We start from the raw sequence: 56883 nt of genomic DNA, 5'->3' as shown, positions 1-56883 counted from the left end.
GGTTTCGCCGTCGAGGTGCTGGGCGTGGCGAAGGGGCTGATCGCCGAGGGCCTGGTGCCGGGCGACCGCATCGCCGTCATGGCGCGGACCGTCTACGAGTGGACGGTCCTCGACTTCGCCGCATGGGCCGCGGGCCTGGTCGTGGTCCCGATCTACCCGACCTCCTCCCTCTTCCAGACCCGCTGGATCCTCCAGGACTCCGGCGCGGTGGCGCTGGTGACGGAGACGGCGGCCCAGGCGGCGGCCCTCGGCCCGGAGCTCGACCGCCTCCCCGACCTGCGCCACCTCTGGGTCATCGAGAAGGCCCACGTCGAGCGCCTGGCGGAGCGCGGCGAGCAGGTGCCGGACCAGGAGGTCGCCGTACGACGGGGAATGCTGGGCCCCGACACCCTCGCCACCGTCGTCTACACCTCCGGCACCACCGGTCGCCCCAAGGGCTGCGCGATCACGCACGGCAACTTCCTGGCCGAGGTCGACAACGCGATCGAGCTCCTCTACCCCGTCTTCCGCGCGCGGCACAGCGAGGAGGCGTCGATCCTGCACTTCCTGCCCATGTCGCACATCTTCGGCCGCATGGTCGCCGTCGCCTGCGTCCGCGCCCGCGTCCGCCTGGGCCACGCCCCGAGCCTGAAGTCGGACGAACTCCTCCCCGACCTCGCGAGCTTCAAGCCCACCTGCCTGATCGCCATCCCGTACATGCTGGAGAAGATCTACAACGTGGCCCGCGCCAGGGCCGAGGCCGGCGGCCGGGTGACGGCCTTCGACCGCGCGGCGGGCGTGGCGCGACGGTACGGCGAGGCGCGGGAGGCCCGGCACGCGGGCACGGGCTCCGGCCCGAGCGCGGCCCTGAAAGCGGCCCGCACGTTCTACGACCCCCTGGTCTACCGCCGTATCCGCAACGCCATGGGCGGCAGGGTCCGTTACATGATCTGCGGCGGCTCCCCGCTCGGCCGCGGCCTCTCCGCGTTCTACGCGGGCGCGGGCATCGAGATATACGAGGGCTACGGCCTGACCGAGACGACCGGCGCGGCGACGGTCACCCCGCCGCTCAAACCCCGCCTGGGCACGGTCGGTTGGCCGCTCCCCGGCACGAAGGTCCGCATAGCGGCCGACGGCGAGATCCTGCTGGCCGGTGACCACGTCCTGCGCGGCTACTGGGAGCCGAACGCGGGCGGGGTGGTCCCGGCGACGGTCGACGGCTGGCTCGCCACGGGCGACCTCGGCCACCTGGACGACGAGGGCTATCTCCACATCACCGGCCGCAAGAAGGAGATGCTGATCACCGCGGGCGGCAAGAGCGTGGCCCCGGCACCGCTGGAGAACTGGCTCCGCGCCCACCCTCTGATCTCCCAGGTCATGGTGGTGGGAGACGCCCGCCCCTACATAGGCGCCCTCATCACCCTCGACATGGAGGGCGTGAGCCACTGGCGCCGCATGAACGACAAGCATCCGGTCCCGGCGGAACTCCTCCTGGACGACCCGGACTTGAGGGCGGTGCTGCAACGAGCGGTGGACGAGGCGAACAAGCTGGTGTCGAGGCCGGAGTCGATCCGCCGCTTCACGGTCCTCCCGGTGGACTTCACGGAGGAGGCGGGCCACTTGACCCCGTCGATGAAGCTGAAGAGGGAGGCGATCGCGGAGGAGTTCGGGGACCAGATAGAGCGGCTGTACGGCTCACAGTGAAGCCGCAGACAAACCACCGGACCATCCCCGAAAACGCACCAACTCCTCACTCCCGGCCCGTACGATTCCCGGTCTAACCCGCGGTAACCCCCAGCCGCCCCACCGCCGGTGAACGTCTCGGTACGAACTGCACGTATCTGTACAGCAGAGCGGAACCGAGCTGCACGCACGCCCCAGGAGCTGCCATGTCCGTGCCCGTGCCCTATCCGTCCGCGTCCGACTACGACGGCGTCCCCCAGCTGGTGGAGCCCGAGATCCGGCGGCTGGACGGCGAAGTGCGCGAGGTCTCGGTCCCGCCGCTCGTCCCGCCCGCCACCCACGGCTCGCTGGCCGACCTGCCGTTCGACAACGCGGACACGGCCCCGGACGCACGCGTGCTCAGCCGCCGTACCGAGGACGGGGACTGGACGGACGTCTCGGCGGCGGAGTTCGCCGCCCAGGTCCGCGCCCTCGCCAAGGGCCTGATCTCGGAGGGCCTGGTCGCCGGCGACCGTATCGCCGTCATGGCCCGCACGATCTACGAGTGGACGCTCCTCGACTTCGCCGCGTGGGCCGCGGGCCTGGTCACCGTCCCCATCTACCCCACCTCCTCCGTCTACCAGACCCGCTGGATCCTCCAGGACTCCGGCGCGGTGGCGCTGGTGACGGAGACGGCGTCCCAAGCGGCGGCGCTGGGGCCGGAGTTGAGCCACCTGCCCGATCTGCGGCACATGTGGATCGTCGAGAAGGGGCACCTGGACCGGCTCACCGAGCTCGGGCAGAACGTGCCCGACCAGGAGGTCGAGGTGCGGCGCGGCATGCTCGTGCCGGACACGCTCGCCACGATCATCTACACCTCGGGCACCACCGGCCGCCCCAAGGGCTGTGTCCTCACCCACGGCAACTTCCTGGCGGAGGTCGACAACGCGATCGAGCTCCTCTACCCCATCTTCAAGTCGAAGGCGGACGACCCCTCCACCCTGCTCTTCCTGCCCATGTCCCACGTCTTCGGCCGCATGGTGGCGATCGCGTGCGTCCGCGCCCGGGTCCGCCTCGGGCACGCACCGAGCCTTCAGGCGGAGGACCTGCTGGCGGACCTGGCCGCCTTCCGGCCGACGTTTCTGCTGGTCATCCCGTACATGCTGGAGAAGGTGTACAACAACGCCCGGGCCAAGGCGGAGGGCGGCGGCCGGGTGTCCGTGTTCGACCGCGCCGCGAAGACCGCCGTGCGCTGGGCGGAGGCGACGGAGGCCCGGCACGCCGGCACGGGCTCCGGCCCGAGCGCGGCCCTGAAGGCGGCCCGCACCTTCTACGACCCCCTCGTCTACCGCCGTATCCGCAACGCGATGGGCGGCAGGATCCGCCACATCATCAGCGGCGGCTCCCCGCTCGGCCGCCGCCTGGCCGCCTTCTACGCGGGGGCGGGCATGGAGATATACGAGGGGTACGGCCTGACCGAGTCCACCGCCGCGGCCACGGTCACCCCACCCCTCAAGTCCCGTCTGGACACGGTCGGCTGGCCGCTGCCCGGCACCCGGGTCCGGATCGCGGCGGACGGGGAGATCCTGCTCAGCGGCGGGCAGGTGTTCCGCGGCTACTGGGACCCGCACGGCGGCGGGGTGATCCCGTCCTCGGCCGACGGCTGGTTCCCCACGGGCGACCTCGGCCGCCTCGACGACCAGGGCTATCTGACCATCACCGGCCGCAAGAAGGAGATCCTGATCACGGCGGGCGGCAAGAACATGGCCCCGGCCCCGCTGGAGAACTGGCTCCGCCAGCACCCGCTCATCTCCCAGGTCATGGTCGTCGGCGACCGCCGCCCCTTCATCGCGGCCCTCGTCACCCTCGACCTGGACGGCATCAGCCACTGGCGCCGGATGAACGGCAGGCATCCCGTCCCGGCCGAACTCCTCGTGGACGACGAGGACTTGAGGGCGGTACTGCAACGGGCCGTGGACGAGGCGAACAAGCTGGTGTCGCGTCCCGAGTCGATCCGCCGCTTCGCGATCCTGCCCCGCGACTTCACCGAGGCCGAGGGCCACCTGACCCCGTCGATGAAGCTCCGCCGGGAGACCGTCCTGCGGGACTTCTCCGCGGAGGTCGAGAGCCTGTACGAGCGGTGAGCCGCCGCTGCTTGTGAAGCTTTGGTGGTTCCGGGTTACATCGCATCGAAACGTTTGCGTTTCGCTGTCTTGGGTGTCTAGGTTAGCGGTACGAAACCGTTTCGGACTGATACGGGTCCGGGCACCCCAAGCCCCATGAGGGGAGCACCAACGTGGAAGTCATCCCGGCCGCCACCACCGCCCAGGCCGGGCCGCCCGGTCACACGCAAGCCCCGTCGAAGCACCGCTGGTGGGCGCTGGCCGTGATCGGCCTCGCCCAGCTCATGGTCGTTCTCGACGCCACGATCGTGAACATCGCGCTGCCATCCGCACAGCAGGACCTGGGCTTCGACAACAACGGCCGGCAGTGGATCGTCACCGCCTACTCCCTGGCCTTCGGCAGTCTGCTGCTGCTCGGCGGCCGGCTCGCCGACCTCTTCGGCCGCAAGACGACGTTCATCGTCGGCATCGTCGGCTTCGCCGCCGCCTCCGCGCTCGGCGGCGCCGCCAACGGCTTCACCATGCTGGTCGTCGCGCGCGCGGTGCAGGGCCTGTTCGGCGCCCTGCTCGCACCGGCGGCGCTCTCCCTGCTGACGACGACCTTCACCGAACCCAGGGAACGCGCCAGGGCGTTCGGGATATTCGGCGCCATCGCCGGTTCCGGCGCGGCCGTCGGCCTGGTCCTCGGCGGTCTGCTCACCGAGTACCTGGACTGGCGCTGGACGCTGTACGTCAACGACGTCATCGCGGTTCCCGCGCTGATCGGCGCCGTCGTCCTCCTCGGCCGCTCCCTCCCGGCCGAGCGGCCCAAGCTGGACATCCTCGGAGTCGTCCTGGTCTCCGGCGGCCTCTTCGGCGTCGTCTACGGCTTCGCCAACGCGGAGACGCACGACTGGGACAACTGGATGACCTGGGGCTTCCTGGCCGCGGGCGCCGTGTTCCTGGTGGCGTTCTTCCTCTGGCAGACCCGCGCGAAGCACCCGGTGCTGCCGCTGCGCGTCCTGGCCGACCGCGACCGCGCCGCCGCCCTGTCGACCATCCTCATCTCGTCCGCCGGCATGTTCGGCGTCTTCCTCTTCCTGACCTACTACCTCCAGGGGACGCTGGGCTACTCGCCGGTCAAGAACGGCGTGGCCTTCCTGCCGATGGTGGCCGCGCTGATGGTCCTGGCGCAGCTGTCCACCAACGTGCTGGTACCGAGGATCGGCCCCAAGATCGTCGTACCCACCGGCATGCTGCTCGCCGTCGGCGGCATGATCTGGCTGACCCGCCTCGACCTGGACAGCGGTTACGCGGCCCATGTGCTGGGTCCGCTGCTGCTGCTCGGCGCCGGGCTCGGCATGTCGATGCCCGCGGCGATGAGCTACGCCACCCTGGGTGTGCAGGCGAGCGACCAGGGCGTGGCCTCGGCGGCACTCAACACCACCCAGCAGGTGGGCGGTTCGATCAGTACGGCCCTGCTCAACACCCTGGCCGCCACCGCCGCCACCAACTACGCGAAGGACCACCTGTCGGATCCGCTGGTCAAGGCGAACGCGGCGCTGCACAGCTACGAGGTCGCCTACTGGTGGTCGGCCGGCTTCTTCGCCTTCGCCGTGATCGTCACGGCACTGCTCTTCCGCGCGAAGAGGAGCGCGGGCGAGCCGGCGGAGGCGGCCGAGGTGGCCGAGGTGACCAGGGCGGGCGAGCCGACCGGGCCGAAGGCCGCTGCCCCGGCCACCCTGCCGGCGGCCGCCGCCGGTACGGCCGTCCTGCGCGGACAGGTGCGCGACGGTACGGGCGCACCCGTACCCCGCACCGCGATCACCCTGCTGGACAACTCGGGCCGTCAGCTGGCCCGCGCCCTCTCCGGCGAGGACGGTTCGTACGCCGTGGACACCGCCGAGCGCGGCAGCCTGGTGCTCATCGGCTCTGCGCCCGGTCACCAGCCACAGGTCGTGACGCTGACCCTCAACGGCGCGCCCGTCTCCCACGACCTGGTGATCCTGCCCAGCCCGGGCGGCCTGGCCGGGACGGTGCGCGGCGGCGACGGCGAGGCGCTGCCCGGCGCGCTGGTGGTGGCCACGGACGAGCGCGGTGACGTGACCGCCTCCACCACCACGGTGATGGACGGCGGCTACCGGATCGACGAGCTGCTGCCCGGCGACTACACGCTCAGCGTGAGCGCGCCCGGTCACCGCCCGGCCGCCGTGCCGGTCACCGTGACGACCGAGACCGCCCGCTGCGACATCGGGATGTCCGTCGCGGCGACGCTGCGGGGCACGGTGCACACCCCGGACGGGCGGGCGCTGGACGACGCCCGGGTCACGCTGATCGACGCCGCCGGCAACGTCGTGGGGACGCGCACCACGAGCGTCGACGGCGGCTACGCCTTCACGGACCTCGCCGGCGAGCAGTACACGGTGATCGCCAGCGGCTACCCGCCGGTGGCCACGCAGGTCACGCTGGACGGCGGCCGGGACGGCGTCGACATCCTGCTGGGCCACAAGGAGTCGTAACCCCACGAGCCCCCATGCGGCAGCGTCCGTCACCCGGTCCTCCCGGGCGGCGGACGCTGTCGTATGCGCGTCGTGAACTGTCAGGCCACCGGCGGCAGTTGCTCCCCCTGCACGGCCTGGATGTCGAGCTCCACGCGCAGGGTGGCGCCGATGGCCGCGATGCCCGCCCGGACGACCTGGTTGTAGTTCATGGCGAAGTCCTCGCGCCGCAGTTCGGTGGTGGCGCGGAAGGACGCCCGCACGCCGCCCCACGGGTCGGGGCCGGTGCCCAGGTAGGAGAGGTCCAGATCGACGGGCCGGGCCACGCCGTGCAGGGCGAGTTCGCCGTGCACGGTCCAGCGGGCCTCGCCGGCCGGGCTGATGCCCGTGCTGCGGAAGGTGATCTTCGGGTGGACGTCCACGTCGAGGAAGTCCGCGGAGCGCAGGTGCCCGTCGCGCATCCCGTTGCCGGTGTCGATGGAGGAGGCCTCGATGACGGCCTCCACGCTGGACGCCAACGGATTCTCCGCGACCTCGATACGCCCCCCGAACTCCTTGAACCGGCCGTGCACACTGGTCAACCCGAGGTGCTGGGCGACCGCGCTCACCGTGGAGTGCGCCGGGTCGATCGTCCACGGCCCGGGCGGCGGCAGCTCCATGCCCCCGGCGCGGGCCAGCACGAGCGAGCCGAGGTCGGCGCCGCCGGAGGCGGTCACGATGGCGGTGGAGGCGACGGGGGCGTAGCCGACGGCGGTGACGATCACGGTGTACGTCCCCGGCGCCAGCGCGTCGGTCACCACCGCGCCCTCCGGCGAGGCCTCCTGGCGCAGCGTCTGCCGGCCCGCCACGTCGGTGACGGTCAGCACGGCGTGCGGGACCGCCCAGCCGTCCTTGGTCCGGAGCCGGGCCCGCAGCCCGCCCGCTCGGGTGGTGGTCATGGTCGCTGCCTCTCGACGTGCCGAGCACCGGAAACGCCACCGCCAAGGTGAACGATACGGTTTCGTACAACCAGCCTACGCCTCAGCGGTCCAGCCCGAAACCGGCCTCCGCGCCTGCCTGACGGATGTACCACTCGGTGGACAGCAGCCGGGCCCGTTCGCCCGGCGTCAGCGCCGCGAGCCGTCCCGGCAGCGCTCCCCGCGCCACCTCGCTGCGGTGCGCCATGACGGCATCGGCCTTCCGCTCCACCCACGGCCCGACGTCGACGACCGTCGTGACCCACGCGTCCGGCACACTGAACATCGCCCGGCCCGGCCGCGACAGCACGCTGCCCAACTCCCGCGCGGCGGAGTCGGGATGGGTGGCGAGATACAGAGCGCTCGGCTCCCACGCGTCCCCGGCCTCCGGGTACAGTCGCCTCCACCCCGCCGCCTGTACGGCGAGCACGGTCACCCGGTGGGTGTGGACGTGGTCGGGATGGCCGCTGAGATTGCCGTACGCGTCATGCGTGACGACGATGTCGGGCCGGAACTCCCGGATGTGCGCGACCAGTTGCCCCACGACCTCGTCGAGCGGCGCGTCGAGGAGCCGGGCCGCACCCGGCGCCGACTCCGGCACGCGGGCGTCGGCGTACCCGAGCATGCGCGGCTCCCCGGCCCCGAGAATCCGCAACGCCTCCGCCAACTCCACGGCACGTCCGGTGCCTTCGGCCCAGGTCGCCGTCACGACCGCGGTCCGCGCCCCCGATCCGGCGTGCCGGGCGAGCAGACCGCCCGCGATCAGGGATTCGTCGTCGGGGTGGGCGAAGACCGCGAGGAGGCGGGGGAGGGGGAGATCGGGCATGGCGACGAGCTTCTCAGTAACACAGGAGCAGCGTCTCCGTGCACCCGATGTCCCGACCGCTGCCGGCTCACGAGTTCACCGCGCGCCGCCGCGTGCAGGGTGATCAGAAGCGGCTCCCCACTGCCACGGGCTCCCCGCTGTCACAGCCTCCCGCTCTCACGCCCCGAACCGCTCCGGGCGGAAGTCCGCGAGCATCTCGTCCCTCCTCCCGGTGAGGATCTCCGAGGCCAGCAGTCGGCCGAGCACCGGCCCGAGCGTGATGCCGCTGTGGGAGACGGCCTCGTAGTAGCCGGGCACGGAAGGCACGGCTCCCACCGAGGGGAAACCGTCGGCGGGGATGGGCCGTTCGGCCACCCGGGTCCGTGCGATACGGCACTCGCCGAGCTCCGGAACCACCTGCCGAGCCGCCTCCTGGAGCAGCCGCGCGAGCTCCGCCGCCTCCGCCCCCGTGTCGATCAGCGCGTCGATCTCACGGCTGTGGAGCACCACCGACCCGTCCCCGTCCGGGCGGATCTCGACGTGCGGCGCGTGCATGGCCCGGCGGATCGGCACCTCGGCACAGGCGATCCGGGTGACCACGCCGGGCTCCCGGCGCATCGGCAACTGCCGTGCGACGAGCCCGGCGACCAGGGAGGCCCCGGGCCCCGCCGCGTTCACGACCGCGTCGACGTCGAGACGGCTCCCGTCCGCCAGGGTCACCGTCCGGACGGTCCCGTCGCCGCCGATGCCGATGTCGCGCACGGCCGTACCGAACCGCCTTTCGGCACCGGACTCGACGGCCCGCCCGACCAGACGGCCGACGAGCTGCCGCCCGTGCACCCAGGCCTCGGCGGGATAGAACAGCACCGGAGCGCTGTCGGGCACCGCGAGAGCGGGTTCGAGGTCACGGCGTACCTCGGCTCCCGTGCGCACCTCGACGCGGTAGCCCCAGGCGGCGAGCAGCTCGGCCGTCTCCAGGAACCTCGCCTCCGCCGCGGGGTCGCCGGCCCAGCGCAGATGGCCGGTGGGATGCCACCACGAGTCCGGCCCGACGGCGTCCGCGAGCTCGCGGTACGCCGTCATGCCCGCGACGTTGAGGTCGAAGTAGGACCTGCGCCGGGTCTTGTTGCTCGCGTTGACCCACGAGAAGGACCAGTTGGTGACCCCCTCGCCCGGCTGCCCCGCGTCGACGAGGACCACGTCGGCTCCGCGCCGCGCCAGGTTCCAGCCCACGCAGGCCCCGAGCACACCCACGCCGACGACGGCCACCCGTAAGGACCCCGACGAGTGACGCCCGCTCAGCATCGCCGTACGTCCTGCGTCAGCACCCCCTGCTCGGTCGCGAGCGAATGGTCGTAGCAGACCCCGTCGCCCCGCAGCCGGTACCGCTCACCCGTGGTCGCCACCGCCTGCCGGTCCTCCCGGGCCACACCCAGCGTGAAGTTCGCGTCGCCGTTGTACGTGTCGTCCATCCGCACTCCACCTAGCCGCGCGTGGTCCCCGATGGCCATGACGACCCGCAGCCGGTTGGCGGCGTCGATCGTGGCGCGTCCGTCGAGGGTGTAGGTGCGGTCGGTGCGGGTGGCACGGCCGTTGACGGTGACCTTCTGGTCGTCGGTCCAACTGCCCTTCAGGTCATCGGTGTTCTCGTCGGGCGTCCACTGGTGGTCGATGGACGTACCCAGCGTCCGCTCCACCGTGGTCGTCACCCGCCCGTGGGAGGTGTTGACATACCCGGAGACGGAGAGCCGGTCGCTGCCGGTGGTGGTGAGCGTGCGCAGGTCACCGTCCTGGTAGCTGTTGCTCACGGCGGGCTCCGCGCTCTCGTACGACGTCACCGCGCCCGTGACGACCGACCGGTGCGCGTCCTGCCACACGAGGATGTTCGTCGGCGCGCTCCACCCGGTCTGCCCGGCCGGCACACCCAGCACGGACACGTCCACCGTGTGCGCCTTGCCGTCGTTCAACTCCCCGGCGAACGGCGTGAGATCGAACCGCAGCGGCCGTACGTCGAAGGCGGTGGGGGACGGAATCACCGACCAGAGGTACGGCGACCAGCCACCGGTCCACACGTTCGGATACGGCGACGCGATCCCGGCCACCTTCCCGTCGATCTTCACCTCCACCTCCCGGTACGGGCCGTCGTCCCCGCCCTTGCAGGAGTACGACGCCGACGAGGTGACCGCCGTGTACCAGAACTCCTCGCACCCGCCGCCCGATCCGGTCGCGTACACCTCGGCGAGGATGCGCTCGGAGTTGCGGGGCGTGGTGAGGGAGGCGCCGGTGGTGACGCTGTCGCCGTCGCTGAGCGGGATGACCTGGTCGGGGGCGTCGGGGGTGCGGCCGTGCTGGGGCGCGTAGAAGGTGAGCGTCACCTTGACGTTCAGCACGCCGGTGTAGGTGTCGTTGACAACGTTGCCTATGAGCATGTCCACGGACTGCGTGCTGCTCAGCGTCTTCGCGTACTGCGTGACGTCCTTCTCGACGGACCAGTCGATCCCGTCCTGCGAGGGCTCCGGGGTGGAGGTCCGGAAGACCTGCACGCCGCCGATGTCCAGATACCCGAGGCGGTCGTACTGCCGCCCCTTCACGTTCCCGTCCATCCGCAGCACGACCTTCGACCAACGGCCGGGCGCCCCGCACCCCGTGGGCGGCGTGTATGTCCCCGTGTACGGAGTGAAGTCCTTGAACTGCGCCTCGGCGACCGTGACCGAGCAGGACTTGGTGTGCGGCTTGGCTATGGGCGGGGCGGCGGTGACGGGGTCGTGGTAATCGGTGCCGAAGACGGGCGGAACGGTCTGTGCCGATGCGGGACCCAGGGCCAGGCCGAGGGAGGTGAGGGCGGCGGCCAGGACGGTGACCGTCCGTCTCACACACGTCAGAGGTCTAGTCATGTCTCAGTGATGTCCTGCGGTGAACAAATACGCAAGCGTACTTGGCACAACCATTACCCGACGCGGAGAGTCTCCTTGCTACCACATAGTGATCACCGCAGGAGACGCACGAGATGTTCACCCGCACCCCCCTTCGCCTGGTGCTCGCCTCGGCTACGGCCGTGTGCCTGACCGGCGGCGCGCTCACCCTCTCCGTGAGCGCCGCGAGCGCGGCCACCCCGGCGAAGTACGCCGACGACTTCAACGGGGACGGCTACCGCGACTTCGTCGCCTCCGAACTCGGCGGTGGTTCGGTCACCGTGACCTACGGGACGGCCACCGGACCCGGCACCACGAGCAAGACGTTCACGCAGGCCACCGCGGGCATACCGGGAACCCCCGGGGACGCGGGAGGCTACAGCGACGGCTTCGGCGAGGATCTCGCCACCGCCGACCTCAACCGTGACGGCTACGCCGACCTCGCCGTCGCCGACCGCACGGAGAAGGTCGCCGGCAAGGCCGATTCGGGTGCGGTGACCATCCTCTGGGGCTCGAAGTCCGGCCTCTCCGGCACCAACGCCGTCCGCCTCAAGGTGAACTCCGCCAAGTACCAGGCCTTCGGCAGCGAGATCGAGACCGGCGACTTCAACGGCGACGGCAAGACCGACCTGGCGGTCGCCAACGGCTTGGACACCGTGTACATCTACCGCGGCGGCTTCGCCAAGTCCGGTACGACGGGTAAGGTCACCAAGCACTCCCCGGCCGTGAACAGCGACTACGTCCTCGAGTTCACCGGCCTGGTCGCGGGCAAGGTCACCAAGGACAAGGCGACCGACCTGTACGTCCTCGGCCAGGGCTACCACAACGACAAGATGACCCAGGACGCCTGGTTCCTGCGCGGCGGCTCCACGATCAAGTCCGGCAAGGCCACGGTCCTCAACGGCTCGTCGCCCGACTACAGTCCGACCGGCGTCGTCGCGGACTTCGACAAGGACGGCTACGGCGACCTCGCGGTCAGCGACACGGCGCACAACAGCGGCGCGGGCTCGGTCGTCGTCTGGCGCGGCGGCAGCACCGGCCCGACCACGAAGTACCGCCTCACCCAGGCGACTTCGGGCGTGGCCACGGCCGCCACGAAGCACGACTCCTTCGGCTACGACCTCTCCGCGGGCGACACCAACGGCGACGGCTACCCGGACCTCGCGGTCAGCGCGGTCGAGGAGAAGATCGGCTCGGTGAAGACCGCGGGCGGTGTCCACGTCCTGCGGGGCGGCAAGTCCGGCCTCACCGGCAAGAACTCCCAGTGGTTCAGCCGCGGCACGGCCGGCGTCCCCGGCGACCCGACCGAGGGAGAGATGCTCGGCCTCCTGGTCCGCCTGCGCGACATCGACCGCGACGGCGACAAGGACCTGCTGGTGGGCTCCAACTACGCCTGGGACACCGCGAGCCTCCTCCTCCCGGGCACGAAGTCGGGCATCACGGCGTCCGGGGCGCAGGACCTGACCGTGGGAGTCCCGTTCCCCCAGTAGCAGCTGAAGCGACACGCCTCGCCCGCTACGGTTTCGTCCATGGCGGGGGACACGAACGAGGTCGCGGCGGGCGGGGAGCGCTCGGTGGGGGCGGGCGGGAACGTCGGGGCGGCCGCGACCGGGGACCACAGCACGGCGACGTACATCGAGAACCAGTACGTGCAACAGGCCTCGCCCGCCGCCGAGTTGACCTCGGAGCAGACCGCCGAGGCGCTACGGCGGTACGCCGTCCGGATCCGCGAGACGTACGGCCGGCTGGACCTGGAGGTGCTGATCCCCACGGAGGAAGGGGAGCACCCGCCGGTCGGCCTGGACGAGGTGTTCGTCGCACCGACGGTACGGGCGGACCCGCCGCCGGTGGAGCTGCCGCGGGACATCCGGCAGCGGCTGGTCGACGCGGGGGAGTGGCCGTCGAGTCTGCCGCCGGGGCTGGAGCTGGAGGCGCTGGAACGCGCCCGGCAGGCCTATGCGGAGCGTCCCGCGAGGGACGTCCTGGAGGTACTGGCCGATCCGTCCGAGTCCCGCGTCGTCCTGCTCGGCGACCCCGGTGCGGGCAAGTCGACGCTGTCCCGCCACCTCGCCCTCACGCTCACCCGGGGAGTGCCGCCGGGCGACACGCTGGAACCGCTGGCCGGCCGGGTGCCTCTCGTCGTGGAACTGCGCGAGTACGCGGCGGGGGAGTGGCGAGAGCGGACCTTCGAGGACTTCTTCAAGCATCTGCACGGTACGAAAGGAATGGCGCCGCCTTTTCCCGTCCTGGAACGGCTCCTGGCGGAGGGGCGCGCCGTGGTCGTCTTCGACGGCCTGGACGAGCTGTTCGACCCGGCCGCGCGGGAGCAGGTGAGCCACCGGATCGCGGACTTCGCCGGACGGTACGGGGCGCTCGGCGTGTGCGTCGTGGTGACCTCCCGGCTCATCGGCTACCGGCGCGGAGTACTGGAGCGCTCCGGCTTCGGGCACTACATGATCCAGGACCTGAGCAGGGAGCAGATCGAGAGCTTCGCCCGTCAGTGGTACGACACCGCGTACCCGCACGACGAGCAGCGGGCCGCACAGCTGTTCCGACGTCTCGTCGAAGCCCTCTCCCGTTCCCGCCCGGTCGCCGAACTCGCCGGCAATCCACTGCTGTTGACGATCCTCGCCATCGTCGGCCGGCGACGCGAACTGCCCCGCGACCGTCAGGGCGTCTACCGGCACGCGGTCGCCGTACTGATCGCGCACTGGGACGAACACGCCAAGCACCTGCGTGCCCGGACGGACGTCGAGGCCCTCTCGTTCCTCGGTGACGAGGACCGCCACGAGCTGCTGCGCCTCGTCGCCCGCCAGATGCAGGACGGTGAGGGAGGCATCGCGGGCAACCACATCCACGAGGACGTGCTGCTGGCCACCTTCAAGAAGTACCTGTGTGAGCAGTACGAACTGCCGACCGCGCAGGCGATGTCGGCGGCCCGCACGATGGCCCGCCAGTTCCGCGAGCGGAACTTCATCCTCAGCCACTATGGAGCGGGGGTGTACGGATTCGTCCACCGGGCGTTCCTGGAGTACCTCGCGGCCGAGGACATCGAACTGCGCTACACCCGCTATCGGGAATGGACCCCGGACGGACTGGTCGAGCAGGTCTTCGCGGCGCACGCGGAGGACCCGGCGTGGCACGAGGTGCTGTTGCTGCTGATCGGGCGGATCGGGGAAACAGAGGCCGCGGCGGCGATCGACCTGCTGCTGCGGATGCACAGCCGACGACCCGAACCGTCCTGGCAGGTCCCGCTGTTGGCCTTGGCGGTGCGTGCCCTGTCGGAAGTACGCAGGATCGGCAGGCTGGCGGGGCAGAGTCAGGGGGTGGTGAACGCGATCATCCGGTGCCTGGAGACAGCCGATTCGGAGTACGGCCTCATCGACTCGACGGATCACATCCTCTCGGCGCTGAGATCGTTCCCGCCTCAGTGGAGCGGCCACCGGCTGCTGCAGCGCTGGTTCCATCTGCGAGGACAGTTCAATCCGTGGCACGGGCGGTCGGAGCTGGCCGCCGCGTCGTACCGGGAGCCAAGGGTGCCACTGGCCCTGGCCGTACATGCCCAGCACACCCCTGTGCGCCTGAGCCTTCTCAACATGCTGGCCACGCAGTGTGGTTCGGAGCCGCTGGTCCAGGAGTGTCTCAGGGACCGCGCGCTGTCGGACCCCGACGACAAGGTGCGTGCCCGAGCGTTGCTGGAGCTGTCGAAGGTGGCCGGAGCCGCACCGGAGGTGATGGCTCTGATCAGGGAACGGTCTGTCGCGGACACCGCGTTGGAGGTGCGTGCACCGGCCTTGTCCCTGCGCGAGGACGACGAGGCCGAAGCGCTGTGGGCGCCCGTCATGCAACTGGCTCCGGAGCAGGCGCAGGCCGTGACCCTCCTGGCCCAGTACCGGGGGACCCACTCCGAGGTCCGGGACCTGCTGTGCCGGCTGGTCGTGGAAGGCTCGGAATACGCCGTGCGCGCCGCGGCGCTACGTGGTCTGGGCCTCACCTCCGGGCCTGACGAGGAACAGCTGCAGGAACTGATCCGGTGGAGGGCGCTGGAGGACCCCCTCGGTTTTCTCAGGCGGGAGGCACTGGATCTGCTCGCGGACGGGCCCGAGAAAACGGAGCTCCTTCTCGACCGTGCGGTGAACGACGTGGACTGGACCGTCAGACTGGGCGCCTTGCAGACTCTCCGCTACGCGCACCCGGACGCCCCCGTCACGGAGCATCTGGCACGGCGTCAAGCCGTCGAGGACAAAGAACCGTTCGTGCGTGGGGCCGCATGCACCGACCTCGTCGAGGTGGCGGGTGAACAGGACGGTACGTGGGAGTTCCTCCGCGAGCGTGCCGCGCGGGAAACCAATCCCTACGCACGCAGACACGCTCTCGCCGGCCTGGTCAAGCTGCGGCCGGACGACCCCGAGACCTGGGCGGAAGCCTGGAACTTCGTCACCGGGGAGTCCGACGGGATCGCCCGCGCGCCGGTCCTTCAAGCGATGGCCGAGTTCGGGGACCGTTCCGACGCATGGACCCTGACCTTGGACCGGCTGAGAAACGATCCCGAGACGGAAGTACGGATCACGGCACTCCGCCTTCTCAGGTTCCAGGAGGACGACGAGGCCGGCCTGCGGCGCGCCACGCTGCGGGAGCGTGCCATCGACGAGGCGGACAGGCCGGTCAGGAAGCTGGCCCTCGCTCTACTGGCCACGGGCGACCAGGAGGAACCGCTGATCAGGGAGTTCGCCACAGATCCCGCCCCCGAGATCCGGGTCGAAGCCCTGCTCTGGTGGGCCGTGTGCGACACCGACGACAGCGTCGTCGAGCCCCTGCGCCAGGCGCTCACCACCGACCTCGACCCCGCCGTACGCGTCGCCGCCGTCCAGTGCCTCGCCTTCGGCTGGCCGGCCCACCCGGCGACGATTCCGTTGCTGCGGGAGCGGGCCGAGGCGGACGAAGACGAAGGCGTACGCGTGGAGTCCGCCCGCGCCCTGGCGGCAGCGGAAGCGCTAGCGCCCCTCGCCGACCAACTCCCCTGAGAGGAAGGCCCTGAACCCACCGATGCCCGGTGTCTCAGATGCCGCGCGGCAGTTTGTAGCTGCGCCTGCTCCAGGACCGGGACATGGCCAGCAGGACGGTCAGTTCGCCCAGGATCAGCAGGACTACGACGCCCTTCAGCGCCACGTCCCACGTCAGCTCTTCACGTGAGTCGTATCCCCAGCGGTCACCAGCGAACACGACGGAACCCTTCCGCGTCCGCTCGGCCCCCGCGTCCACGTCCCCCTCGCCGGTACGACCGTCGGAGAAACGCCAGGTCGCGGGGCAGGTATACAGCGGCGCGCCCTTGGAGGGCCGAGTGGAACACTGCCGCACGCTCAGCACCTCGGCCCGTTCCCCCGTGACCAGCCGCTCGGCTTGCGGATACAGCCACAGGGCCACGCCGACGAGCGCGCCCAGACTCACGACGACCAGCAGCCGGAACCACGTCCGCCGCCGCTTCCGCGTCCCGGGGCGTTCGAGCATCCCCGTCGGATCCGGGCCCTCCCTCACGTCACTTGGAAACGCTGGTGAGGAAGGCGGCCCAGGTGGAGGGGGAGAGGGTGAGGTGCGGGCCGGTACCGGTGGGCTGCTTGGAGTCGCGGAGGTGGATGGTGGTCGGGGTGACGGCGACTTCGAGGCATTCGCCGCCCTCGCCGCTGCTGTAGCTGGACTTGAACCAGGCGAGCTGCTCGGTGTTCATAGCTCCTCCAGCTTCCGCTCGATCAACTTCCGGGTCTCCGAAGGGGAGAGTGCCATCGCCCGCATGATCCCATAGCGGTCCGCGATCTTCCGTACCTCTTCCAGATCAGTGAGCAGCCGGGGGTACCCCTGGGACTCCGTGTACGCCACCTGCCCGCGTCCCTTGGGCGTCAGCAGGTTGAACGCGCTGTCCAGGCTGGGGTGTTCCTCCACCCGCGTCGGCATCACCTGGATCTCGACGTTCTGCATCTGGCCCACGTGCAGCATGCGCCGCAGCTGCTCCGCGTGCACACTCCGTCCCCCGATGGGCCGGTCCAGCAGGACCTCTTCGAGGACGTAGCTCACGATCGGAGCCGGGTCACGGTCGAAGACCTGTTGCCGGGAGAGCCTGTCCGCCACTCGCCTCTCGATCGTCTCCTGGTCGAGGAAGGGCCGACGTTTCACGAAGACGGCCAGGGCGTGATCCGCGGTCTGCAACAGGCCGGGCACACCGCTGTTGGCATAGAAGTGCAGCTCAACCGCCTCCGCCTCCAACCCCGCATAGCTCCGGTACCACTCCGGATGCCGAGTCCGCGACCGCGTCATCGCCTCCTCGACATCCGGAATCACCTCCAGCAACAGCCCCCCGGCATCCAGCAGTTCGTCGGCCTGCTTCAACACCTCCGGTCGAATGATCCGCACCCCGCGCTCCATCGCCGAGATCGCGTCGGGCCCGTACCCCACCAGCTTCCCGAACTCCTTCTGCGTAAGTCCCTTCCGCTCGCGCAGGAACTTGAGCATCTTGCCGAGCGCGACGAACAACGCCGTCGTCCCCTCGGCCTCCGCGGGCGTCTCCGGCCTCCGCTCACCCACGCGCCTCACCCCTCCCACCCGACAAACCGACACCGAACCCTTCGCACCCGTACAGCTACCGAGAGTCGCCGGGTTGCTCCTGGTCAGAGTAGGGACAACCCACCACGCTCAGTCACGTGAACGCCGAAATCTCCACCCCCACCGACGAACTGACCCAGCGTCTGAGCGCGACCCCACGCGGCGCCCGCCTCGCCCGTAGACTCACCGCCGCCCAGCTCACGGACTGGGGCTACCCCCACGGCTCCGACGCGAACGACACCGCCCAGCACCTCGTCGCCGAGCTCGCCGCCAACGCCGTCACCCACGGCCGCGTCCCCGGCCGGGACTTCGAGCTGCGGCTGCTGCTCCTCCCGGGGAACACTCTCCGTATCGAGGTCAGTGATCCGCGCGGCGACCGCCGGCTCCGTTTCGTCACCGAGCCGGAGAGCGAGCACGGGCGAGGGCTCGTCCTCGTCTCTCTCCTCGCCGCCACCTGGGGCGTCAGCGACCGCCCCGTCGGCAAGACCGTCTGGGCCGAACTCCCGCTCAGGGAGCCGGAGTCGATCTCCTCCGCCGGCTCTCCACCACCGTGTCCGCGAACGCCCGCGCCGGCGGACTGAGAGCGTCCCAACGCCGTACCGCCCACCCGACGGGGAGGGGACGGAGAAGGGGTACGGGGATCAGCCGCAACGCCCCTTCCCCCGGCACCGCAAGCCCCGGCAGCGCCGGCACCACCGCCCGCCCCACCCCCAGCTCCGCCAGCAGCAGCGCCGTGTCCCAGTCGGCCACGCTCGTGTCGTACCCGAAGCCGACCCCCAACTCCGCGCAGGCGGAGTCCAGATGGGCGGCGGACGCGGAGTTCGGGGGCAGGCGTATCAGGCGTACGCCGGTCAGCTCGGCCGCGTCCACGGAGGCGCGGTCGGCCAGGGGGTCGTCGGCGCGGACCGCCAGTACCCACGGCAACTCCACCACCGGGCGCTGCTCGATGCCACGGACCGGCGGGCCCAGCGTGATCCACGCCAGGTCCAGCGCCCCGTCCGCCAGCGCGTCGAAGCTCCCGCGGCCCGAACTGACCGTGCGGAACTCGAGGTTGACGTTCGGATGCCGGTGCCGGAACGCCACCACCGCGTCCGACATGAAGTGCCGTACCGTCGTCGCGCCCGTCGCCACGCGGACGTGCCCGCTCTCGCCCTCGACGAGATCGCGCAACTGCCTTACGGCGAGGTCGAGTCCGGAGATCCCTTCGGCCGCCGCGGCCTCAAGCAGACGTCCCGCCTGGGTGGGTACTACTCCGCGTGCCTGACGCTCCAGCAGTGCCACGCCCGTCTCGCGCTCCAGGCGCTTCACGTGCTGGCTCACCGCCGACTGTGTACAACCCAGGTCCCGGGCCACCGCGCTGAGGCTCCCGGCCCGGCACACCGCCACGAATACGCGCAGGTCATCGAGGGTCATGAGATCCAAGCTAACACTTGGGGCCCGCCACAAATCCCAAGGATTGACTCTGCTGACCCGCCCGTACGACGATCCTCGCAGGGCCCAAAGGGCGGCAACCCGCTCCGCGTCCCCAGCCGGATCCGGACCGGCCGGGGGGAGGGAGCGGGTGCCGACCCAGACGTCGAAGGGAAGCCGCCGTGCAGCGGACACCTGTCACCCACCAAGCCACAGCCCTCATGCGGGACTTGGGCGCCGATCAGCAGTCGCATCCCGGCGGGACGCTGCTCGCGCATCTCGACCGGGTGCGCGCCCGGCTCGCCGGCTGGGGCGCCCGGCCCGCGCTGCAACTCGCGGGCCTGACCCATGCCGCGTACGGCACCGACGGCTTCCCCACCGCGCTGCTCTCCCTCGACCGGCGCGCCGAACTGGCCGCCGTGATCGGCCCGGAAGCCGAGGAGATCGTCTACTTCTACGCGAGCTGCGACCGCCGGGCCAGCTACCCCGACTTCGCCACTCCCGGCGGCTACTTCCGCGACCGCTTCACGGGCCGCGCCCTCACCCCGCCCACCCACCTCCGCCAGGACTTCGCCGAGCTCACCGCCGCCAACGAGCTCGATCTCGCCTACCGCAACCGGGACTTCCGTACCCAGTGGGGGCCCGAACTCCTCGCCCTGTTCACCCGTTTCCAGCCGCTGCTGAGCGAGGCCGCCTGGCGCGACTGCCTCGCCGTCCTGGGCTCGGCCCGGCGGCACAACGGTTCCTGACGTCCGGAGGCCGGGCTCGCGGCACCACTCTTGACGTCCGGAGGCCGGCTCGCGGCACGGCTCTTGACTTCCCAAGACCCCCGCGCCACATTCCCCTCCCCACACCTGCCGAAAATCCGCATCACCCCGCACCTCCGCACCTCCGCACCTGAGCAACTCACCCCATCCCTCGTCCGGTTGGAGCGACCTGCCATGGCCACGAGCGCGGAACCCGCGAGACCCACCCACCTTCCCGGCGGACGTCCCAGCCGACGCCAAGTGCTCGGCACCACGGCCGCCACCGGCCTCGCCCTCGCGGCCGGGACCCGCGGGGCGGCCGCCGCCGACCTCCCCCTCCTCGGCACGTACGACGTCGTCGTCATCGGGTCCGGCGCGGCCGGGATGACCGCGGCCCTCACGGCGGCCAAGCGGGGGCTCAGCACCGTCGTACTCGAAAAGGCGCCGACCTTCGGCGGGTCCGCGGCCCGTTCCGGTGCCGGGATCTGGATCCCCAACAACCCGGTGATCCTCGCCGCCGGCGTCCCGGACACCCCGGCCAAGGCGGCCGCCTATCTCGCCGCCGTCGTCGGCTCGGACGTCCCCGCCGCCCGGCAGCAGGCCTTCCTCGCCCACGGCCCCGCCATGATCTCCTTCGTCATGGCGAACAGCCCCCTCCGCTTCCGCTGGATGGAGGGCTACAGCGACTACTACCCCGAGCTCGCCGGCGGCCTCCCGAACGGCCGCTCCATCGAACCCGACCAGCTCGACGGCAAGCTCCTGGGCGCCGAGCTCGCCCACCTCAACCCGCCGTACATGCAGGTTCCGACGGGGATGGTCGTCTTCAGCGCCGACTACAAGTGGCTCGCCCTCGCCGCGGTGAGCGTCAAGGGCGCCGCCGTCGCCGCCGAGTGCCTGGCGCGCGGCACGAAGGCGGCGGCGCTGGGGCAGACGCCGCTGACCATGGGGCAGTCGCTGGCCGCCGGGCTGCGGAAGGGGCTGCTGGACGCGGGGGTTCCGGTCTGGCTCAACACCCCGCTCACCGATCTGTACGTCGAGAACGGCAAGGTGACCGGGGCCGTCGTGACGCGCGACGGCGCCTCCGGCCTGGTCCGCGCCCGCCGGGCCGTCGTCGTCGGCTCCGGCGGCTTCGAGCACAACGCGGCCATGCGGGCCCAGTACCAGCAGCAGCCCATCGGGACGGACTGGACGGTCGGCGCGAAGGAGAACACGGGCGACGGCATCCGGGCGGGGCAGGCGGCGGGTGCCGCGCTCGGCCTGATGGAGGACGCCTGGTGGGGCCCGGCCATCCCGCTCCCCGACCAGCCGTACTTCTGCCTCGCCGAACGCACCCTCCCCGGCGGCCTCCTCATCAACCAGGCCGGCGCCCGCTTCGTCAACGAGGCCGCGCCCTACAGCGACGTCGTCCACACCATGTACGAGCGCAACCCCACCGCCCCCGACATCCCGGCCTGGCTGATCGTCGACCAGAACTACCGCAACCGGTACCTCTTCAAGGACGTCGCCCCGACCTTCGTACTCCCGGACGACTGGTACACGTCCGGCGCCGCGTACAAGGCATGGACCCTGGACGCCCTGGCCACGGCGGTAGGCGTCTCCTCGGCCGCCCTCCGCGCCACGGTCAACCGCTTCAACTCCCTCGCCCTGACAGGCACGGACACCGACTTCCACCGCGGCGACAGCGCCTACGACCACTACTACACGGACCCCTCCGTCCTCCCCGACTCCTGCCTCGCCCCCCTCTGGCTGCCCCCGTACTACGCCTTCCGTATCGTCCCCGGCGACCTCGGCACGAAGGGCGGCATGATCACGGACGCGCGGGCCCGGGTACTGCGGCCCGACGGCACGGTGATCTCCGGCCTGTACGCCGCCGGGAACGCCAGCTCGGCGGTGATGGGCCACAGCTACGCGGGCGCGGGCTCGACGATCGGCCCGGCGATGACGTTCGGCTATATCGCGGCGCTGGACATCGCGGGGGCGCTCTAGTCCTTGCGCACGATCAGGGCCGCCTGCGGGGTCGGCTCCGTGCCCCGGGGCTCGCGCAGGGTGCGTGAGACGGGCGCGAAACCGGCCGCCCGGAGCAGCTCCGCCATCTGTTCCGGGCGGCGGCGCAGGAAGTCCAGCGTCACCGGGTGCCCGAAGGGCTGTTCATGGCGGCGGGGCACGTCGCCGACCTGGAAGGCGAGCAGGAGGTGGCCGCCGGGCACGAGCACACGGTGGAACTCGGCGAACAGGGAAGGGAGTTCGTCCACCGGGGTGTGGATGGAGGAGTACCAGGAGACCACCCCGGCGAGGGCCTCGTCCGCGAGGTCCAGCGCCAGCATCGACCCACGCTCGAACCGCAGCTCCGGATGCTCGCGGCGGGCGATGGCGAGCATCGACTCCGAGAGGTCGAGCCCGAACACGTCCAGCCCGAGGGAGGCGAGAAACCGCGTCACACGGCCGGGACCGCACCCCAGATCGGCCACGGCCCCGCCCTTGCCCACGAGTTCGGCGAACCCGGCGAGCACGGCCCGGTCCAGCGGGGACTCGGCGAGCGGATCCAGGAAGAGCTGGGCGTAGTCCTCGGCGATGGCGTCGTAGAAGATCCGAGTACTGGTCACGAACTCTGCGTCGGTCATGCCCGCGGACCCTAGCCGCCCCCACTGACAGTCAGGCCACCCCCACCGCCCGCAGCACCGCCGCCGTCCCCGCCGCCCCGAGGACCACCGCCACGAACGGCGCCCGCCGCCACGCCAGTACGCCTCCCACCAGCACCCCGGCCGGCCGCGCCCACCCCGCGAACCCCCCGCCCTCGGTCAGCGCCCCGGTCGCCAGCAGCGCGGCCAGCAGGACGATCGCGCCCGCCGACAGCAACTCCTGCGCCCGGGGCGGGATTTCGACCCGCCCGTGCAGCACCGGTCCCACCAGCCGGAAGGCGTACGTGCCAACCGCCAGCGCGAGCATCATGACGACCGTCGGGTTCATGCCGGGTCCTTCCGGGTGTGGAGGGCGAGGCCGCACAGGGCCAGCAGCACCGGCACGCCCGCCGGGACGGCAGGCGTGAGAGCGAGGGCGATCGCCGCGCCGAGCAGAGCGCATCGTCGTATGCGCGCGTCTTCACGGAGAGTCGGCAGTACGAGTGCCACGAGCACCGCCGGGAACGCCGCGTCCAGGCCGTACGTCGCCGTGTCGCCGAGCGCGTTCCCGGCGAGCGCGCCCAGCAGGACGCCCACGTTCCAGACGGTGAACAGGCCGAGCCCGGAGACCCAGAAGGCGGCCCGGCGTCGTACGGGATCAGGCTGGGCGAGTGCGAAGGCGGTCGTCTCGTCGGTCACCAGGTGGGCGCCGAGGGCGCGGGCCCAGCGGCCCCGGCCGATGACGTCCGCGACGGCGAGGCTGAAGGCCGCCGTGCGGGTGTTGAGGAGCAGGCCGGTCGCGGCCGCCGCCAGCGGGCCGCCCCCGGCGAGCAGCACGCCGACCGCGCTGAACTGGGCCGAGCCCGCGTACACGATCAGGGACATGGTCACCGGCACCCACACCGGAAGACCGCCGGCCACGGCGATCGCGCCGAAGGAGACGCCGACGACACCGCCCGCGAGCCAGAGCAGCGAGGCGTCGCGGATCAGCTCCCCGCGCCAGGATGTTCGTTCTGCCGTACGCATGTTCTCTACAATGGACAGCAGTGGAAGTGTTCGTCAAGGTGAACGATCGTACCGATGGAGCGAACGACATGACCGACAGCCCGTCCCGCCTCCCCCTGGAGTGGATCGCCGCCTCCCTCAAGCGGGAGCGGGCCCGCGCCGGGCTGTCGCTGTCCGAGCTGGCCAAGCGGGCCGGGATCGCGAAGTCGACGCTGTCGCAGCTGGAGGCCGGGGCCGGGAATCCGAGCGTGGAGACGCTGTGGGCGCTGGGTGTGGCGCTGGGCGTGCCGTTCAGTGTTCTGGTGGAGCCGCCCGCGCCGTCCGTGCAGGTCATCCGGGCGGGACAGGGGCCGAGCGTGGCGTCCGAGAAGGCCGAGTACGCGGCCACGCTGCTGAGTGCCAGCCCGCCCGGGGCGCGCCGGGACATCTACCACCTGCGGGCCGAGCCGGGCGCGGTACGGGAATCGGAACCGCACATTCCGGGGACCGTCGAGCACCTGATCGTCGGGACCGGGCGGGTGAAGGCCGGGCCGGCGGGGGAGACGGTGGAGCTGGAGCCCGGGGACTACATGACGTACCGCGGGGATGTGCCGCACTCGTACGAGGCGCTGGCGCCCGGGACGACGTTCGTGCTGGTCATGCAGCACGTGTAGCGCGGGGAAAGGCAGGAGCCCCGACACCTTGCGGCGCGGGGCTCCTTGGGTACTGCTATCTGTTCCGGATCAAAGCACCAGGCTCCGAGACCGAATGATCAGACTGATCGGACTGATCAGACGGGGGTGACGTTCTCCGCCTGCGGGCCCTTCGGGCCCTGGGTCACGTCGAAGGAGACCTGCTGGTTCTCCTCCAGCGAACGGAAGCCGCTCGCGTTGATCGCGGAGTAGTGAACGAAGACGTCGGGGCCGCCGCCTTCCTGGGCGATGAAGCCAAAGCCCTTTTCGGCGTTGAACCACTTCACGGTTCCGGTAGCCATAAGCCCTCCTTGGGCCCAAAGGGTTGCCCTGCTCCAGAACCCTGCAAGTGTGAAAACTAAAGTCCCGCACAACTGCATACGTCTGAAAACGACTAGAGCCCGCGGTTACATGCTCCGCAGGCTCTGTACTGCAAGGGAAACCAAACTGCAACTTGCGGCGAGCCTAGCACGCAGGCAGCCGAAAGCAATAGAGGCCAAGATCACGTCACTCGGACGTTTGAAGATCCCGTAGGCGGTTGACGGGAGAGGCCGGTGGGGCATCGGTGACTCCGGCGGCCCACCCTGGAGCCTGCACCGTACCTCATAGGGTCTAGCCTCGCGATGTGGACAATTCTCGCACCCGGCCGCGCGTCGGCCACATCCAGTTCCTGAACTGCCTGCCCCTGTACTGGGGGCTCGCGAGAACGGGCACGCTCCTCGACTTCGAGCTGACGAAGGACACCCCGGAGAAGCTCAGCGAGCAGCTGGTGCGCGGAGACCTCGACATCGGGCCCATCACCCTCGTCGAGTTCCTCCGCAACGCGGACGACCTGGTCGCCTTCCCCGACATCGCCGTCGGCTGCGACGGCCCGGTCATGTCCTGCGTGATCGTCTCGCAGGTCCCGCTGGACGAGTTGGACGGCGCGAGGGTCGCCCTCGGCTCGACGTCCCGCACGTCGGTCCGCCTGGCCCAGCTCCTCCTCGCCGAGCGGTACGGCGTCCAGCCGGACTACTACACCTGCCCGCCCGACCTCAGCCTGATGATGCAGGAGGCGGAGGCGGCGGTGCTCATCGGGGACGCCGCACTGCGCGCCAACCTCCTCGACGGCCCGCGGTTCGGCCTTGAGGTGCACGACCTCGGCACGCTGTGGAAGGAGTGGACCGGGCTGCCCTTCGTGTTCGCGGTCTGGGCGGCGCGCCGCGACTACGCCGACCGCGAGCCGGCCATCACCCGCCAGGTCCACCAGGCCTTCCTCGACTCCCGCAACCTCTCCCTGGAAGAGGTCGGCAAGGTCGCCGAGCAGGCGGCCCGCTGGGAGGACTTCGACGAGCAGGTCCTGGAGCAGTACTTCACCACCCTCGACTTCCGCTTCGGCGGCCCCCAACTGGCGGCGGTCGCCGAGTTCGCCCGCCGAGTCGGCCCGACGACCGGCTTCCCGGCGGACGTGAAGGTCGACCTGCTCCAGCCGTAACCACCAACAGTGAGTTGGCTGTGGAACGGCGCACTACCCTTTTCACGTCGTGTACGGGGGAGGGGTGGACGCCATGCAGCCGCTGGGAGCCGACGAGCCCACCGTCGTGGGGCCCTACCGGCTGCTCGGCCGACTGGGCTCCGGCGGGATGGGCCGCGTCTACCTGGGCCGCAGTGCCGGGGGCCGCACGGTCGCGGTGAAGATCGTGCACCCGCACTTCGCGCTGGACGAGGAGTTCCGGGCCCGTTTCCGCCGGGAGGTGGAGGCGGCGCGGCGGGTGGGCGGGGCATGGACGGCGCCGGTCCTGGACGCGGACCCGGAGGCGGCGGTCCCGTGGGTCGCGACGGCGTACGCGGCGGGCCCGTCGCTGGCAGCGGCCGTGGCGGACCGCGGCCCGCTTCCCACTCATTCGGTACGGGCGCTGGGCGCGGGCCTCGCGGAGGCGCTGGCCGCGGTGCACGAACTGGGCCTCGTCCACCGGGACGTGAAGCCGTCCAACGTCCTGCTCACCCTCGACGGCCCCCTCCTGATCGACTTCGGCATCGCCCGCGCGACGGACGGCACGGCGTCGCTCACGTCGACCGGCGTCTCGATCGGCTCGCCGGGCTACATGTCTCCGGAGCAGATCCTCGGCAAGGGTGCGACGGGGGCGGCGGACGTCTTCTCACTCGGCGCGGTACTCGCGTACGCGGCGACCGGTGAACCCCCCTTCCCCGGCGACTCCTCGGCCGCCCTCCTCTACAAGGTCGTCCACGAACAGCCCGAACTCGGTTCGCTGAGCGGCGAGTTGCGCGAGGTGGTGGAGACCTGCCTGACGAAGGACCCGACCGACCGGCCTCTGCCCGCCGAAGTGGCCCGCCGCCTCGCTCCCGAGGGCGCGGCCCGACTGGTGACCGGCGGGTGGCTGCCGGGGGCGCTGGTGGAACAGGTGAGCCGAAGCGCCGTACAGCTGCTGAACCTTGAGGTACGGGAGGCGCCGTCGGGGCCGGTGGGGTTCAGCAGTCCTTCGGTGGGGGGTGGGGTTGCGGTCGGGTCGGAGGGGCGGGTGACGGCTGGGGGCCCTGGGTCGGCGGGGCAGGCGACGGCTGGGGGTTCGGGGGCGGCCGGGCAGGTGACTGCCGGTGGGCAGGGGGCCGGGGAGGCGACAGTTGGGCAAGGGGCTGGAGAGGCGGCGGCCGTTGGGCAGGGGGCGGTTGGGGCGTTCGGGCCGGCGCCGGTGATGCCGGGGGCTGCGACCGGTGTGCCGTCCGCGCCGCCGCCTGCGTTTCCTCCCGCGCCTCCGCCCGAAATTCCTCCCGCACTTCCATCCGCGCCGCCGACCTCATTTCCTCCCACACCTTCGTCCACGCCTACGCCGGGCTCCCCGGTCGGTTCGCCGTCCGTCTCCGTGACGGAACCCCGGGATGCGGTGCCCGGGGAGCAGCGGCCGGGGAAGTTGTCGGTGTCCGTGGCGGCTTCGTCGGGGCCGGGGGACGGCGGGCGCGGGCGGCGGCTGAGCTGCACGGTGGCGTTGGCGGTCGCGGGGGCGTTGGCCGCGGTGACCGTGGGGTCGGTGTTCGTGTTCGATCTGCTGCCGGGCGGTGGGGACGACAGCTCGGCGAGCAGCGATTCGGGGGCCGGGGCGTACTCGTCGGCGCCGAGTCCGAGGCCGAGTTCGAGTTCTTCCGCGGGGGCTTCTTCGAGTGCTTCCGGTACGGCGACGCCGAGCGGGGTGGCGAGTGATGTGCCGGGGCTGCCGGGTGTCGTACCGGCCGCGTACATCGGCACTTGGGAGGGCGAGGGGCTTGCCCTCAACGGGGCCCTGCCCATGGGCACGTTCCGGTTGACCGTGCATCAGGCGGCCGTGGGGCAGGAGTTGGGGCGGATGCGGCAGACCGATCAGATCGGCGGGGTCTGCGATGACGTACTGACGCTGAAGAAGGTGACGAAGACGGAGCTTGTGACGACGTCGGTGGGCGCCGAGTCCAACCACGCGGGCTGCGACCCGGCGCCGCACACGGTCCGGCTGTCGCTGGCGGGGGACGACTTGAAGTACGCGGCGGAGAGCGAGGCGGAGGGGAATCCGACGGCGCGGTTGTCGCGGGTCAAGTAGGGCGAGGGGGTGGGGCGGTGTCGGTGCCGCCCCACTTCGCCCCTACTCCGACTTGTGTCCGCCACCTCCGTGGTCGTGGTCGTGCGGGGGGCAGTCGTCGCCCGGGGGATCGGCGGGGGTCGAGGGCGCGGGTGACGGGTCGTCGGTGCCCTCGGGGGGAGCGGTCGGGGTTCCCGGATCCTGGTCCTGATCGCCGCCGGTGGTGGGGGGAGTGGGCTCGGCGGGAGCGGGGTCGCTCGGAACGGGGTTGCTGGGAGCGGGGTCACTAGGCGCGGGATCGGTGGGCGCGGGGTCGCTGGGCGTGGGGTCCTCAGGAGTCGGCTCGGTGGGCGTCGGCTCGGTAGGCGTCGGCTTCCCAGGTGCGGGATCGCTCGGGGTCGGCTCCCCGGGCGTCGGCTTGGTCGGTTCCGGATCGCTCGGCGCGGGCTGCGCGGGCGTCGGCTCGCTGGGCGTGGGTTCAGTCGGGGTCGGCTCCCCGGGCGTCGGCTTGGTGGGCTCCGGCTCGCTCGGCGCAGGCTCGGTCGGGGTCGGCTCCCCGGGCGCCGGTTCGCTCGGCGTCGGCTTCTCGTCCGACGGCGTACCCGGCGACGTACTACCCCCGCCCCCGCCGGCATCCGAACCCCCGCCCGCGGACTCCGAGCCCCCGCCAGCCGCCGCCACTGTGACCGTCGGCTGACCAGCCCCCGCGCCCAACTCCCCATCCACCGCAGGCTTATCCGCCGGCATCCCCTCCGAAGGCGCAGCCACCGGCGCCTCCGCGACCGGCACTTGGGCAACCGGCCCGTCGGCGACAGGCGTCCGCTGGGTCGGTATCGACCCCGCCCCGCCCGGCCCCAGCAGGAGCAGCACGGCGACCGCCCCGGCCACAACCGTCCCCGCAGCCACCGCAACCGGCGCCTTGGCCCCACTGACCGCCGCTTGCCGCACCCCGTGCAACAACCCGACCCCACCGTGCCCACCCGCAGCGACTCCGCCCGGAGCACCACCCACACCGGCCACCGCGCCCGCGCCCCCGCCCGCCGCACCTGCCGATGCCGCCGCGCCCGCGCTTGCCGATCCGGCCGCGCCCGCAGACGACCCCGCACCCGCAGTCGCGCCGGCCCCAGCAGCTCCGCCCGCCGCGCCCGCGCCCGCCGCCCCCGCCACAAACCCCAGCAGAAACTTCCCCGTTCCCCCCAACGCCAGTACCACCAGCGCCGGCCCCACCAGCGCCGGCAACCGGTCGTTCGCCGTCATCAGGGCCGCCAAGCGGGCCCGGCAGTCCGCGCAGGCGTCCGCGTGGGCGAGGAGGCGTTCGGACTGGCGGGGTGTTGCCGCGCCGCGGACGTATGCGGGCATGCGTGCCCAGTGCACCTGGCACGCCGGGTCCTCCGGTGCTCCCGTCTGCGCGCGCAGGAACGCCTGTCGCATTCCCTCCCGCGCCCGGTGCAGCAGTACCGCCGTCGCGCCTTCCTTCGTCCCCAGCTGCGGGCCGATCGCCGCCAAGGGCTGCCCCTCCGCCTCCGACAGCCACAGCGCCTTCACCCACCGCTCCGGCAACTGCCCCAGCACCCGCACCACCAGGTCCACGGACGACACCTGCTCGGCCGGGTCGTCCGCGTGTGCCTGCCGGCCGACCCGTATCTGCTCGTCGGCCTGCGGATCCTGCGGGGTCTCCCGTACGGATGTGCCCGCCGCCGTCGCCAGGTGCCGCACCGTCGTCATCAAGTACGCCGGCACGTTCTCTATCTCGTGCCCCGTCGCCAGCCGCCGCCACACCCGGAAGTGCGCCTCCGCGACGATGTCCTCCGCGGTCCACGCGTTGCGCGTCAGCGAGCGGGCGTACGCGACGAGCCGCGGCTGCTGCTCCTCGTAGATCCGGGCGTACTCGGCCGTGGCGGTGGAGGCGTGGGACGCCGGTGCGGAAACTGCAGTGGAACCGTCGGACATGGCGGAACGCTCCAGTTGCGGCCTGCTGAGGCGGGAAAGGGTTTGTCAGCGTAGATGGCAAAACTTTCAACCAAAGTTGCGGACCGAGGTTAATGTGTCGCACGTCACATAAATTGATTTCCGTCACGGCGTAATGCAGGGGCCGCAACGGACTCGTAGAAGTGCACGCACCAACCCCGACACCGGAGCCCCTCATGCCCGTCACACTCGAACAGCCCACCGGCGCCCGCCTGCTCACCCCCGACCACGAGGAACTCGCGGTCCCCGTCACCCTCCGCTACACCTCCGGCGACCCGCTGGCCGTCCACTTCGTCTTCCCGGCCTGGATCTCCCTCGACGACGAGGAGGTCACCTGGACCTTCGCCCGCACCCTCCTGGAGGAGGGCCTCGGTACCCCGGCCGGCCTCGGCACCGTGCACGTCCGCCCCTGCGGCCCCGCCCGCACGGCCGTCGAGTTCCGCGCCCGCGAGGGCGTCGCGGTGATCCTCTTCGAGACGGCCGCCCTGCACCGCTTCCTCGTCCGCTCCTACGAGGTGACGGAACCCGGCGCCGAACCCGTGGAACCGGCCCTCGACCGCGGCCTCGCCGCCATGCTCGACGGTGTCTGACCGGGCTGGCTACCGTGGCCGTCACGGATCACGGCAGTGCGCGGACCGAAGGTTGGGGGAACACCGGCGTGGACACGGGGGTGTTGGTCGCGATCGCCGCGCTGTGGGGTGCGGCGGTGGGCTCGTTGCTGCCTAGGGCCGCGTATCGGTTCTCCGTACCGGCGGGGGACACCTGGCGGGACTCCTGCCCCCAACAGCACGCGATCGGCGGGTGGATCGGGTGGGCGCGATGCGCCGACTGTTCCCCACGGCGAGTGAGTGGTTACGGGCCCAGCGCTCCCGCCCTCGTCATCGCCACCGCCCTCGTCTGCGCCCTCCTCGCCGCCGCCACCGGAGCCCGGCCCGAACTCGGCGTCTGGCTGCTGCTCGCGCCCGTCGGCGTGCTGCTGACCGTCGTCGACTTCCGGGTGCAGCGGCTGCCCGACGTACTGACCCTGCCGCTGGCCGGCGCCGCGCTCGCGCTGCTCGGCGCCGTCACCCTCGTACCGGAGCACGCGGGGGACTGGCCGACCGCGCTGTACGCCGCCGCCGCGCTCGGCGCCGGCTTCTTCCTGCTGTTCCTCATCAACCCCGGTGGCATGGGCTTCGGCGATGTGAAGCTGGCGGTCGGGCTGGGGGCCGTGCTCGGGTGGTACGGGTGGGCGACGGTGACGCTGGGGACGTTCGCCGCGTTTCTGCTCGGGGCGGTTTACGGGGGTGTCCTGGTGCTTGTGCGGCGGGCCGGGCGGAAGACGACGATCCCCTTCGGGCCCTTCCTGATCTCCGGGGCCTTCCTCGGGCTGCTGATCGGCGCGTTCGCGGCCTGACGTCGGGGCTGTCGGAGGGCTGGCGTAGGCTGGCCGAGACCGCCCAACCCTTGACGAAAGGCACGCCCCGGTGAGCGAGAAGGCCGACCTTACGTCTCTTAATGTCACAGCCGTCCTCGACCGTGCCGCCGAGGGTGGGCGCATCACCCCGCAGGAGGCGCTCGACCTCTACCGCGACGCCCCGCTGCACGCGCTGGGCGCTGCCGCCGACGCCGTGCGCCGCCGCAGGTACGCGGGCACCGAGCACATCGCGACGTACATCATCGAGCGCAACATCAACTACACGAACGTCTGCGTGACGGCGTGCAAGTTCTGCGCCTTCTACGCGCCGCCGAAGGACAAGGACAAGGGCTGGACACGGGATCTCGACGACATCCTGCGCCGCTGCGCGGAGACGGTCGAACTGGGCGGCACCCAGATCATGTTCCAGGGCGGCCACCACCCCGACTACGGCGTCGAGTACTACGAGAAGCACTTCGCCGCGATCAAGCAGGCCTACCCGCAGCTGGTCATCCACTCCCTCGGCGCCTCCGAGGTCGAGCACATGGCCCGCATCTCCAAGGTGTCGGTCGACGAGGCGATCCAGCGGATCCACGCGGCCGGCCTCGACTCCTTCGCGGGCGCCGGCGCCGAGCTGCTGCCCGAGCGGCCGCGCAAGGCGATCGCGCCGCTGAAGGAGTCCGGTGAGCGCTGGCTGGAGATCATGGAGACGGCGCACCGGCTGGGCGTCGAGTCGACCTCCACGATGCTGATGGGCACGGGCGAGACGAACGCCGAGCGCATCGAGCACCTGCGGATGATCCGTGACGTCCAGGACCGGACGGGCGGCTTCCGGGCCTTCATCCCGTACCTCTACCAGCCGATGAACAACCACCTGAAGGGCCGCACACAGGCCACGATCATCGAGTACCTGCGGATGATCGCGATCGCCCGGATCTTCATGGACAACATCGCCCACATCCAGGGCTCCTGGCTGACCACCGGCCAGGACGCGGGCCAGCTGACGCTGCACTACGGCGCGGACGACCTGGGCTCGGTGATGCTGGAGGAGAACGTCGTCTCGGCGGCCGGTGCCAAGCACCGCTCCAACCTCCAGGAAATGATCGACATGATCCGTACGGCGGGCCGCACCCCGGCCCAGCGCTCCACGACGTACGAGCACCTGGTCGTGCACGACGACCCGGCGGACGACCCGGTCGACGAGCGCGTGATGTCCCACATCTCGTCCACGGCGATCGAGGGCGGCACGGCCCACCCCGAGCTGAAGCTGCTCGCTTCCAACTGACCGACCTGTGCTGACGATTCACACGGCGGCGGAACTCCGGCATGACTGGGAGAGCGCCGAGCCGCCGCTGAAGGACGGCGCGGTGGCGGTGGAGGGCAGCCGGATCGCGGCGGTGGGGACGCTGGCGGAGATCGAGGAGCGCTTCCCGGGTGCACGGGTGCGGAGTTGGCCGGGCGTGCTCGGTCCGGGCCGCGTGCACGAGGGCTCCCTCCCGGACGCCCCGAGCCCACGCGAACGTATCCACGAGGTCCTGAAGTCGGGTGCGGTGGCGGTGATGGCGGAGCACGCCGACACACCCGAACTCCGCGCGGCGGCCGCCAGAAACGAGGTCGCGGTGCTCTCGGCTCCCCGGCGACCGACCATCGAAGAGCACGCCCGAGCAGACCTGGCAGTGCTGGACGGCACGGGCGAGTGCATCGCAACGGTCTGCGCCGGCCGCCTGGTACACAGGCGTCGCTGAAAGCGTTTCTAGGGGCGCGGGGAACTGCGCGACCAGCCACGAACCACCCGCAGCGACCCACTCAGCCCGCAAACGCCTCCCCGAACGCCCCTGAACTCTGCGTTACCCCACTGCAGTTGGTCGCCGCGTCGTCATCCCCGTCGCTCCCCTCCTCGCACTGCTGATCCCGGAACGTCGACCACATCGACACCCACGCGATCTCCTTCTCCTCCGCGAACGCCCGTACCTGCGCCGCGTCCGAGAGCGTGAAGGTCTCCCCGTCCACGTCGTTCACGCCGATCATCGAGGTGAGCGCCATCCCCTGCCAGGCCCCCTCGTCGGACAGCCCGAACACCTTCTTCAGCTGGGTGTGCGCGGCCTTCGCCGAGGTGAGCGCGTAGTCGCCCATGTCCCCGCTGTAGGACTCGCCGTAGTTCATGGTCATGAGATTCACCGTGGAGACCTGCACGTCGTACTTGTTGGCGGACTCCAGCAACGCCAGACTGTCCGAGTCCAGCCCCGACGGCATGACGGGCAGCGTGAAGGTCACCGACAGGTCGCTCCGCTCCTTCTGCAGCAGCGCGATCGCCTGCGACCGCAGCGCCACGGAGTCCGAGTCGGTCAGCTGGTCCCCTTCGATGTCGAAGTCGGCCTGAGTCGAGCCCGCCGCGTCAAGTGCCTTGCCGTACGCGGCAGCCAGCGCCGTCGCGCTGCCGCACGTCGACGCCAGCTCCTTCCCGGACGCCCCGCCGAAGGACACCCGCACGCTCCCGCCGTCGGCCTTGAGCTGCGAGATCCGGGACTTCACCGAGGAGTCAACCAGCGAGTCCTCACCGTTCCACTTGGGCGTGCACGCACTCCCGTCCGCGATCACGAAGGCCAGGTTGTACGTCGCCGGCGACCCCGCCGAGTCGTTGTCGGAGGCCTCCGTCGCGCTCACGTACGGCGCGTACGACGTGGCCGAGCCGGCCGCGGCGGCCGTGGCGGCGTCGTCCGCGGCGGCCGACTCCGACGGTGACGAACTCGTCCGTGCCGAGGGCTCCGCTCCTGCTGAGCAGCCGGTCGTGGCCAGGGCAAACAGACAAGTGAACCCGGCCGCCGGCTTCAGGAAACCCCGCATTGCTCATGCACCCGCTCTCGTGATTTCTGTCTCAGCTTCGAAACAAAGCCTTATTCCAAAGGAGAACGTCTCACACGAGGCCGCTGTTCAGCTTGTCGGGCAATGCACAGGAAATACATGGGAGGGATGGTGTGAATCGGGCCAACAGGGCGGAATAAATGAGACATAAGGTCCGTCTCGCCCTGCCCTGACCTGCGCAGCTGTTCACAGAAACTCTCAGCGGAAAGACAGGTCAGGGCGTTTCTCATATGCGCCTCACAAGAAGGCTGGTTTCGATCACATAAAGCCTGCCTAATGTCTGGGGAATGCATTCCGAGCCTGCCATCGAAATCAGCGCGACCGGCCGCGGTCGCCGCCGCAAACGCGGCAACGGGTCCGCCGAGGGACCCGTCTTCGTTGACAACTCCGGGCGCCGCTCCAAGCTGCTGCGCCGGATCGGCCTCTTCGTCGGCTTCCTGTGTCTCGGGTACGCCGTCATCCTGGGCCTGGCCTTCATGGGCATCGGCACGTCCATCAACCCGTCCTCGCTGCTGCCCTTCGGCGGCAACGGCCAGGCGGGCCCCGGCGGCACCGGCACCGGCCCCGGCGGCCTGCGGCAGCAGGGCGGCGTCGGCTACCAGGTCGGCGGCCGGCCCAGCGATCTGCCGAGCACGCTGCCCTCCGGCACCCCGACCCCGTCCGCCTCCGCGAGCGCGGCCAACTGACGGGAATCCAGAGCCACATGACCACGACGACCTCGACGCGCGGCCGCCGCCGTGCCCCCACCCGTATGGAGCGGGCGGCCGGCAAGGCCGCGGCGCTGCAGAAACCGCGTGTCATCCTCGCCCTGCTGCTCCTGCTCGCGCTGACCAGCATCATGCTGCTCGACGGCTATCTGCGCGCCGAGGTCGGCGGCGACCAGCGGGTGCGCGACGGGGCCAGCTCCAGCAAGGTGCCGGACAAGATCCTCAACGGCGGCCCGATCATCACCTACCGCGCCGGCCAGGCCACGACCCTGTCCGTCCCGGCCAAGACCATCGCGCTGACCTTCGACGACGGCCCGAACCCGACGTACACGCCGCAGGTCCTGAAGATCCTGCAGAAGTACGACGTGCCGGCCACGTTCTTCCTGGTCGGCTCGATGGTCTCGCGCTATCCGGGCATCGTGAAGGACATGGTCGATCAGGGCAACGAGGTGGGCATCCACACCTTCACCCACGTCGACCTCTCCTACCAGAGCGACGCCCGCATCCGGCGCGAGATGACCCAGACCCAGCTCGCGCTGGCGGGCGCGGCCGGCATCACGACGACCTTGTTCCGGGCGCCGTACTCCTCGGAGACGGACGCCATCGACAACTACAGCTGGCCCGTCTACCAGAAGCTCGGCAAGGACGGCTACACCAGCGTCTTCGTCGACACCGACAGCGACGACTGGAAGAAGCCGGGCGTCTCGAAGATCGTCAGCTGGGCCACGCCGAAGGCGAACAAGGGAGCCGCGGTCCTCATGCACGACGCCGGCGGCGACCGCGAGCAGACGGTCAAGGCGCTGCCCGAGTACATCGAGAAGATGAAGGCGAAGGGCTACACCTTCACCACCATCAGCGGGGTCATCGAGAAGGACAACGCGAGCACGCGCCCGGCGGGGACACAGCAGACCGGTGCCACCGCCGCCCCCGGGACGACGGGGACAGGGGGTGCCGCGGGCGCCACGGGAGAGCAGTCCGCCGGCAGCCTCAACGGGCAGGCGAACGGCACCGGTTCGAACCCGTCCCGCCTCCAGGCCGCCCACCGCACCGCAACCGGCGCGACCCTCTACGAGGGCAAGGCGCTCATCGTCGCGGTCGCCGTCGCCGAATGGACCGTGCCCGCCCTGTCGGTCGGCCTGGTCGTCGTCGGCGTGGCCGTCATGGGGCGGTTCGGGATGATGCTGATCCTCGCCCGGCGCCACTACAGACAGCGCAACAAACGCCGGTTCAGCTGGGGGCCGACGGTCACCCGCCCGGTGAGCGTGATCGTGCCGGCGTACAACGAGAAGGAGTGCATCGCCAACACCCTCGAGTCGCTGTCGAAGAGCACGCACCCGATCGAGGTCATCGTGGTCGACGACGGCTCGACCGACGGCACCTCGGAGATCGCCCGCAACGCGGCCCACGAGCTCGGCATGACCAACGTCCGCGTCATCCGTCAGGAGAACGCGGGCAAGCCGGCCGCCCTCAACAACGGTGTGCGCAGCGCCAGTTACGACATCGTCGTGATGATGGACGGCGACACGGTCTTCGAGCCGGACACGGTACGACACCTCGTGCAGCCCTTCGCCGACCCCGAGGTCGGCGCGGTCGCCGGCAACGCCAAGGTCGGCAACCGCAACACCGTCATCGGCGCCTGGCAGCACATCGAGTACGTGATGGGCTTCAACCTGGACCGCCGTATGTACGACCTGCTGCGCTGCATGCCGACCATCCCCGGCGCGATCGGCGCGTTCCGCCGCGAGGCGGTGCTGCAGGTCGGCGGGATGAGCGAGGACACGCTCGCCGAGGACACGGACATCACCATCGCCATGCACCGGGCGGGCTGGCGGGTCGTCTACCAGGAGCACGCGCGCGCGTGGACGGAGGCGCCGGGTTCGCTCAAGCAGCTGTGGTCGCAGCGCTACCGCTGGTCCTACGGGACGATGCAGGCCCTCTGGAAGCACCGCAAGTCCCTGACGGACAAGGGCCCTTCGGGCCGCTTCGGCCGGGTCGGCATGCCGCTCGTGGTCATCTTCCAGATCGTCACGCCGGTCTTCGCACCGCTGATCGACGTCTTCACGGTCTACTCGATGATCTTCGTGGACTTCCAGGCCGCGCTGTACGCCTGGCTGGCGGTCCTCGGCATCCAGCTCTTCTGCGCGGCCTACGCCTTCCGCCTGGACCGCGAGAAGTACCGCTACCTCCTGATGATGCCCCTCCAGCAACTGGCCTACCGCCAGATGATGTACCTGGTCCTCATCCACTCCTGCATCACAGCCCTCACAGGCGGCCGCCTCCGCTGGCAGAAACTCAAGCGCACGGGCGAGGTCGGCACTCCGGCGGGGGCGAGCTGATGAGCTGGGGACAGGAGCAGCAGGGCTACGGCGGTTACGGCGGCCACGGCTACGGGCAGCAGCCGGCCCAGGGCTACGAGGGGTACGGGCAGCCGCAGTACGGCCAGCAGCAGTACGTGCAGCAGCCGTATCCGCAGCAGTACGTCGACTACGGGCCGCCTGCGCCCGCCGAGGAGACGGCGCCGCTGCCCGCGGTCGAGCCGGAGCCGGTGGCAGCGGTTGTCACGGAGGAGCGGGCCGAGGAGCCGGTGCGGGAAGCGGCCGCGCCCAAGCCGGCCGGCCGCGACCGGTACTTCGACACCCTGCGGGCCGTCGCCCTGATCCGCGTCGTCACGTACCACACCTTCGGGTGGGCCTGGTGCGGCATGGTGTTCCCCTCCATGGGGATCATGTTCGGGCTGGCCGGCACCCTGATGGCCAAGTCGCTGGAGCGCCCGGCGTTCAAGGTGGTCAGGTCCCGCCTGCGCAGGCTGCTGCCGCCGTTCTGGTTCTGGGGCTTCTTCGTGGTCCTCGCGATGCTGATCCACGACTGGATGCCGGGCTGGGAGATCGTCTACTGGGTGGTGCCGCTCGGTGATCCGCCGGGCAACGCGTGGGGCATGCAGGCCTGGGAGATCCTCTGGTACCTGCGGACGTACCTGTGGTTCGTGCTGCTCTCGCCGGCCCTGCTGTGGGTCTTCCGCAAGGCACCGATCCCGGTCCTGCTCCTGTCCCTCGCCCCGATCCTCGTCCTGAACTTCGTCTGGTCAGGGCCGGACAACCGCTTCGGCAGCGCCCTGTGGGACCTGTCGACGTACCTCTTCTGCTGGATCCTCGGCTTCGCCCACCGCGACGGCGTACTGCAGAGGCTGAAGCCGGCCCTGGTCGTCGTCCTCTCGCTCGCCGCGATCGGTTACGGCGGCTGGTACGCCTTCACGCACCAGGGCGAGGTCGGCACCTACGACCTCGACGAGATCCCGCTCGCCCAGGCCTTCTGGTCGGCCGGTTTCGTGATGCTGCTGATGTGGGCCAAGGCGTACTTCCGGATCGACTTCGCCTGGCTCACCCGCTTCCGGCGCCTGGACCGCACGGTCACGATCTTCAACGCGCGCGCGGTGACGATCTACCTCTGGCACGAGATCGCGCTGGTGCTCGCCGTCCCGCTGATCGACCAGTTCTGGAACGTCCCCGCGTTCGAGAAGTGGCTGCCGCTGGAGAGCCAGTGGTTCATGTTCGGCATCGGCTGGATCCTGATCGCCGTGTTCATCCTGCTGTGCGGCTGGGTCGAGGACGTGGCCGCGAAGAAGAAGCCCAAGCTTCTTCCCCGATGACATGCTGCAAGAATGGCGAGCGTGACCCGCGCTTCCCTGAACAAGCAGCCGCACGAAGTCGCCTCGATGTTCGACGACGTGGCGGAACGGTACGACCTGACGAACGACGTGCTGTCGCTCGGCCAGGACCGGGCGTGGCGCAAGGAGGTGGCCCGGGCGGTCGACGCCCGGCCCGCGCAGAAGATCCTGGACCTGGCGGCCGGTACGGCGACCTCGTCCCTGCCGTTCGCGCGCACGGGCGCGTACGTCGTCCCCTGCGACTTCTCGCTCGGCATGCTCCAGGTCGGCAAGCGCAAGCACCCCTGGCTGCCGCTGACCGCGGGCGACGCGACGAAGCTGCCGTTCAAGGACGACACCTTCGACGCCGTCACGATCTCCTTCGGGCTGCGCAACGTGCAGGACTTCGACGCGGGCCTGCGCGAGATGTACCGGGTGACCAGGCCCGGCGGACGGGTCGTGATCTGCGAGTTCTCGCACCCGACCTGGGCGCCCTTCCGCACGGTCTACACCGAGTACCTGATGCGCGCCCTGCCGCCGGTCGCCCGCGCGGTCTCCTCCAACCCCGACGCGTACGTCTACCTCGCCGAGTCCATCCGGGCCTGGCCCGACCAGCCCGCGCTGGCCGAGCGGCTGCGGAAGGCCGGCTGGTCGAAGGTGGCGTGGCGCAATCTCACGGGCGGGGTCGTGGCCCTGCACCGCGGCTTCAAGCAGGCCTGAGCGTCAGCTCGTCGCCCGGCTCGTCGATCTCGCGCTGCAGCCCGCCGCCCGAGGGCCGGGGAAGCCGGGGCTCGCGGACGCCTCCGCCGCCCTCTCCCTCACCGAAGTCGAACCACACGTAGATCACGGAGTCCCGGGGCACCTCGGCATTGGGCTGCGGGTACTGCCGTACGACGTAGTCGACCATCGTCTGTTGGAAGTGCAGGCCGGGCCGGTCCGGCGCGTTGAGGAAGAGGCCGGTCGCCTCTGCCGTCCTGCGCGCGTCCATGGCCATGAGACCTACGAGCCGTGGTACGCGCACTTCGGGCGTTTTGGGTGTTATTCGCACAGATGTCACCCCCAGCGGTACTGGCAGGGTAACCGCACGGGGGTGCCGACCGGAAGCGCCAAGTGTCTTTCTGTAGCAGTCGGTTACTTTGGGTTACATTCTGTGTTCTTTATTTGGTGATCAGGGGGGCGATCACAGGTCGAGGCGGTACTGGTGCGCCCGCTGCCCGTACCTCGGCTCCGTGAAGACGTGTTCGAGCCGCATGCCCAGCCGCTCCGTCACCGCGATCGAGCGCGCGTTGCCGGACAGCACCATCGCCACCACGCTCTCCACCCCGGCCGCCCTGAGCCGCTCCAGGGTCATCTGCGCGGCCGCGGTCGCGTACCCCTTGCCCCAGTACTCCCGGCCGAGCCGCCAGCCGATCTCGATCTCGCCCGTCGGGCCCCAGTCCTGCGGCCACGGCTGGGCGCCCGTGAACCCGATGACCTGCCCGGCGTCGTCCACCATGGTCCACAGGCAGAAGCCCCGCTCGGCGTCGTGCCGGCGCTGGCGGGCGGTGAGCTCCTCGTAGACGGAGAGGTCCCTGGCCTTGCCGCCGTGGAACTCCATGACCTCGGGGTCGTCGAAGACCCGGTGCCAGGCGATCGCGTCCTCGTCGGTGGGGACGCGCAGCCGTACTACGGGGAGAGCTCGGTTCACGGGGCAGCCCTTCAGCCGGGTGATCAATTCTGCTGAATAGACTGCCCATGTCCAGTGCCGGTCGGCACGCGGATTCCGAACTTGATTCCGAACTTGATTCCGAGCCTGGGGAGATCCCGTCGTGACCGAGCCCCTCTCCGAGAACACCGCCGATGTGATCGTCGTCGGCGCGGGGCCAGCCGGCTCCACCACCGCCTACTACCTCGCCAAGGCCGGACTCGACGTACTCCTGCTGGAGAAGACCGAGTTCCCGCGCGAGAAGGTCTGCGGCGACGGACTCACCCCGCGCGCCACCAAGCAGCTCGTGGCCATGGGCATCGACGTCTCCGAGGAGGCCGGCTGGCTGCGCAACAAGGGCCTGCGCATCATCGGCGGCGGCGTCCGCCTCCAGCTCGACTGGCCGGATCTCGCCTCCTACCCGGACTACGGCCTCGTCCGCAAGCGCGACGACTTCGACGAGCAGCTCGCCCGGCAGGCCCAGAAGGCGGGCGCGCGGCTGTACGAGCGCTGCAACGTGGGCGCCCCGATCATCGACGACCGCACCGGCCGCATCACCGGCGTGCACGCCAAGCTCGGCGAGGAGAAGCGCGAGGTCACCTTCCACGCGCCGCTCGTGGTCGCCGCCGACGGCAACTCCACGCGGCTGTCGCTGGCGATGGGCCTGCACCGCCGCGAGGACCGCCCGATGGGCGTGGCCGTACGGACGTACTTCACCAGCCCCCGTCACGAGGACGACTACCTGGAGTCCTGGCTGGAGCTGTGGGACCGCCGCGGCGCCCAGGACCGTCTCCTGCCCGGCTACGGCTGGATCTTCGGCATGGGCGACGGCACGTCGAACGTCGGCCTCGGTGTCCTGAACACCTCCGACTCCTTCAAGGAGCTGGACTGGCGCGAGGTGCTGAAGGCCTGGTGCGCGTCCATGCCGGCGGACTGGGGCTACACCCCGGAGAACATGACCGGACCGATCCGCGGCGCCGCCCTCCCCATGGCCTTCAACCGCCAGCCGCACTACACGCGCGGGCTGCTGCTCGTCGGCGACGCCGGCGGCCTGGTGAACCCCTTCAACGGCGAGGGCATCGCCTACGCCATGGAGTCCGGCCAGATCGCCGCCGACGTCATCGTCCAGGCCCACGCCCGCCCGACCCCCGCGAGCCGCGAACTCGCCCTCCAGCGCTACCCGCGCGTCCTCAAGGACACCTACGGCGGCTACTACACGCTGGGCCGCGCCTTCGTGAAGCTCATCGGCAACCCGAAGGTCATGAAGATCGCGGCCCAGAGGGGTCTGACCCACCCGCTGCTGATGAAGTTCACCCTGAAGATGCTCGCCAACCTCACCGACCCGACGGGCGGCGACGCGATGGACCGCATCATCAACGGGCTGAGCAAGGTGGCGCCGAAGGCGTAGCCGACGGGGGGCGTACGGGTCGCGTATGGGGTGCGTCAGGATTCGGGCCGGGGGCTCAAGTGCCCCTGGCCCGCGTCCCGGTGGCGTCGCACACTGGCAGCAGTGGCCCAGGCGGCTCTCGCCACGGATCTACGGATCTACGGATCGCAGGTGCGGCACCATGAAGAACCCGGCAGCTCTCGCCCCCCTCGTCCTAGTCGTGACGGCTCTCGTCGTCGGAACCGTGTACGCCCGGCGTCGCGGTTACGGCGTCGGCGGGGAGACCGTCGTCCGCTGCCGTGACGGGCACGTCTACACGACGATCTGGATCCCCGGCGCGTCCTTCAAGTCCCTCCGCCTCGGCTGGTACCGCTGGCAGTACTGCCCGGTCGGCCGGCACTGGAGCTCGGCCGTGCCCGTGCGGGACGACGAACTGACGCCTCAGGAACGCGCGTCGGCCGAGGCGCACCACGACACGCGCGTGCCCTGACCCCGGCGCTCCGGGCCCGACCGGCGCCCGGCGTCCCGCACGGCCCGTCAGCCGCGGCTCAGCTCGGCCGTCCTGGCCTCCCGGCGCGCGAACACCTCGTCGCGCCGGTCCGCCACCTGGCGCAGCGCGTCCTTGCGCTCCCGCTTGGAGAGCCGGTCCAGATACACGTGCCCGTTCACATGGTCCGTCTCGTGGGCCAGGCAGCGCGCGAAGTAGCCCGTGCCCTCGATGACGAGCGGCTCCCCGTCCTTGTCCAGCCCCCGCACCACGGCCCGGTCCGGGCGCGGTACGTCCATGATGGCACCGGGCACCGACAGGCACCCCTCGCTCTCGTCGAGCAGCCGCCGGCGGGCCGGATCGAGGCCGTCGAGGACCGGGTTGACGATGTGCCCGACGTGCCGGACCCCGTCGTCGTCCCGGCAGTCGTAGACGAACAGCCGCAGATCGACGCCGACCTGGTTCGCCGCGAGCCCGGCCCCTTCGGCGACGTACATCGTCAGGAACATGTCGTCGATGAGCGCGGCGAGGTCGGGCCCGAACTCGGTGACGTCCCGGCACGGCTTGTGCAGGACCTCTTCGCCGACCTCGGTGACGCGCCGCACCTTTCCGCGCCGGGCCTCGGGCGCGAGCCGGGGGTACGAGTCGGAGGGGCGGCCTTGTACGAACACGCTGGGCATGTGTGTGTCTCCTTGTGATGGTGAGGATGCTGTGGGTGACAGGGAAACGGGCTTCCGGCCGTCGGAACCCCTCCCTACCCTCCCGGAGTCATGACAACAGAACACGCCGAGCAGCCGCAGGAGAACACCGGCCGGCAGCCGCAGGGGAACCTTGGCCGGCAGTCGCAGGAGAACACCGGCCACACCCGCAGACGCTTTCTCGCCGGCGCCGGGGGAGCGGCAGGGGCCGTCGCGGGGTCAGGTGCCTTCGCCGGGACCGGTGCCCTCGCGGGCGCCCTCGCCTTATTGCCCGCCGGCACCGCCAGCGCGGCCCCCGCCGGCAAACGCGTCGCCGTCCTCGGCGGCGGCGTCTCCGGCCTCAGCGCCGCCCACGAACTCGCCGAACGCGGCTACGCCGTCACCGTCTACGAGTACTACGACGTCCTCGGCGGCAAGGCCCGCTCGATGGACGTCCCGGGAACGGCCGCCGACGGCCGCAAACCCCTCCCCGGCGAGCACGGCTTCCGCTTCTTCCCCGGCTTCTACCGGAACCTCCCCGACACCATGCGCCGCATCCCCTTCCCCGGGAACCCGGGCGGCGTCCGCGGCAACCTCCGCAACGCCACCGAGGAGTTGTTCTCCCGCGGCTCCGACCGCGCCGACCTCCACGTCCCCCTCCGCCGGGCCACCACCCCGCCCGCCCCCGGCGACATCACCCCCACCTGGATCCGCGACCAGATCCTCGCCGCCCTCGACCTGGCCGGCCGCCTCCCCGCCCACGAGGCCGCCTACTACGCCGACCGGCTCCTGGTCCACATCACCAGCTGCGACGCCCGCCGCGAGGACCAGTGGGAGAAGACCTCCTGGTGGGACTTCATCCGCGCCGAGGAGATGAGCGAGGAGTACCAGCGGCTCCTCGGCATCGGCCAGACCCGCAACCTCGTCGCCACCCGCGCCGAGGTGGCCTCCACGCGCACGGTCGGCCGCGTCATCATCGAGGCCCTCATCCTGTGGGGCCTGCTCGGCCGCGGCCTGGACGGACCCGACGCCGACATCGACCGCGTCCTCAACGCTCCCACCAGCGAGGCCTGGATCGACCCCTGGGAGACCCACCTGCGCTCCCAGGGCGTCGAGTTCGTGACCGGGACCCAGGTGCAGGAGGTCCTGTACGAGGGCGGCCGGGTTATTGGCGTACGCGTCGCCGCACGCGACGGCGGCCAGGAGCGCGTCGTCACCGCCGACCACTACGTCTCCGCGCTCCCGGTCGAGCACGCGCGCGTGACATGGGGCCCGGCCCTGCGCGCCGCCGACCCGCAGCTCGCCCGGTGCGACGCGCTGCGGACGGACTGGATGACCGGCGTGATGTTCTACCTGCGCACGCCCACCCCCGTCGTGCACGGCCACATCAACTGCGTCGACTCACCCTGGGCGGTCACCGGGATCGGACAGGCCCAGTTCTGGGACGTACGGGACTTCTCCCGCGACTACGGCGACGGCCGGGCGCACGACTGTCTGTCCGCGATCATCTCGGAGTGGGACAAGCCCGGCATCCTGTACGGCAAGACGGCCAAGGAGTGCACCAAGGACGAGATCGTCGCCGAGCTGTGGGCCCAGCTGAAGGACGGCCTCAACGACTCCGGCAAGACGGTCCTCACCGACGACGACCGCCTGGGCTGGTTCATGGACCCGGCCGTGACGGGCCTGGGCGGCCCCGACCCGCAGAACCGCGAGCAGCTCCTCATCCATCCCACGGGCACGCTCTACAACCGGCCTTCGGCCCGCACCGCGGTCCCGAACTTCTTCCTCGCCGGCGACTATGTCCGCACGGACGTCGACCTCGCGACGATGGAAGGCGCCAACGAGTCGGCACGACGTGCCGTCAACGCCCTGCTCGACGCGGACAATTCGGACGCCGGGCGCTGCGAGATCGTGGAGCTGTACCGGCCGCCGGAGATGGAGCCCCTGAAGCGGGTCGACGAACTCCGCTACAAGCTGGGCCTGCCCAACACCTTCGACCTGGGATAGCCGCCGGGGTTCGACGGAGGAGGGTGTGACTGAGGAGGGTGCAACGGAGGGCCGCTGCCCCCGAGCGGCTGCGGCCCTTCCGTGTGTTCTCGGTCGTTCCCTTGTGTCGCGCGGGTCAGAGCACCCGCACCGCGCCGGTCGGCGGGTCGTAGGAGAGCGGCTTCTCGACCACACCGGTCGACGGGTTCTGCGCGCCGACGAACATGCCGTCGCCGACGTACACCGCCACGTGGTACGCGCTGCCCGCGCTGCCCCAGTACAGGATGTCGCCCGGCTGCAGGTTGCTCAGCGAGACCTGGGTGCCGGCCGTCGACTGGTCCTGCGAGACGCGCGGCAGGCTGATGCCGATCTGCTTGAAGGCGGTCTGCACAAGACCCGAGCAGTCCCATGAGTTGGGGCCGGTGCCACCGGAGACGTAGGCGTCGCCGATCTGAGCCTTCACGAAGGCGATGACGGCCGCGGCCGAACCCGTGGCCGTCGACGAGCTCGTCGAGGCGCTGGAGGTCGTGGAGGCGGCCAGGGTGGTCCGCTCGGCGCTGCGGGAGGCGGCCTGCTCGGCCGCGGCCTTGCGGGCGGCCTCGGCCTTCTTCTTGGCCTCCGCCTTCTTCTTCGCCTCCGCGAGGTCCGACTTGGCCTGCTTCGCGGCCTTCGCGGCGGCCGCGTCACGCTCGGCCTGCAGCTCGTAGTTCGCGGCCGCCTGCTGCGTGGCGTCCGCGGACTGGGCGACCTGAGCGGCCAGATCGGCCGTCAGGGTGGGCAGTTGCAGGGTCTGCGTCGTCTCGGCGGCACTCGCCGAGGCCGATGCGCCCGCCGCCGCCATGCTGAGAACGCCACCGGCAACTCCGGCACGCACGGCGATGTTCGTCGTCGCGCTGCGGCGGGGTTTCCGGTGGCTGCGTATGTGAGCGGTGTGGGACATGAGAACAACCGGTATCAGGGGCTCCTCCATACCTTCAAGAAACGTGTGCTGCGCCACACTTGTTCAATCAGCCCCTCCAATCCCGGGCGTGGCACTCCTTATTGACGCCGTAACGGACATTGCGGACCCGGCTCATCAGGGCCGTGATCACGCTGTTTCGACGGTACGTCCGAATTGCCCGCCGCCTACCACCGGTTGGGACGGTTGGCCAAGCCCCGCTCTCAGAGGCCTCTCATCAATGTGGCGGAGGTCACGCAACGGTCACGGGATCGCCCGCGTCACGCGCGTAGATCACGAGCGCATTGCGGCGGGGTCGCGAGCGGGTCGCGGCCGGCCCCGCTCGTGAACGCGTGCACGCGTCCACATCGCGCCCCGGCTCTCACCTTGATGTGTGAATGCGGTCCCCTATCAAGGCGTCACGTCCAGCGCCAATTTGCATGCAAGAGAAGTCTCTTGATATTGAGACGCCCCTCCCGAACTGCGCCGACAAGCGGAAATGTCACCTCTGGTGATCACTCGGACGCTTCCAGTGCGAAGATCACCGCTCATCCGACTTCATGATCCTTCGTCAGGTGGTGGAGATCACAAAGCTTGTGCAATACCCCGTGTCGCAGATCACAGAGTGGCGGGCATAAGATGCGAGGCAGTTGGGCTTGTGACCTGCTTCACATGTTCTCGATCTTCGTTGGGACGAGCGGAGGTTAGAGCGGCGTATGAGGCCGGTGTGAGTCCGATGCCATCGCCAGCAGTCAGTGCCGACTGAGAGGAGCGAGGAGCGGTGAACGCCTATGCGCCCATCCTCGTACTGGGAGCCCTCGGGGCAGGCTTTGCGATCTTCTCCGTGGTCATGGCCACGCTGATCGGGCCGAAGCGGTACAACCGCGCCAAGCTCGAGGCCTACGAGTGCGGTATCGAGCCGACCCCCACGCCGGCCGGCGGCGGGCGCTTCCCCATCAAGTACTACCTGACGGCGATGCTCTTCATCGTCTTCGACATCGAGATCGTCTTCCTCTACCCCTGGGCCGTCACCTTCGACGCCCTGGGGATCTTCGGGCTCGTGGAGATGCTGCTCTTCGTGCTCACCGTCTTCGTCGCGTACGCGTACGTATGGCGGCGCGGCGGCCTGGAATGGGACTGAGGGGCCTTTAACGACATGGGACTCGAAGAAAAGCTGCCGAGCGGATTCCTGCTGACCACCGTCGAGCAGGCCGCGGGCTGGGTACGCAAGGCGTCCGTCTTCCCGGCCACCTTCGGCCTGGCCTGCTGCGCCATCGAGATGATGACGACGGGCGCCGGACGCTACGACCTGGCCCGCTTCGGCATGGAGGTCTTCCGCGGCTCACCCCGCCAGGCCGACCTCATGATCGTCGCCGGCCGGGTCAGCCAGAAGATGGCGCCGGTGCTGCGGCAGGTCTACGACCAGATGCCGAACCCGAAGTGGGTGATCTCCATGGGGGTCTGCGCCTCCTCGGGCGGCATGTTCAACAACTACGCGATCGTGCAGGGCGTCGACCACATCGTCCCGGTCGACATCTATCTCCCGGGCTGCCCGCCACGGCCCGAGATGCTCATGGACGCCATCCTCAAGCTCCACCAGAAGATCCAGACCTCCAAGCTCGGCGTGAACGCCGAGGAGGCCGCCCGCGAGGCCGAGGAAGCGGCGCTCAAGGCCCTGCCCACGATCGAGATGAAGGGGCTGCTGCGGTGAGCGACGCGAACGGCACCGGCGCCGGCGGGTCCAACGGGGTCAACCCCGAGAAGGACCTCGGCGCCTCCAACCTCCCCGGCCAGCGCGGCGAGGGCGGCGAGGAGATCCGCGTCCAGCGCGGCATGTTCGGCGCCAACAACGGCGGCGACACCTCCGGCTACGGCGGCCTGGTCCGCTCGATCCGCCTCCCGGGACCCGCGGCCCGCCCCTACGGCGGCTGGTTCGACGAGGTCGCCGACGAGCTGGAAGGCGCCCTGGAGGAGCAAGGACTTCTCCCCGACAACGCCATCGAGAAGACGGTCGTCGACCGCGGCGAACTCACCTTCCACGTCGAGCGCGAGCACCTGCTGCGCGTCGCCCGCACCCTGCGCGACGACCCGGCCCTGCGCTTCGAGCTGTGCACCGGCGTCAGCGGCGTCCACTACCTCCACGACAAGGGCCGCGAGCTGCACGCCGTCTACCACCTGCGCTCGATCACCCACAACCGGCTGATCCGCCTGGAAGTCAGCGCTCCGGACGCCGACCCGCACATCCCGTCCCTGGTCTCCGTCTATCCGACCAACGACTGGCACGAGCGCGAGACCTACGACTTCTTCGGGATCGTCTTCGACGGTCACCCGGCCCTGACCCGGATCATGATGCCGGACGACTGGCAGGGCCACCCGCAGCGCAAGGACTACCCGCTCGGCGGCATCCCCGTCGAGTACAAGGGCGCCCAGATCCCGGCTCCGGACCAGCGGAGGTCGTACTCGTGAGCACTTCGCAAGCCTCTCCTCGCGAGACCACGGAAGGCACCGTATACACGGTCACCGGTGGCGACTGGGACGAGGTCGTCCAGACCGCGGCCAAGGCCGACGACGAACGCATCGTCGTCAACATGGGCCCCCAGCACCCCTCCACCCACGGGGTGCTCCGCCTGATCCTGGAGATCGACGGCGAGACGGTCACCGAGGCCCGCTGCGGCATCGGCTACCTGCACACCGGCATCGAGAAGAACCTCGAGTTCCGCACGTGGACACAGGGCACCACGTTCGTGACGCGCATGGACTACCTGACGTCCTTCTTCAACGAGACCGCCTACTGTCTCGCCGTCGAGAAGCTCCTCGGCATCGAGGACGAGATCCCCGACCGCGCCACTCTCATCCGCGTGCTCCTGATGGAGCTCAACCGGCTCTCCTCCCACCTGGTGTGCATCGCCACCGGCGGCATGGAGCTCGGCGCCACCACGATCATGATCTACGGATTCCGTGATCGTGAAATGATTCTCGACATCTACGAGCTCATCACGGGCCTCCGGATGAACCACGCGTACATCCGCCCCGGCGGACTCGCGCAGGATCTGCCGCCCGGCGCGGTGGACCACATCCGCGAGTTCGTGAAGAAGATGAAGAAGAACCTCCCGGAGTACGACAAGCTCGCCACCGGGAACCCCATCTTCAAGGCCCGTATGCAGGACGTCGGCTACCTCGACCTGGCCGGCTGCATGGCCCTCGGCGCCACCGGCCCGATCCTGCGCTCCACCGGCCTGCCGCACGACCTGCGCAAGGCCCAGCCCTACTGCGGCTACGAGACCTTCGACTTCGACGTCCCGACCGCCGACACCTGCGACTCCTACGGCCGCTTCCTCATCCGCCTTGAGGAGATGCGCCAGTCGCTCAGGATCGTCGAGCAGTGCCTGGACCGGCTGCAGCCCGGCCCGGTCATGGTCGCCGACAAGAAGATCGCCTGGCCCGCCCAGCTCGCCCTGGGACCGGACGGGCTCGGCAACTCCCTCGACCACATCAAGAAGATCATGGGTACCTCCATGGAGGCCCTGATCCACCACTTCAAGCTGGTCACCGAGGGCTTCCGCGTCCCGCCGGGCCAGGCGTACGCGGCCGTCGAGTCACCCAAGGGCGAACTCGGCGTGCACGCCGTGTCCGACGGCGGCACCCGCCCCTTCCGGGTCCACTTCCGCGACCCGTCCTTCACCAACCTGCAGGCCATGGCGGCGATGTGCGAGGGCGGCCAGGTCGCCGACGTCATCGTCGCCGTCGCGTCCATCGACCCCGTGATGGGAGGCGTCGACCGGTGACCACCAGTTCCTCTGGCGTCAGCCTGGGCATGCCCGAACTGCCCGCGCCCGCCTACCCGGACGACGTCCGAGCCCGCCTTGAAGCGGACGCGCGCGAGGTGATCGCCCGCTACCCCGACTCGCGGTCCGCGCTCCTGCCGTTGCTGCACCTCGTGCAGGCGGAGGAAGGGCATGTCACGCGCACCGGGATGCAGTTCTGCGCGGACGTGCTGGAGCTGACCACGGCCGAGGTCACCGCCGTCGCGACCTTCTACACGATGTACCGGCGCAGGCCGAGCGGTGACTACCAGGTGGGCGTCTGCACCAACACGCTGTGCGCTGTGATGGGCGGCGACGCGATCTTCGAGGAGCTCCAGGAGCACCTCGGCGTCGGCAACGGCGAGACCACCGAGGACGGCAAGGTCACCCTGGAGCACATCGAGTGCAACGCGGCCTGCGACTTCGCGCCGGTGGTGATGGTCAACTGGGAGTTCTTCGACAACCAGTCCCCGGCCAGCGCCAAGCGCCTCGTCGACGACCTGCGCGCGGGACGGCCCGTGGAGCCCACGCGCGGGGCGCGCCTGTGCACCTTCAAGGAGACCGCGCGGATCCTGGCCGGCTTCCCCGACGAGCGGCCCGGGGCCGTCGAGGAGGGCGGCAGTGCGGGACCGGCGTCACTGGTGGGCCTTCGCCTGGCAAGGGGAGAGGCCGCACCCGCGCGCGTGGTCCATCCGCGTGGCGGTCCGCAGGACGAGCCGCAGGACAGGGCAGTGCACGACCCGTCGCCGACCGAGCACCTGAGTTCACACGATGCGCCACAGGACACGTCGGCCTCCGACCCAGCCCACCCGGCAGGGCCTGCCGCCGAGGAGGGGGAGTGATGACCTTGGCACCCGAACTCAAGAACAACAGCCCCGAGAAGCTGCTCGCACCCGTGCTGTCGGCCTTCTGGGACGAGGACAGGTCCTGGACTCTGGACGTCTACCGGAGGCACGAGGGCTACGAGGGGCTTCGCAAGGCGCTGGCCATGTCGCCGGACGACCTGATCGCGTACGTCAAGGACTCCGGTCTGCGCGGCCGCGGTGGCGCGGGATTCCCGACGGGAATGAAATGGCAGTTCATTCCCCAGGGTGATGGAAAGCCACACTATCTAGTTGTCAACGCCGACGAGTCGGAGCCGGGGACGTGCAAGGACATCCCGCTCCTGTTCGCGAACCCGCATAGCCTCATCGAGGGCATTGTCATCGCGTGTTATGCCATCAGGTCGTCGCATGCCTTCATCTATCTGCGTGGTGAAGTCGTCCCCGTATTGCGGCGGTTGCACGAGGCCGTGCGCGAGGCCTACGCGGCGGGCTACCTCGGCGAGAACATCCTGGGCAGCGGCCTGAATCTCGAACTCACCGTGCACGCCGGCGCCGGCGCGTACATCTGCGGTGAGGAGACCGCACTGCTCGACTCGCTCGAAGGCCGCCGTGGTCAACCGCGGCTCCGTCCCCCCTTTCCTGCGGTGGCGGGCCTCTATGCGTGCCCGACTGTTGTGAACAACGTCGAGTCGATCGCCTCGGTTCCCGCAATTCTGAATCGGGGCAAGGAATGGTTCCGGTCGATGGGCAGCGAGAAGTCCCCGGGCTTCACGCTCTACTCGCTCAGCGGCCACGTCGCCAGCCCCGGCCAGTACGAGGCCCCGCTCGGCATCACGCTCCGCCAGCTGCTGGAGATGAGCGGCGGCATGCGGCCGGGCCACCGCCTCAAGTTCTGGACGCCGGGCGGCTCCTCGACGCCGATGTTCACCGACGAGCACCTCGACGTACCCCTCGACTACGAGGGAGTGGGCGCCGCGGGTTCCATGCTCGGCACCAAGGCTCTCCAGTGCTTCGACGAGACGACCTGCGTGGTCCGCGCCGTCACCCGCTGGACCGAGTTCTACGCCCACGAGTCCTGCGGCAAGTGCACACCGTGCCGTGAAGGGACGTACTGGCTCGTGCAGTTGCTGCGCGACATCGAGGCCGGCAAGGGCGTCATGAGCGACCTCGACAAGCTGAACGACATCGCCGACAACATCAACGGCAAGTCGTTCTGCGCCCTCGGCGACGGCGCCGCCTCGCCGATCTTCTCCTCGCTCAAGTACTTCCGCGAGGAGTACGAGCAGCACATCACCGGCCGGGGCTGCCCCTTCGACCCGGCGAAGTCGACGGCCTGGGCCGACCGCCCGGAGGTGAACGCATGACCGTGACCACCAGCGCTCCCTCAGGCGGGGGAGAGGCGGCGGTCCCGCCGGAGGATCTCGTCTCGCTGACGATCGACGGCGCCGAGATCAGCGTGCCCAAGGGCACCCTGGTCATCCGGGCCGCCGAGCAGCTCGGCATCGAGATCCCGCGCTTCTGCGACCACCCGCTCCTCGACCCGGCCGGCGCCTGCCGCCAGTGCATCGTCGAGGTCGAGGGCCAGCGCAAGCCGATGGCGTCCTGCACCATCACGTGCACGGACGGCATGGTCGTGAAGACCCACCTCACCTCACCGGTCGCCGAGAAGGCCCAGCACGGTGTGATGGAGCTGCTGCTCATCAACCACCCGCTGGACTGTCCGGTCTGCGACAAGGGCGGCGAGTGCCCCCTGCAGAACCAGGCCATGTCGCACGGCCAGGCGGAGTCGCGCTTCGAAGGCAAGAAGCGGACGTACGAGAAGCCCGTCCCGATCTCCACGCAGGTGCTGCTCGACCGCGAGCGGTGCGTGCTGTGCGCCCGCTGCACCCGGTTCTCCAACCAGGTCGCGGGCGACCCGATGATCGAACTCCTGGAGCGCGGCGCACTCCAGCAGGTCGGCACCGGCGAGGGCGACCCCTTCGAGTCGTACTTCTCCGGCAACACCATCCAGATCTGCCCGGTCGGCGCGCTGACCTCGGCGGCGTACCGATTCCGCTCCCGCCCCTTCGACCTGGTGTCCTCGCCCAGCGTGTGCGAGCACTGCTCCGGCGGCTGTGCCACCCGCACCGACCACCGGCGCGGCAAGGTCATGCGGCGCCTCGCGGCCAACGACCCCGAGGTCAACGAGGAGTGGATCTGCGACAAGGGCCGCTTCGGGTTCCGGTACGCCCAGCAGCGCGACCGCCTGCAGACACCCCTGGTGCGCAACGCCGAGGGTGACCTGGAGCCGGCCTCCTGGCCGGAGGCACTGCAGATCGCCGCTCAGGGGCTGCTCGCTTCTCGCGGCCGCACCGGCGTCCTGACCGGCGGCCGTCTCACCGTCGAGGACGCCTACGCGTACAGCAAGTTCGCGCGCGTGGCCCTCGACACCAACGACATCGACTTCCGCGCGCGCGTGCACACCAGCGAGGAAGCCGACTTCCTGGCGGCGCGGATCGCCGGCCGCGGACGGGACCTCGACGGTACGGGTGTCACGTACACCTCCCTGGAGAAGGCGCCCGCGGTCCTGCTGGTCGGGTTCGAGGCCGAGGAGGAGGCGCCCGGCGTCTTCCTGAGGCTGCGCAAGGCCTGGCGCAAGCACGGGCAGAAGGTGTTCGCGCTGGCCACGCACGCGACGCGCGGTCTGGAGAAGGCGGGCGGCACGCTGCTGCCGGCGGCTCCGGGCACCGAGACCGAATGGCTGGACGCGCTCGCGAGCGGCGTCGGCCTGGAGGACGGCGGAGCCGAGGCGGCCGAGGCGCTGCGCGCCGAGGGCGCGGTGATCGTCGTGGGCGAGCGCCTCGCCGCGGTCGCCGGTGGCCTCACCGCCGCCGTACGGGCCGCCTCCGCGACCGGCGCCGAACTCGTCTGGATCCCGCGGCGGGCCGGGGAGCGCGGCGCCGTCGAGGTCGGCGCGCTGCCGTCGCTGCTGCCGGGCGGACGTCCGGCGACCGATCCACGCGCGCGTGAAGAGGTCGCCGCCGCCTGGGGCGTCGCCGAACTCCCGCACCGCTACGGCCGCGACACCAGCCAGATCGTCGAGGCCGCCGCCAACGGTGAGCTGCAGGCACTGGTGGTCGCCGGAGTCGAGATCGCCGACCTGCCGGACCCGGCACGCGCGCGTGAAGCACTTCACGAGGCCGGCTTCGTGGTCTCGTTGGAGCTGCGGCCCAGCGAGGTCAGTGAGCACGCCAGCGTCGTCCTGCCGGTGGCCGCGGTCGCCGAGAAGGCCGGCACCTTCCTCAACTGGGAAGGCAGGGTGCGCTTCTTCGAGGCCGCCCTCAAGCCCGACCAGATGACCCACCGCCTCGCGCCGACCGACGCGCGCGTGCTGCAGATGCTGGCCGACGCCATGGACGTACACCTGGGTCTGCCGGATCTGCGCACCGTACGAGCGGAGATCGACCGGCTCGGGCCCTGGGACGGGCCGCGGGCGACCGAACCGCTGGAGAGCGGGGGCCAGTTGCCCCGGCCCGCCGCCGGGGAGGCCGTGCTGGCCGGGCACCGGCTGCTGCTCGACCAGGGCCGCCTCCAGGAGGGCGACGAAGCGCTCGCCGGGACGCGGCACGCCGCCCACGCGCGCGTGTCGGCCGCGACGGCCGCCGAGGCCGGCGTCAAGGACGGCGACCTCCTCGCCGTGAGCGGCCCCGCCGGAGCGGTCGAACTCCCGCTGCTGATCACCGAGATGCCCGACCGTGTGGTCTGGCTCCCGCTGAACTCCGTCGGCAAGGGCGTCGCCTCCGACACCGGGGCGCTGCCCGGCGCACTCGTCCGCATCGGCCCGGCGACGCTCGTCGGCGAGGCCCCGAAGGAGGTGGAGGCATGAGCCCGTTCCTCGCCGCTGAAGACCTCTCGATGTTCGGCCGCGACCCCTGGTGGCTGGTCGTGGTCAAGGCGGTGTTCTGCTTCGCCTTCCTGATGGTGACCGTGCTGTTCTCCATCGTCTGGGAGCGCAAGGTCGTCGCCTGGATGCAGCTGCGCATCGGCCCCAACCGGCACGGCCCCTGGGGCATGCTCCAGTCGCTCGCCGACGGCATCAAGCTGATGCTCAAGGAAGACATCATCGTCAAGCGCGCGGACAAGGTGGTCTACGTCCTCGCACCGATCGTCGCGGCCATCCCGGCCTTCATGGCGATCGCGGTGATCCCCTTCGGCCCGGCCGGCAACGAGATCTCGATCTTCGGCCACCGCACCACGATGCAGCTCACCGACCTGCCGATCGCGATGCTCTACATCCTCGCGGTCGCCTCGGTCGGCATCTACGGCATCGTGCTCGCGGGTTGGAGCTCCGGATCCACCTACCCGCTGCTCGGCGGCCTGCGCTCCTGCGCGCAGATGATCTCGTACGAGATCGCCATGGGCGCCGCGTTCGCCTCGGTGTTCCTCTACTCGGGGTCGATGTCGACCTCGACGATCGTCGAGCAGCAGCACGACCGCTGGTACATCCTGCTGCTGCCGGTCTCCTTCATCCTCTACATCGTCACCATGGTGGGCGAGACCAACCGCGCCCCCTTCGACATGCCGGAGTCCGAGGGCGACCTGGTCGGCGGCTTCAACACCGAGTACTCGTCGATCAAGTTCGCGATGTTCATGCTCGCCGAGTACGTCAACATGGTGACCGTCTCCGCCGTGTCGACCACGCTCTTCCTCGGCGGCTGGCGCGCCCCCTGGCCGGTCAGCACCTTCTGGGAGGGCGCCAACCACGGCTGGTGGCCGCTCCTCTGGTTCGTGATCAAGGTCCAGCTGCTGCTGTTCTTCTTCATCTGGCTGCGCGGCACGCTTCCCCGCGTCCGCTACGACCAGCTGATGAAGCTCGGCTGGAAGGTCCTCATCCCGGTCTCCGTGGTCTGGCTGATGCTGGTCGCGACGGTGCGGGCGCTGCGGAACGAGAACTACGACTTCGCCGACATCGCCCTCTACATCGGCGGCGCCGTCCTCGCCCTGCTGCTCCTGTCCTTCGTCGTGGACATGTTCCGCGTGAAGGCCGAGGAGGGCGAGCGGGCCGCCGCGCAGCCCGCCGGATTCGACGCGATGGCGGGCGGATTCCCCGTACCGCCGCTGCCGGGGCAGGAGCTTCCGCCGGTGCCGAGGCGCAGTCCGCGCCGCGAGCGGGAGCTGATTGTCAGTGGTGGGTCGGATACTGCGAGTGACGGATCTTCGGATGGAAAGGAGGGGTCCGATGGCTGAGGAGCCGAAGGAGACCAAGCCCGGTTTCATGAACCCCGTCGCCGGCTTCGGCGTGACCTTCAAGGCCATGTTCAAGAAGCGGCTGACCGAGCAGTACCCGGAGCAGCAGAAGACCACCGCCCCTCGGTTCCACGGACGGCACCAGCTCAACCGCCATCCGGACGGACTGGAGAAGTGCGTCGGCTGCGAGCTGTGCGCCTGGGCGTGTCCGGCCGACGCCATCTATGTGGAGGGCGCGGACAACACGGACGAGGAGCGTTACTCGCCGGGCGAGCGGTACGGGCGCGTCTACCAGATCAACTACGCCCGCTGCATCCTGTGCGGTCTGTGCATCGAGGCGTGCCCCACGCGCGCGCTCACGATGACGAACGAGTTCGAGCTCGCCGACTCCAGCCGCGCCAACCTCATCTACACCAAGGAGCAGCTGCTCGCCGGCCTCGAGGACGGCATGGTCGACAGCCCGCACGCGATCTACCCGGGGACCGACGAGCAGGACTACTACCGGGGACTCGTCACCGAGGCCGCGCCCGGTACCGAGCGCCAGGTCGCCGTCTCCAAGGGCGAGAAGCCTGAAGAACAGGGGGCGGACGCATGAGCAACCTCGCCGCCTACTCCACCTCCACCGGAGAGGCCTTCCAGTTCTGGGTCCTCGGCACCGTCGCCGTCGCCGGCGCCCTGGCCACCGTCTTCATGAAGCGGGCCGTGCACAGCGCGCTCTCGCTCGCCGGCACCATGATCATCCTGGCGATCTTCTACCTCGCCAACGGCGCCTACTTCCTGGGCATCGTGCAGATCGTCGTCTACACCGGCGCGATCATGATGCTGTTCCTCTTCGTGGTGATGCTCGTCGGCGTGACGGCCGCGGACTCGCTGAAGGAGACCATCAAGGGTCAGCGCTGGCTGGCCCTTCTCTGCGGCCTCGGCTTCGGCATCCTGCTGCTCGCCGGGATCGGCAACGCGTCCCTGAAGGAGTTCAACGGACTCTCCACGGCGAACGCGAACGGCAACGTGGAGGGCCTCGCCACCCTCATCTTCACCAAGTACGTCTTCGCCTTCGAAATCACCGGCGCCCTGCTGATCACGGCCGCCGTCGGCGCCATGGTGCTCACCCACCGCGAGCGCACCGAGCGCGCCAAGACGCAGCGCGAGCTGTCCGAACAGCGCGTCCGCGAGGGCAAGTACGTACCGCCGCTGCCGGCCCCCGGCGTGTACGCGCGGCACAACGCGGTCGACATCGCGGGCCTGCTGCCCGACGGCACCCCGTCCGAGCTCACCGTCAGCAAGACGCTGCGCGACCGCGGCCAGATCCGTGACGTGTCCGCCGAGGCGCTCAACGACCTCAGGGCGCTGGAGCAGCGCGCGGAGGAGCGCCTGGAGCGCACCGAGATCGAACCGGCCACCTTCAAGCGGGAGGAGGCGTCGAAGTGAACCCGGTCAACTACCTGTATCTCTCGGCCCTGTTGTTCACGATCGGCGCCACCGGCGTGCTGATCAGGCGCAACGCGATCGTGGTGTTCATGTGCATCGAGCTGATGCTGAACGCCTGCAACCTCGCGTTCGTCACCTTCTCCCGGATGCACGGCAACCTCGACGGCCAGATCATCGCCTTCTTCACGATGGTCGTCGCCGCCGCGGAGGTCGTGGTCGGGCTCGCGATCATCGTGTCCCTGTTCCGTTCCCGCCACTCGGCCTCGGTCGACGACGCCAGCCTGATGAAGCTCTGAGGGGTCGCTGAATCGTGGAGAACCTGATTGCGCTGCTGGTGGCGGCGCCACTGCTCGGAGCGGCCGTGC

Annotated in this window: 52 protein-coding genes (2 of these 52 cut by a window edge); 34 read left to right on the top strand and 18 right to left on the bottom strand. The window is 70.4% G+C overall.

Annotated features, from left to right (window positions below):
• The 3 genes from ABZ848_RS14495 to ABZ848_RS14485 all read left to right on the top strand — a co-directional run.
• Positions 1 to 1683, top strand: partial view of an AMP-binding protein gene (locus tag ABZ848_RS14495; RefSeq protein ID WP_360830641.1) — the 3' portion only. It extends 252 nt beyond the left edge of the window; the window shows 1683 of its 1935 coding nt (coding positions 253-1935); its start codon lies off the left edge, out of view; the stop codon is at positions 1681 to 1683.
• A gap of 185 nt (positions 1684 to 1868) precedes the next feature.
• Entirely contained in the window at positions 1869 to 3785 is a 1917-nt protein-coding gene (locus ABZ848_RS14490) for an AMP-dependent synthetase/ligase (RefSeq protein ID WP_360830638.1), read from the top strand.
• A 161-nt stretch (positions 3786 to 3946) separates the two neighbouring features.
• Positions 3947 to 6262 carry an MFS transporter gene (locus ABZ848_RS14485; RefSeq protein WP_360830953.1) on the top strand — a complete coding sequence of 772 codons (2316 nt, stop codon included), beginning with the start codon at positions 3947 to 3949 and terminating at the stop codon, positions 6260 to 6262.
• 80 nt (positions 6263 to 6342) lie between these two features.
• Here the strand turns inward: ABZ848_RS14485 and ABZ848_RS14480 are convergent, their stop codons facing one another.
• The 4 genes from ABZ848_RS14480 to ABZ848_RS14465 form a co-directional block, all read right to left on the bottom strand.
• Positions 6343 to 7179 (bottom strand): YceI family protein, encoded by an 837-nt coding sequence (locus ABZ848_RS14480; RefSeq protein WP_360830635.1) that lies wholly within the window; start codon positions 7177 to 7179, stop codon positions 6343 to 6345.
• A gap of 82 nt (positions 7180 to 7261) precedes the next feature.
• Entirely contained in the window at positions 7262 to 8023 is a 762-nt protein-coding gene (locus ABZ848_RS14475) for a PIG-L deacetylase family protein (RefSeq protein WP_360830632.1), read from the bottom strand.
• Between the two features lie 156 nt (positions 8024 to 8179).
• Positions 8180 to 9307 carry an FAD-dependent oxidoreductase gene (locus ABZ848_RS14470; protein WP_360830629.1) on the bottom strand — a complete coding sequence of 376 codons (1128 nt, stop codon included), beginning with the start codon at positions 9305 to 9307 and terminating at the stop codon, positions 8180 to 8182.
• A complete protein-coding gene (locus ABZ848_RS14465; protein WP_360830626.1) occupies positions 9301 to 10896 on the bottom strand; it encodes a peptide-N4-asparagine amidase in 1596 nt (531 codons plus the stop codon). The genes ABZ848_RS14470 and ABZ848_RS14465 overlap by 7 nt, the downstream gene beginning before the upstream one ends.
• A 113-nt stretch (positions 10897 to 11009) precedes the next feature.
• Here ABZ848_RS14465 and ABZ848_RS14460 point away from each other — a divergent pair, with 113 nt between their 5' ends.
• Both ABZ848_RS14460 and ABZ848_RS14455 read left to right on the top strand, forming a co-directional pair.
• Positions 11010 to 12404, top strand: coding sequence for an FG-GAP and VCBS repeat-containing protein (locus ABZ848_RS14460; RefSeq protein ID WP_360830623.1), 1395 nt, complete (start codon positions 11010 to 11012; stop codon positions 12402 to 12404).
• Between the two features lie 39 nt (positions 12405 to 12443).
• A complete protein-coding gene (locus tag ABZ848_RS14455) occupies positions 12444 to 15938 on the top strand; it encodes a HEAT repeat domain-containing protein (RefSeq protein WP_360830620.1) in 3495 nt (1164 codons plus the stop codon).
• A gap of 34 nt (positions 15939 to 15972) precedes the next feature.
• On the opposite strand, the gene ABZ848_RS14450 is transcribed toward ABZ848_RS14455, so the two are convergent.
• From ABZ848_RS14450 to ABZ848_RS14440, 3 genes are read right to left on the bottom strand one after another with little or no spacing between them, the layout of a single operon-like run.
• Positions 15973 to 16422, bottom strand: coding sequence for a hypothetical protein (locus tag ABZ848_RS14450; protein WP_360830617.1), 450 nt, complete (start codon positions 16420 to 16422; stop codon positions 15973 to 15975).
• 28 nt (positions 16423 to 16450) lie between these two features.
• A complete protein-coding gene (locus ABZ848_RS14445) occupies positions 16451 to 16639 on the bottom strand; it encodes a DUF397 domain-containing protein (protein ID WP_360830614.1) in 189 nt (62 codons plus the stop codon).
• Complete coding sequence (locus ABZ848_RS14440; RefSeq protein WP_360830611.1) at positions 16636 to 17490, bottom strand: helix-turn-helix transcriptional regulator; 855 nt, start codon at positions 17488 to 17490, stop codon at positions 16636 to 16638. The genes ABZ848_RS14445 and ABZ848_RS14440 overlap by 4 nt, the downstream gene beginning before the upstream one ends.
• Before the next feature lie 116 nt (positions 17491 to 17606).
• On the opposite strand from ABZ848_RS14440, the gene ABZ848_RS14435 reads away from it, so the two are divergent.
• Positions 17607 to 18089, top strand: a complete 483-nt coding sequence (locus tag ABZ848_RS14435; protein ID WP_360830609.1) for an ATP-binding protein — start codon at positions 17607 to 17609, stop codon at positions 18087 to 18089.
• Here the strand turns inward: ABZ848_RS14435 and ABZ848_RS14430 are convergent.
• Positions 18016 to 18921, bottom strand: coding sequence for a LysR family transcriptional regulator (locus tag ABZ848_RS14430; protein WP_360830606.1), 906 nt, complete (start codon positions 18919 to 18921; stop codon positions 18016 to 18018). The two genes, ABZ848_RS14435 and ABZ848_RS14430, sit on opposite strands and share 74 nt — an antisense overlap.
• Positions 18922 to 19139: 218 nt before the next feature.
• On the opposite strand from ABZ848_RS14430, the gene ABZ848_RS14425 reads away from it, so the two are divergent.
• Together ABZ848_RS14425 and kstD are read left to right on the top strand one after the other, a co-directional pair.
• A complete protein-coding gene (locus ABZ848_RS14425) occupies positions 19140 to 19667 on the top strand; it encodes a DUF6817 domain-containing protein (protein ID WP_360830950.1) in 528 nt (175 codons plus the stop codon).
• A 192-nt stretch (positions 19668 to 19859) separates the two neighbouring features.
• Positions 19860 to 21650 carry a 3-oxosteroid 1-dehydrogenase gene (kstD, locus tag ABZ848_RS14420; RefSeq protein ID WP_360830603.1) on the top strand — a complete coding sequence of 597 codons (1791 nt, stop codon included), beginning with the start codon at positions 19860 to 19862 and terminating at the stop codon, positions 21648 to 21650.
• On the opposite strand, the gene ABZ848_RS14415 is transcribed toward kstD, so the two are convergent.
• Genes ABZ848_RS14415 through ABZ848_RS14405 form a run of 3 tightly spaced genes read right to left on the bottom strand, consistent with a single transcriptional unit; the run spans position 21647 to position 23308 of the window.
• Positions 21647 to 22285, bottom strand: a complete 639-nt coding sequence (locus tag ABZ848_RS14415; protein ID WP_360830600.1) for a methyltransferase domain-containing protein — start codon at positions 22283 to 22285, stop codon at positions 21647 to 21649. The two genes, kstD and ABZ848_RS14415, sit on opposite strands and share 4 nt — an antisense overlap.
• 31 nt (positions 22286 to 22316) lie before the next feature.
• A complete protein-coding gene (locus ABZ848_RS14410; RefSeq protein WP_360830597.1) occupies positions 22317 to 22631 on the bottom strand; it encodes an AzlD domain-containing protein in 315 nt (104 codons plus the stop codon).
• The gene (locus ABZ848_RS14405; RefSeq protein ID WP_360830595.1) at positions 22628 to 23308 is read right to left on the bottom strand and encodes an AzlC family ABC transporter permease; all 681 of its coding nucleotides are present in this window, start codon (positions 23306 to 23308) and stop codon (positions 22628 to 22630) included. The genes ABZ848_RS14410 and ABZ848_RS14405 overlap by 4 nt, the downstream gene beginning before the upstream one ends.
• Positions 23309 to 23376: 68 nt before the next feature.
• Between ABZ848_RS14405 and ABZ848_RS14400 the strand changes: the two genes are divergently transcribed.
• Complete coding sequence (locus ABZ848_RS14400) at positions 23377 to 23940, top strand: XRE family transcriptional regulator (RefSeq protein WP_360830592.1); 564 nt, start codon at positions 23377 to 23379, stop codon at positions 23938 to 23940.
• Between the two features lie 116 nt (positions 23941 to 24056).
• Here the strand turns inward: ABZ848_RS14400 and ABZ848_RS14395 are convergent, their stop codons facing one another.
• Positions 24057 to 24260 (bottom strand): cold-shock protein, encoded by a 204-nt coding sequence (locus ABZ848_RS14395; protein ID WP_003992177.1) that lies wholly within the window; start codon positions 24258 to 24260, stop codon positions 24057 to 24059.
• A gap of 323 nt (positions 24261 to 24583) precedes the next feature.
• Here ABZ848_RS14395 and ABZ848_RS14390 point away from each other — a divergent pair, with 323 nt between their 5' ends.
• On the top strand, positions 24584 to 25432 hold the full coding sequence (locus ABZ848_RS14390; protein ID WP_360830589.1) for a menaquinone biosynthesis protein: 849 nt from the start codon (positions 24584 to 24586) through the stop codon (positions 25430 to 25432).
• Positions 25433 to 25505: 73 nt separating this feature from the next.
• Positions 25506 to 27524: a serine/threonine-protein kinase gene (locus ABZ848_RS14385; protein WP_360830586.1), complete on the top strand. Its 2019-nt coding sequence runs from the start codon at positions 25506 to 25508 to the stop codon at positions 27522 to 27524.
• A 42-nt stretch (positions 27525 to 27566) separates the two neighbouring features.
• Here ABZ848_RS14385 and ABZ848_RS14380 read toward each other — a convergent pair whose 3' ends face one another.
• Positions 27567 to 29453 carry a sigma-70 family RNA polymerase sigma factor gene (locus ABZ848_RS14380; protein ID WP_360830583.1) on the bottom strand — a complete coding sequence of 629 codons (1887 nt, stop codon included), beginning with the start codon at positions 29451 to 29453 and terminating at the stop codon, positions 27567 to 27569.
• Between the two features lie 194 nt (positions 29454 to 29647).
• Here ABZ848_RS14380 and ABZ848_RS14375 point away from each other — a divergent pair, with 194 nt between their 5' ends.
• From ABZ848_RS14375 to ABZ848_RS14360, 4 genes are all read left to right on the top strand, one after another.
• Positions 29648 to 30061 (top strand): SsgA family sporulation/cell division regulator, encoded by a 414-nt coding sequence (locus ABZ848_RS14375; RefSeq protein WP_360830580.1) that lies wholly within the window; start codon positions 29648 to 29650, stop codon positions 30059 to 30061.
• Between the two features lie 68 nt (positions 30062 to 30129).
• A complete protein-coding gene (locus ABZ848_RS14370; protein ID WP_360830577.1) occupies positions 30130 to 30867 on the top strand; it encodes a prepilin peptidase in 738 nt (245 codons plus the stop codon).
• Between the two features lie 70 nt (positions 30868 to 30937).
• Positions 30938 to 32152: a cyclic dehypoxanthinyl futalosine synthase gene (mqnC, locus tag ABZ848_RS14365; protein WP_360830574.1), complete on the top strand. Its 1215-nt coding sequence runs from the start codon at positions 30938 to 30940 to the stop codon at positions 32150 to 32152.
• Between the two features lie 7 nt (positions 32153 to 32159).
• Positions 32160 to 32612, top strand: a complete 453-nt coding sequence (locus ABZ848_RS14360; protein WP_360830571.1) for a hypothetical protein — start codon at positions 32160 to 32162, stop codon at positions 32610 to 32612.
• A gap of 61 nt (positions 32613 to 32673) precedes the next feature.
• Here the strand turns inward: ABZ848_RS14360 and ABZ848_RS14355 are convergent, their stop codons facing one another.
• Positions 32674 to 33711 carry a chitinase gene (locus ABZ848_RS14355; RefSeq protein ID WP_360830568.1) on the bottom strand — a complete coding sequence of 346 codons (1038 nt, stop codon included), beginning with the start codon at positions 33709 to 33711 and terminating at the stop codon, positions 32674 to 32676.
• 305 nt (positions 33712 to 34016) lie between these two features.
• Here ABZ848_RS14355 and ABZ848_RS14350 point away from each other — a divergent pair, with 305 nt between their 5' ends.
• From ABZ848_RS14350 to ABZ848_RS14335, 4 genes are read left to right on the top strand one after another with little or no spacing between them, the layout of a single operon-like run.
• On the top strand, positions 34017 to 34415 hold the full coding sequence (locus tag ABZ848_RS14350; RefSeq protein ID WP_360830566.1) for a hypothetical protein: 399 nt from the start codon (positions 34017 to 34019) through the stop codon (positions 34413 to 34415).
• 17 nt (positions 34416 to 34432) lie between these two features.
• On the top strand, positions 34433 to 36772 hold the full coding sequence (locus ABZ848_RS14345; RefSeq protein ID WP_360830563.1) for a bifunctional polysaccharide deacetylase/glycosyltransferase family 2 protein: 2340 nt from the start codon (positions 34433 to 34435) through the stop codon (positions 36770 to 36772).
• A complete protein-coding gene (locus tag ABZ848_RS14340) occupies positions 36772 to 38082 on the top strand; it encodes an acyltransferase family protein (RefSeq protein WP_360830560.1) in 1311 nt (436 codons plus the stop codon). Before ABZ848_RS14345 ends, ABZ848_RS14340 begins: the two co-directional genes overlap by 1 nt.
• A 21-nt stretch (positions 38083 to 38103) precedes the next feature.
• Complete coding sequence (locus tag ABZ848_RS14335) at positions 38104 to 38799, top strand: demethylmenaquinone methyltransferase (protein WP_360830557.1); 696 nt, start codon at positions 38104 to 38106, stop codon at positions 38797 to 38799.
• Here ABZ848_RS14335 and ABZ848_RS14330 read toward each other — a convergent pair.
• Positions 38786 to 39100: a PASTA domain-containing protein gene (locus ABZ848_RS14330; RefSeq protein WP_360830554.1), complete on the bottom strand. Its 315-nt coding sequence runs from the start codon at positions 39098 to 39100 to the stop codon at positions 38786 to 38788. The two genes, ABZ848_RS14335 and ABZ848_RS14330, sit on opposite strands and share 14 nt — an antisense overlap.
• Positions 39101 to 39259: 159 nt before the next feature.
• Positions 39260 to 39766 (bottom strand): GNAT family N-acetyltransferase, encoded by a 507-nt coding sequence (locus ABZ848_RS14325; protein WP_360830551.1) that lies wholly within the window; start codon positions 39764 to 39766, stop codon positions 39260 to 39262.
• A 121-nt stretch (positions 39767 to 39887) separates the two neighbouring features.
• On the opposite strand from ABZ848_RS14325, the gene ABZ848_RS14320 reads away from it, so the two are divergent.
• Both ABZ848_RS14320 and ABZ848_RS14315 read left to right on the top strand, forming a co-directional pair.
• Positions 39888 to 41171 carry a geranylgeranyl reductase family protein gene (locus tag ABZ848_RS14320; RefSeq protein WP_360830548.1) on the top strand — a complete coding sequence of 428 codons (1284 nt, stop codon included), beginning with the start codon at positions 39888 to 39890 and terminating at the stop codon, positions 41169 to 41171.
• Positions 41172 to 41331: 160 nt separating this feature from the next.
• Positions 41332 to 41640: a hypothetical protein gene (locus tag ABZ848_RS14315; RefSeq protein ID WP_360830545.1), complete on the top strand. Its 309-nt coding sequence runs from the start codon at positions 41332 to 41334 to the stop codon at positions 41638 to 41640.
• Positions 41641 to 41687: 47 nt separating this feature from the next.
• Here ABZ848_RS14315 and def read toward each other — a convergent pair whose 3' ends face one another.
• Positions 41688 to 42317 carry a peptide deformylase gene (def, locus tag ABZ848_RS14310; protein ID WP_360830542.1) on the bottom strand — a complete coding sequence of 210 codons (630 nt, stop codon included), beginning with the start codon at positions 42315 to 42317 and terminating at the stop codon, positions 41688 to 41690.
• A 90-nt stretch (positions 42318 to 42407) separates the two neighbouring features.
• Here def and ABZ848_RS14305 point away from each other — a divergent pair, with 90 nt between their 5' ends.
• Complete coding sequence (locus tag ABZ848_RS14305) at positions 42408 to 44321, top strand: FAD-dependent oxidoreductase (protein ID WP_360830539.1); 1914 nt, start codon at positions 42408 to 42410, stop codon at positions 44319 to 44321.
• A gap of 115 nt (positions 44322 to 44436) precedes the next feature.
• On the opposite strand, the gene ABZ848_RS14300 is transcribed toward ABZ848_RS14305, so the two are convergent.
• Entirely contained in the window at positions 44437 to 45240 is an 804-nt protein-coding gene (locus ABZ848_RS14300) for a C40 family peptidase (RefSeq protein ID WP_360830536.1), read from the bottom strand.
• Between the two features lie 778 nt (positions 45241 to 46018).
• Between ABZ848_RS14300 and ABZ848_RS14295 the strand changes: the two genes are divergently transcribed.
• The 12 genes in view from ABZ848_RS14295 to nuoL are tightly spaced (at most 15 nt apart) and all read left to right on the top strand, a layout consistent with a single transcriptional unit that may run on beyond the window.
• Positions 46019 to 46378 (top strand): NADH-quinone oxidoreductase subunit A, encoded by a 360-nt coding sequence (locus tag ABZ848_RS14295; protein WP_003992243.1) that lies wholly within the window; start codon positions 46019 to 46021, stop codon positions 46376 to 46378.
• A gap of 15 nt (positions 46379 to 46393) precedes the next feature.
• Positions 46394 to 46948, top strand: coding sequence for an NADH-quinone oxidoreductase subunit B (locus ABZ848_RS14290; protein WP_003998928.1), 555 nt, complete (start codon positions 46394 to 46396; stop codon positions 46946 to 46948).
• Positions 46945 to 47703: an NADH-quinone oxidoreductase subunit C gene (locus ABZ848_RS14285; RefSeq protein ID WP_360830533.1), complete on the top strand. Its 759-nt coding sequence runs from the start codon at positions 46945 to 46947 to the stop codon at positions 47701 to 47703. The genes ABZ848_RS14290 and ABZ848_RS14285 overlap by 4 nt, the downstream gene beginning before the upstream one ends.
• Positions 47700 to 49022 (top strand): NADH-quinone oxidoreductase subunit D, encoded by a 1323-nt coding sequence (locus ABZ848_RS14280; RefSeq protein WP_360830530.1) that lies wholly within the window; start codon positions 47700 to 47702, stop codon positions 49020 to 49022. The genes ABZ848_RS14285 and ABZ848_RS14280 overlap by 4 nt, the downstream gene beginning before the upstream one ends.
• Positions 49019 to 49882, top strand: a complete 864-nt coding sequence (gene nuoE, locus ABZ848_RS14275) for an NADH-quinone oxidoreductase subunit NuoE (protein ID WP_360830527.1) — start codon at positions 49019 to 49021, stop codon at positions 49880 to 49882. The genes ABZ848_RS14280 and nuoE overlap by 4 nt, the downstream gene beginning before the upstream one ends.
• Entirely contained in the window at positions 49879 to 51228 is a 1350-nt protein-coding gene (gene nuoF, locus ABZ848_RS14270) for an NADH-quinone oxidoreductase subunit NuoF (protein WP_360830525.1), read from the top strand. The genes nuoE and nuoF overlap by 4 nt, the downstream gene beginning before the upstream one ends.
• Complete coding sequence (locus ABZ848_RS14265) at positions 51225 to 53729, top strand: NADH-quinone oxidoreductase subunit G (RefSeq protein WP_360830522.1); 2505 nt, start codon at positions 51225 to 51227, stop codon at positions 53727 to 53729. Before nuoF ends, ABZ848_RS14265 begins: the two co-directional genes overlap by 4 nt.
• On the top strand, positions 53726 to 55090 hold the full coding sequence (gene nuoH / locus ABZ848_RS14260) for an NADH-quinone oxidoreductase subunit NuoH (protein ID WP_360830519.1): 1365 nt from the start codon (positions 53726 to 53728) through the stop codon (positions 55088 to 55090). Before ABZ848_RS14265 ends, nuoH begins: the two co-directional genes overlap by 4 nt.
• A complete protein-coding gene (gene nuoI, locus ABZ848_RS14255; RefSeq protein ID WP_360830516.1) occupies positions 55083 to 55685 on the top strand; it encodes an NADH-quinone oxidoreductase subunit NuoI in 603 nt (200 codons plus the stop codon). The genes nuoH and nuoI overlap by 8 nt, the downstream gene beginning before the upstream one ends.
• On the top strand, positions 55682 to 56518 hold the full coding sequence (locus ABZ848_RS14250) for an NADH-quinone oxidoreductase subunit J (RefSeq protein WP_360830513.1): 837 nt from the start codon (positions 55682 to 55684) through the stop codon (positions 56516 to 56518). The genes nuoI and ABZ848_RS14250 overlap by 4 nt, the downstream gene beginning before the upstream one ends.
• Positions 56515 to 56814: an NADH-quinone oxidoreductase subunit NuoK gene (nuoK, locus tag ABZ848_RS14245; protein ID WP_242779136.1), complete on the top strand. Its 300-nt coding sequence runs from the start codon at positions 56515 to 56517 to the stop codon at positions 56812 to 56814. The genes ABZ848_RS14250 and nuoK overlap by 4 nt, the downstream gene beginning before the upstream one ends.
• A gap of 14 nt (positions 56815 to 56828) precedes the next feature.
• On the top strand, positions 56829 to 56883 hold the 5' portion of the coding sequence (gene nuoL, locus ABZ848_RS14240; protein WP_360830510.1) for an NADH-quinone oxidoreductase subunit L. The gene runs 1841 nt beyond the window's last position; the window shows 55 of its 1896 coding nt (coding positions 1-55); it begins with the start codon at positions 56829 to 56831; its stop codon lies beyond the right edge, outside the window.

The organism is Streptomyces sp. NPDC047081 (genome assembly GCF_040643775.1).
Classification (GTDB): Bacteria; Actinomycetota; Actinomycetes; order Streptomycetales; family Streptomycetaceae; genus Streptomyces.
This window is presented reverse-complemented; position numbering and strand designations above follow the sequence as displayed.

Bases quoted from the DNA above. Each gene is read 5' to 3' on its own strand.
- ABZ848_RS14490 (WP_360830638.1), top strand. From the start codon at position 1,869: ATGTCCGTGCCCGTGCCCTATCCGTCCGCGTCCGACTACGACGGCGTC.
- ABZ848_RS14480 (WP_360830635.1), bottom strand. From the start codon at position 7,179: ATGACCACCACCCGAGCGGGCGGGCTGCGGGCCCGGCTCCGGACCAAG.
- ABZ848_RS14475 (WP_360830632.1), bottom strand. From the start codon at position 8,023: ATGCCCGATCTCCCCCTCCCCCGCCTCCTCGCGGTCTTCGCCCACCCC.
- ABZ848_RS14470 (WP_360830629.1), bottom strand. From the start codon at position 9,307: ATGCTGAGCGGGCGTCACTCGTCGGGGTCCTTACGGGTGGCCGTCGTC.
- ABZ848_RS14465 (WP_360830626.1), bottom strand. From the start codon at position 10,896: ATGACTAGACCTCTGACGTGTGTGAGACGGACGGTCACCGTCCTGGCC.
- ABZ848_RS14460 (WP_360830623.1), top strand. From the start codon at position 11,010: ATGTTCACCCGCACCCCCCTTCGCCTGGTGCTCGCCTCGGCTACGGCC.
- ABZ848_RS14455 (WP_360830620.1), top strand. From the start codon at position 12,444: ATGGCGGGGGACACGAACGAGGTCGCGGCGGGCGGGGAGCGCTCGGTG.
- ABZ848_RS14450 (WP_360830617.1), bottom strand. From the start codon at position 16,422: ATGCTCGAACGCCCCGGGACGCGGAAGCGGCGGCGGACGTGGTTCCGG.
- ABZ848_RS14445 (WP_360830614.1), bottom strand. From the start codon at position 16,639: ATGAACACCGAGCAGCTCGCCTGGTTCAAGTCCAGCTACAGCAGCGGC.
- ABZ848_RS14430 (WP_360830606.1), bottom strand. From the start codon at position 18,921: ATGACCCTCGATGACCTGCGCGTATTCGTGGCGGTGTGCCGGGCCGGG.
- ABZ848_RS14425 (WP_360830950.1), top strand. From the start codon at position 19,140: ATGCGGGACTTGGGCGCCGATCAGCAGTCGCATCCCGGCGGGACGCTG.
- kstD (WP_360830603.1), top strand. From the start codon at position 19,860: ATGGCCACGAGCGCGGAACCCGCGAGACCCACCCACCTTCCCGGCGGA.
- ABZ848_RS14415 (WP_360830600.1), bottom strand. From the start codon at position 22,285: ATGACCGACGCAGAGTTCGTGACCAGTACTCGGATCTTCTACGACGCC.
- ABZ848_RS14410 (WP_360830597.1), bottom strand. From the start codon at position 22,631: ATGAACCCGACGGTCGTCATGATGCTCGCGCTGGCGGTTGGCACGTAC.
- ABZ848_RS14405 (WP_360830595.1), bottom strand. From the start codon at position 23,308: ATGCGTACGGCAGAACGAACATCCTGGCGCGGGGAGCTGATCCGCGAC.
- ABZ848_RS14400 (WP_360830592.1), top strand. From the start codon at position 23,377: ATGACCGACAGCCCGTCCCGCCTCCCCCTGGAGTGGATCGCCGCCTCC.
- ABZ848_RS14395 (WP_003992177.1), bottom strand. From the start codon at position 24,260: ATGGCTACCGGAACCGTGAAGTGGTTCAACGCCGAAAAGGGCTTTGGC.
- ABZ848_RS14385 (WP_360830586.1), top strand. From the start codon at position 25,506: ATGCAGCCGCTGGGAGCCGACGAGCCCACCGTCGTGGGGCCCTACCGG.
- ABZ848_RS14380 (WP_360830583.1), bottom strand. From the start codon at position 29,453: ATGTCCGACGGTTCCACTGCAGTTTCCGCACCGGCGTCCCACGCCTCC.
- ABZ848_RS14375 (WP_360830580.1), top strand. From the start codon at position 29,648: ATGCCCGTCACACTCGAACAGCCCACCGGCGCCCGCCTGCTCACCCCC.
- ABZ848_RS14355 (WP_360830568.1), bottom strand. From the start codon at position 33,711: ATGCGGGGTTTCCTGAAGCCGGCGGCCGGGTTCACTTGTCTGTTTGCC.
- ABZ848_RS14350 (WP_360830566.1), top strand. From the start codon at position 34,017: ATGCATTCCGAGCCTGCCATCGAAATCAGCGCGACCGGCCGCGGTCGC.
- ABZ848_RS14345 (WP_360830563.1), top strand. From the start codon at position 34,433: ATGACCACGACGACCTCGACGCGCGGCCGCCGCCGTGCCCCCACCCGT.
- ABZ848_RS14340 (WP_360830560.1), top strand. From the start codon at position 36,772: ATGAGCTGGGGACAGGAGCAGCAGGGCTACGGCGGTTACGGCGGCCAC.
- ABZ848_RS14315 (WP_360830545.1), top strand. From the start codon at position 41,332: ATGAAGAACCCGGCAGCTCTCGCCCCCCTCGTCCTAGTCGTGACGGCT.
- def (WP_360830542.1), bottom strand. From the start codon at position 42,317: ATGCCCAGCGTGTTCGTACAAGGCCGCCCCTCCGACTCGTACCCCCGG.
- ABZ848_RS14305 (WP_360830539.1), top strand. From the start codon at position 42,408: ATGACAACAGAACACGCCGAGCAGCCGCAGGAGAACACCGGCCGGCAG.
- ABZ848_RS14300 (WP_360830536.1), bottom strand. From the start codon at position 45,240: ATGTCCCACACCGCTCACATACGCAGCCACCGGAAACCCCGCCGCAGC.
- ABZ848_RS14290 (WP_003998928.1), top strand. From the start codon at position 46,394: ATGGGACTCGAAGAAAAGCTGCCGAGCGGATTCCTGCTGACCACCGTC.
- ABZ848_RS14265 (WP_360830522.1), top strand. From the start codon at position 51,225: ATGACCGTGACCACCAGCGCTCCCTCAGGCGGGGGAGAGGCGGCGGTC.
- nuoH (WP_360830519.1), top strand. From the start codon at position 53,726: ATGAGCCCGTTCCTCGCCGCTGAAGACCTCTCGATGTTCGGCCGCGAC.
- nuoI (WP_360830516.1), top strand. From the start codon at position 55,083: ATGGCTGAGGAGCCGAAGGAGACCAAGCCCGGTTTCATGAACCCCGTC.
- ABZ848_RS14250 (WP_360830513.1), top strand. From the start codon at position 55,682: ATGAGCAACCTCGCCGCCTACTCCACCTCCACCGGAGAGGCCTTCCAG.